Origin of the sequence: Xenorhabdus sp. PB62.4, from assembly GCF_014467285.1 — a bacterium.
Taxonomy (GTDB): Bacteria; Pseudomonadota; Gammaproteobacteria; order Enterobacterales; family Enterobacteriaceae; genus Xenorhabdus.
In genome coordinates this window covers 1-57,671 of sequence record NZ_NKHR01000008.1, presented here as the reverse complement: position 1 = coordinate 57,671, position 57,671 = coordinate 1, and the positions used below count along the sequence as shown (strand labels likewise).

54 protein-coding genes and 1 pseudogene (1 of these 55 running past the window's edge) are annotated in these 57,671 nt (G+C 42.0%); 30 read left to right on the top strand and 25 right to left on the bottom strand.

Annotated features, from left to right (window positions below; translation table 11 throughout):
- Both Xenpb_RS09245 and Xenpb_RS09240 read right to left on the bottom strand, forming a co-directional pair.
- Positions 1-2,025 carry the 5' portion of a DUF2169 domain-containing protein gene (locus Xenpb_RS09245; RefSeq protein WP_187654049.1) on the bottom strand. 570 nt of this gene lie to the left of the window's left edge, so 2,025 of the gene's 2,595 nt are visible here — the first part of the coding sequence; it begins with the start codon at positions 2,023-2,025; its stop codon lies beyond the left edge, outside the window.
- Positions 2,026-2,074: 49 nt separating this feature from the next.
- Positions 2,075-4,231 (bottom strand): type VI secretion system Vgr family protein, encoded by a 2,157-nt coding sequence (locus tag Xenpb_RS09240; RefSeq protein ID WP_187654048.1) that lies wholly within the window; start codon positions 4,229-4,231, stop codon positions 2,075-2,077.
- A gap of 770 nt (positions 4,232-5,001) precedes the next feature.
- Here Xenpb_RS09240 and murJ point away from each other — a divergent pair.
- Positions 5,002-6,540: a murein biosynthesis integral membrane protein MurJ gene (gene murJ, locus Xenpb_RS09235; RefSeq protein WP_187654047.1), complete on the top strand. Its 1,539-nt coding sequence runs from the start codon at positions 5,002-5,004 to the stop codon at positions 6,538-6,540.
- Between the two features lie 109 nt (positions 6,541-6,649).
- Here the strand turns inward: murJ and argS are convergent, their stop codons facing one another.
- Together argS and Xenpb_RS09225 are read right to left on the bottom strand one after the other, a co-directional pair.
- Complete coding sequence (argS, locus tag Xenpb_RS09230) at positions 6,650-8,380, bottom strand: arginine--tRNA ligase (protein ID WP_187654046.1); 1,731 nt, start codon at positions 8,378-8,380, stop codon at positions 6,650-6,652.
- A gap of 128 nt (positions 8,381-8,508) precedes the next feature.
- On the bottom strand, positions 8,509-8,652 hold the full coding sequence (locus Xenpb_RS09225; RefSeq protein ID WP_187654045.1) for a hypothetical protein: 144 nt from the start codon (positions 8,650-8,652) through the stop codon (positions 8,509-8,511).
- Here Xenpb_RS09225 and Xenpb_RS09220 point away from each other — a divergent pair.
- Both Xenpb_RS09220 and cutC read left to right on the top strand, forming a co-directional pair.
- Entirely contained in the window at positions 8,646-9,200 is a 555-nt protein-coding gene (locus Xenpb_RS09220) for a VOC family protein (RefSeq protein ID WP_187654044.1), read from the top strand. The two genes, Xenpb_RS09225 and Xenpb_RS09220, sit on opposite strands and share 7 nt — an antisense overlap.
- A gap of 169 nt (positions 9,201-9,369) precedes the next feature.
- Positions 9,370-10,122 carry a copper homeostasis protein CutC gene (gene cutC, locus Xenpb_RS09215; RefSeq protein WP_187654043.1) on the top strand — a complete coding sequence of 251 codons (753 nt, stop codon included), beginning with the start codon at positions 9,370-9,372 and terminating at the stop codon, positions 10,120-10,122.
- Between the two features lie 67 nt (positions 10,123-10,189).
- On the opposite strand, the gene cmoB is transcribed toward cutC, so the two are convergent.
- From cmoB to Xenpb_RS09200, 3 genes are all read right to left on the bottom strand, one after another.
- Positions 10,190-11,161 carry a tRNA 5-methoxyuridine(34)/uridine 5-oxyacetic acid(34) synthase CmoB gene (gene cmoB / locus Xenpb_RS09210; protein ID WP_187654042.1) on the bottom strand — a complete coding sequence of 324 codons (972 nt, stop codon included), beginning with the start codon at positions 11,159-11,161 and terminating at the stop codon, positions 10,190-10,192.
- The gene (gene cmoA, locus Xenpb_RS09205) at positions 11,158-11,931 is read right to left on the bottom strand and encodes a carboxy-S-adenosyl-L-methionine synthase CmoA (protein ID WP_187654041.1); all 774 of its coding nucleotides are present in this window, start codon (positions 11,929-11,931) and stop codon (positions 11,158-11,160) included. Before cmoA ends, cmoB begins: the two co-directional genes overlap by 4 nt.
- Positions 11,932-12,134: 203 nt before the next feature.
- Positions 12,135-12,533, bottom strand: coding sequence for an MAPEG family protein (locus tag Xenpb_RS09200; protein ID WP_187654040.1), 399 nt, complete (start codon positions 12,531-12,533; stop codon positions 12,135-12,137).
- Positions 12,534-12,818: 285 nt separating this feature from the next.
- Between Xenpb_RS09200 and aspS the strand changes: the two genes are divergently transcribed.
- From aspS to ruvB, 6 genes are all read left to right on the top strand, one after another.
- Positions 12,819-14,588: an aspartate--tRNA ligase gene (gene aspS / locus Xenpb_RS09195; RefSeq protein ID WP_187654039.1), complete on the top strand. Its 1,770-nt coding sequence runs from the start codon at positions 12,819-12,821 to the stop codon at positions 14,586-14,588.
- On the top strand, positions 14,588-15,022 hold the full coding sequence (gene nudB / locus Xenpb_RS09190) for a dihydroneopterin triphosphate diphosphatase (RefSeq protein ID WP_187654038.1): 435 nt from the start codon (positions 14,588-14,590) through the stop codon (positions 15,020-15,022). Before aspS ends, nudB begins: the two co-directional genes overlap by 1 nt.
- A gap of 26 nt (positions 15,023-15,048) precedes the next feature.
- Positions 15,049-15,792 (top strand): YebC/PmpR family DNA-binding transcriptional regulator, encoded by a 744-nt coding sequence (locus tag Xenpb_RS09185; RefSeq protein WP_187654037.1) that lies wholly within the window; start codon positions 15,049-15,051, stop codon positions 15,790-15,792.
- A 132-nt stretch (positions 15,793-15,924) separates the two neighbouring features.
- Entirely contained in the window at positions 15,925-16,446 is a 522-nt protein-coding gene (ruvC, locus tag Xenpb_RS09180; protein ID WP_099113645.1) for a crossover junction endodeoxyribonuclease RuvC, read from the top strand.
- Positions 16,447-16,525: 79 nt separating this feature from the next.
- Positions 16,526-17,146 (top strand): Holliday junction branch migration protein RuvA, encoded by a 621-nt coding sequence (gene ruvA / locus Xenpb_RS09175; RefSeq protein WP_187654036.1) that lies wholly within the window; start codon positions 16,526-16,528, stop codon positions 17,144-17,146.
- A gap of 16 nt (positions 17,147-17,162) precedes the next feature.
- Positions 17,163-18,170 (top strand): Holliday junction branch migration DNA helicase RuvB, encoded by a 1,008-nt coding sequence (gene ruvB / locus Xenpb_RS09170; protein ID WP_187654035.1) that lies wholly within the window; start codon positions 17,163-17,165, stop codon positions 18,168-18,170.
- Between the two features lie 164 nt (positions 18,171-18,334).
- On the opposite strand, the gene znuB is transcribed toward ruvB, so the two are convergent.
- Positions 18,335-19,120: a zinc ABC transporter permease subunit ZnuB gene (gene znuB / locus Xenpb_RS09165; RefSeq protein ID WP_187654034.1), complete on the bottom strand. Its 786-nt coding sequence runs from the start codon at positions 19,118-19,120 to the stop codon at positions 18,335-18,337.
- Positions 19,117-19,881, bottom strand: a complete 765-nt coding sequence (gene znuC / locus Xenpb_RS09160) for a zinc ABC transporter ATP-binding protein ZnuC (protein ID WP_187654132.1) — start codon at positions 19,879-19,881, stop codon at positions 19,117-19,119. Before znuC ends, znuB begins: the two co-directional genes overlap by 4 nt.
- Before the next feature lie 83 nt (positions 19,882-19,964).
- Here znuC and znuA point away from each other — a divergent pair, with 83 nt between their 5' ends.
- The 3 genes from znuA (at position 19,965) to lpxM (ending at position 23,348) form a co-directional block, all read left to right on the top strand.
- Positions 19,965-20,921 carry a zinc ABC transporter substrate-binding protein ZnuA gene (gene znuA / locus Xenpb_RS09155; protein ID WP_187654033.1) on the top strand — a complete coding sequence of 319 codons (957 nt, stop codon included), beginning with the start codon at positions 19,965-19,967 and terminating at the stop codon, positions 20,919-20,921.
- 20 nt (positions 20,922-20,941) lie between these two features.
- The gene (gene mepM / locus Xenpb_RS09150; protein WP_187654032.1) at positions 20,942-22,258 is read left to right on the top strand and encodes a murein DD-endopeptidase MepM; all 1,317 of its coding nucleotides are present in this window, start codon (positions 20,942-20,944) and stop codon (positions 22,256-22,258) included.
- A 121-nt stretch (positions 22,259-22,379) separates the two neighbouring features.
- Positions 22,380-23,348 carry a lauroyl-Kdo(2)-lipid IV(A) myristoyltransferase gene (gene lpxM / locus Xenpb_RS09145; protein WP_187654031.1) on the top strand — a complete coding sequence of 323 codons (969 nt, stop codon included), beginning with the start codon at positions 22,380-22,382 and terminating at the stop codon, positions 23,346-23,348.
- A 253-nt stretch (positions 23,349-23,601) separates the two neighbouring features.
- On the opposite strand, the gene pyk is transcribed toward lpxM, so the two are convergent.
- Positions 23,602-25,044, bottom strand: a complete 1,443-nt coding sequence (gene pyk / locus Xenpb_RS09140) for a pyruvate kinase (RefSeq protein ID WP_187654030.1) — start codon at positions 25,042-25,044, stop codon at positions 23,602-23,604.
- A 174-nt stretch (positions 25,045-25,218) separates the two neighbouring features.
- Complete coding sequence (locus tag Xenpb_RS09135; RefSeq protein ID WP_187654029.1) at positions 25,219-26,067, bottom strand: MurR/RpiR family transcriptional regulator; 849 nt, start codon at positions 26,065-26,067, stop codon at positions 25,219-25,221.
- Between the two features lie 476 nt (positions 26,068-26,543).
- On the opposite strand from Xenpb_RS09135, the gene zwf reads away from it, so the two are divergent.
- From zwf to mdtI, 3 genes are all read left to right on the top strand, one after another.
- Entirely contained in the window at positions 26,544-28,019 is a 1,476-nt protein-coding gene (zwf, locus tag Xenpb_RS09130; RefSeq protein WP_187654028.1) for a glucose-6-phosphate dehydrogenase, read from the top strand.
- Between the two features lie 493 nt (positions 28,020-28,512).
- Positions 28,513-28,899 (top strand): multidrug/spermidine efflux SMR transporter subunit MdtJ, encoded by a 387-nt coding sequence (gene mdtJ, locus Xenpb_RS09125; RefSeq protein WP_187654027.1) that lies wholly within the window; start codon positions 28,513-28,515, stop codon positions 28,897-28,899.
- A gap of 1 nt (position 28,900) precedes the next feature.
- On the top strand, positions 28,901-29,233 hold the full coding sequence (gene mdtI, locus Xenpb_RS09120) for a multidrug/spermidine efflux SMR transporter subunit MdtI (RefSeq protein ID WP_304952542.1): 333 nt from the start codon (positions 28,901-28,903) through the stop codon (positions 29,231-29,233).
- Between the two features lie 71 nt (positions 29,234-29,304).
- On the opposite strand, the gene Xenpb_RS09115 is transcribed toward mdtI, so the two are convergent.
- The gene (locus Xenpb_RS09115) at positions 29,305-29,649 is read right to left on the bottom strand and encodes a RidA family protein (protein ID WP_047964128.1); all 345 of its coding nucleotides are present in this window, start codon (positions 29,647-29,649) and stop codon (positions 29,305-29,307) included.
- Between the two features lie 100 nt (positions 29,650-29,749).
- Here Xenpb_RS09115 and Xenpb_RS09110 point away from each other — a divergent pair, with 100 nt between their 5' ends.
- The 6 genes from Xenpb_RS09110 (at position 29,750) to rnd (ending at position 37,002) form a co-directional block, all read left to right on the top strand.
- Positions 29,750-31,666: an ATP-dependent DNA helicase gene (locus tag Xenpb_RS09110; RefSeq protein WP_187654026.1), complete on the top strand. Its 1,917-nt coding sequence runs from the start codon at positions 29,750-29,752 to the stop codon at positions 31,664-31,666.
- A 64-nt stretch (positions 31,667-31,730) separates the two neighbouring features.
- Entirely contained in the window at positions 31,731-32,426 is a 696-nt protein-coding gene (gene tsaB / locus Xenpb_RS09105) for a tRNA (adenosine(37)-N6)-threonylcarbamoyltransferase complex dimerization subunit type 1 TsaB (protein ID WP_187654025.1), read from the top strand.
- 65 nt (positions 32,427-32,491) lie between these two features.
- The gene (locus tag Xenpb_RS09100; protein WP_187654024.1) at positions 32,492-33,088 is read left to right on the top strand and encodes a Slp family lipoprotein; all 597 of its coding nucleotides are present in this window, start codon (positions 32,492-32,494) and stop codon (positions 33,086-33,088) included.
- Positions 33,089-33,524: 436 nt separating this feature from the next.
- Entirely contained in the window at positions 33,525-35,216 is a 1,692-nt protein-coding gene (fadD, locus tag Xenpb_RS09095) for a long-chain-fatty-acid--CoA ligase FadD (protein WP_187654023.1), read from the top strand.
- Positions 35,217-35,328: 112 nt separating this feature from the next.
- Positions 35,329-35,541: a hypothetical protein gene (locus Xenpb_RS09090; RefSeq protein WP_187654022.1), complete on the top strand. Its 213-nt coding sequence runs from the start codon at positions 35,329-35,331 to the stop codon at positions 35,539-35,541.
- Between the two features lie 303 nt (positions 35,542-35,844).
- Entirely contained in the window at positions 35,845-37,002 is a 1,158-nt protein-coding gene (rnd, locus tag Xenpb_RS09085; RefSeq protein ID WP_187654021.1) for a ribonuclease D, read from the top strand.
- A gap of 529 nt (positions 37,003-37,531) precedes the next feature.
- On the opposite strand, the gene minE is transcribed toward rnd, so the two are convergent.
- Genes minE through minC form a run of 3 tightly spaced genes read right to left on the bottom strand, consistent with a single transcriptional unit; the run spans position 37,532 to position 39,324 of the window.
- The gene (gene minE, locus Xenpb_RS09080; RefSeq protein WP_045970705.1) at positions 37,532-37,801 is read right to left on the bottom strand and encodes a cell division topological specificity factor MinE; all 270 of its coding nucleotides are present in this window, start codon (positions 37,799-37,801) and stop codon (positions 37,532-37,534) included.
- Positions 37,802-37,804: 3 nt separating this feature from the next.
- Positions 37,805-38,617, bottom strand: coding sequence for a septum site-determining protein MinD (gene minD, locus Xenpb_RS09075; protein ID WP_099113671.1), 813 nt, complete (start codon positions 38,615-38,617; stop codon positions 37,805-37,807).
- A gap of 23 nt (positions 38,618-38,640) precedes the next feature.
- Positions 38,641-39,324, bottom strand: a complete 684-nt coding sequence (gene minC, locus Xenpb_RS09070) for a septum site-determining protein MinC (RefSeq protein ID WP_187654020.1) — start codon at positions 39,322-39,324, stop codon at positions 38,641-38,643.
- Between the two features lie 160 nt (positions 39,325-39,484).
- Between minC and Xenpb_RS09065 the strand changes: the two genes are divergently transcribed.
- From Xenpb_RS09065 to ghoS, 5 genes are all read left to right on the top strand, one after another.
- Positions 39,485-39,766, top strand: coding sequence for a YcgL domain-containing protein (locus tag Xenpb_RS09065; RefSeq protein WP_187654130.1), 282 nt, complete (start codon positions 39,485-39,487; stop codon positions 39,764-39,766).
- Between the two features lie 37 nt (positions 39,767-39,803).
- Positions 39,804-40,904: a lytic transglycosylase domain-containing protein gene (locus tag Xenpb_RS09060; protein WP_187654019.1), complete on the top strand. Its 1,101-nt coding sequence runs from the start codon at positions 39,804-39,806 to the stop codon at positions 40,902-40,904.
- Between the two features lie 62 nt (positions 40,905-40,966).
- Entirely contained in the window at positions 40,967-41,623 is a 657-nt protein-coding gene (locus Xenpb_RS09055) for a fumarylacetoacetate hydrolase family protein (protein WP_187654018.1), read from the top strand.
- Between the two features lie 18 nt (positions 41,624-41,641).
- On the top strand, positions 41,642-42,079 hold the full coding sequence (locus Xenpb_RS09050; RefSeq protein WP_340617925.1) for a YcgN family cysteine cluster protein: 438 nt from the start codon (positions 41,642-41,644) through the stop codon (positions 42,077-42,079).
- 69 nt (positions 42,080-42,148) lie between these two features.
- Entirely contained in the window at positions 42,149-42,574 is a 426-nt protein-coding gene (ghoS, locus tag Xenpb_RS09045; RefSeq protein WP_255523093.1) for a type V toxin-antitoxin system endoribonuclease antitoxin GhoS, read from the top strand.
- A 571-nt stretch (positions 42,575-43,145) separates the two neighbouring features.
- Here the strand turns inward: ghoS and Xenpb_RS09040 are convergent.
- Together Xenpb_RS09040 and Xenpb_RS09035 are read right to left on the bottom strand one after the other, a co-directional pair.
- Positions 43,146-43,580, bottom strand: a complete 435-nt coding sequence (locus Xenpb_RS09040) for an META domain-containing protein (RefSeq protein ID WP_187654016.1) — start codon at positions 43,578-43,580, stop codon at positions 43,146-43,148.
- Between the two features lie 24 nt (positions 43,581-43,604).
- Positions 43,605-44,600 (bottom strand): 2-hydroxyacid dehydrogenase, encoded by a 996-nt coding sequence (locus Xenpb_RS09035; RefSeq protein ID WP_187654015.1) that lies wholly within the window; start codon positions 44,598-44,600, stop codon positions 43,605-43,607.
- A 415-nt stretch (positions 44,601-45,015) separates the two neighbouring features.
- Between Xenpb_RS09035 and Xenpb_RS09030 the strand changes: the two genes are divergently transcribed.
- Together Xenpb_RS09030 and tonB are read left to right on the top strand one after the other, a co-directional pair.
- Entirely contained in the window at positions 45,016-45,195 is a 180-nt protein-coding gene (locus Xenpb_RS09030; protein ID WP_187654014.1) for a YciY family protein, read from the top strand.
- A gap of 93 nt (positions 45,196-45,288) precedes the next feature.
- The gene (tonB, locus tag Xenpb_RS09025) at positions 45,289-46,017 is read left to right on the top strand and encodes a TonB system transport protein TonB (protein WP_187654013.1); all 729 of its coding nucleotides are present in this window, start codon (positions 45,289-45,291) and stop codon (positions 46,015-46,017) included.
- 74 nt (positions 46,018-46,091) lie between these two features.
- Here the strand turns inward: tonB and yciA are convergent, their stop codons facing one another.
- On the bottom strand, positions 46,092-46,526 hold the full coding sequence (yciA, locus tag Xenpb_RS09020) for an acyl-CoA thioester hydrolase YciA (protein WP_099113681.1): 435 nt from the start codon (positions 46,524-46,526) through the stop codon (positions 46,092-46,094).
- 77 nt (positions 46,527-46,603) lie between these two features.
- The gene (locus Xenpb_RS09015) at positions 46,604-47,140 is read right to left on the bottom strand and encodes a septation protein A (RefSeq protein ID WP_187654012.1); all 537 of its coding nucleotides are present in this window, start codon (positions 47,138-47,140) and stop codon (positions 46,604-46,606) included.
- Positions 47,141-47,365: 225 nt separating this feature from the next.
- Between Xenpb_RS09015 and Xenpb_RS09010 the strand changes: the two genes are divergently transcribed.
- Positions 47,366-49,072 (top strand): SulP family inorganic anion transporter, encoded by a 1,707-nt coding sequence (locus Xenpb_RS09010; protein WP_187654011.1) that lies wholly within the window; start codon positions 47,366-47,368, stop codon positions 49,070-49,072.
- A gap of 77 nt (positions 49,073-49,149) precedes the next feature.
- Here Xenpb_RS09010 and Xenpb_RS09005 read toward each other — a convergent pair whose 3' ends face one another.
- Complete coding sequence (locus Xenpb_RS09005; RefSeq protein ID WP_187654010.1) at positions 49,150-49,905, bottom strand: YciC family protein; 756 nt, start codon at positions 49,903-49,905, stop codon at positions 49,150-49,152.
- A gap of 498 nt (positions 49,906-50,403) precedes the next feature.
- On the opposite strand from Xenpb_RS09005, the gene ompW reads away from it, so the two are divergent.
- Positions 50,404-51,048: an outer membrane protein OmpW gene (ompW, locus tag Xenpb_RS09000; RefSeq protein ID WP_187654009.1), complete on the top strand. Its 645-nt coding sequence runs from the start codon at positions 50,404-50,406 to the stop codon at positions 51,046-51,048.
- Between the two features lie 131 nt (positions 51,049-51,179).
- Here the strand turns inward: ompW and Xenpb_RS08995 are convergent, their stop codons facing one another.
- The 5 genes and pseudogenes from Xenpb_RS08995 to Xenpb_RS08975 form a co-directional block, all read right to left on the bottom strand.
- A complete protein-coding gene (locus Xenpb_RS08995; protein ID WP_187654008.1) occupies positions 51,180-52,178 on the bottom strand; it encodes a fimbrial protein in 999 nt (332 codons plus the stop codon).
- Between the two features lie 52 nt (positions 52,179-52,230).
- The gene (locus tag Xenpb_RS08990; protein WP_187654007.1) at positions 52,231-54,798 is read right to left on the bottom strand and encodes a fimbria/pilus outer membrane usher protein; all 2,568 of its coding nucleotides are present in this window, start codon (positions 54,796-54,798) and stop codon (positions 52,231-52,233) included.
- A gap of 97 nt (positions 54,799-54,895) precedes the next feature.
- Entirely contained in the window at positions 54,896-55,561 is a 666-nt protein-coding gene (locus Xenpb_RS08985) for a molecular chaperone (protein ID WP_187654129.1), read from the bottom strand.
- Between the two features lie 144 nt (positions 55,562-55,705).
- Positions 55,706-56,236: a fimbrial protein gene (locus tag Xenpb_RS08980; protein WP_187654006.1), complete on the bottom strand. Its 531-nt coding sequence runs from the start codon at positions 56,234-56,236 to the stop codon at positions 55,706-55,708.
- A 931-nt stretch (positions 56,237-57,167) separates the two neighbouring features.
- A pseudogene (locus tag Xenpb_RS08975) lies at positions 57,168-57,389 on the bottom strand (transposase); the annotation flags it as partial.
- Between the last annotated feature and the right edge of the window lie 282 nt (positions 57,390-57,671).

Below are 57,671 nucleotides of genomic sequence, written 5' to 3'. Positions count from 1 at the left end.
CTCCATAAATATGCAGTCTTTCCATTGTGAATATTGGAAGTCGCAATGGGTAATAAAGATTTTTTGCAGAAGCAGACCTGTAAATACAACATGGTTAAAGCGACAATGATCAAATCGGGTTTCTTGCAGTTGTGTCTCATTAAAGCTTGCAGAAGAAAAATCACTCTGTTCACATTTAGCCAGAGCCAGGCTGGCCTTATCCAATTTGGTTCCACGTAATGAAGCGTTGCAAATTTCTGTTCTGGCCAGCACAGCTTCGCTGAAATTAGCTTCATCTAGCTGACAATGATTTAAACAAGCACTTTCCAGCAGGGCCTGAGTGAAATTGGCTCCCCGCAGATCCAGATCTGACAAATCAGCGCCAGTAAAATCCATGCCACTGAAATCTCCTCCTTCCAGCATGATTTTTTGCACTCGTTTCCGAATGATCTGTGACAGATTACCCGTTAAACGCAGAGCCGGAGCTTGTGTCTGTACTGAAGATAAGTACATTGCATGTATTGATTTTTCCATTTGAGCCAGATCATTATCACTGAGCTGTATTTCTTGTTGCTGCTGGCGTAACGTATCCCGCATTCGATGCAGATTTTCCGGCCCTCTGTGCTGAGGTTTTGTCGTTGATTCATCGACATCAATTCCTTGCTGTTTAGCCTGAGCAATTGCCTCCGCCTGTTTCAACTTAATTTCAGCCTGTTTTCTGGCGGCATCTTGTTCAGTTTTTTCTACAAATTCGGGTAGTTCATCCAGTCTGAGAAGTGAGATGGGGGCACTTTCAACGTTGAACAGGGTATTAATATCCAGACCATATTCGGCCATCCGCTCTTTTTGCTGCTCACGCAGACGTTTTTCACGATTCTGAAAATTCTGTTGCAATGGAGAAGGTGAATCATTTTGGGGTTGTTCTGTATCCAGCCACGAGCCGATAATTTCTTCAGGAATAAGATCTTTTTCCCGGAAAGTATATAGCGCCCCTTTTTCCTTATCCATGCGTTGCTCAAGAACGTGTAAATAATGACTCTCTGGACGGGGATGATCATTTAATTCCAGTGCAGATATCATTTGTAAAACATCTTGGGCATCATCTTCATTGATTTCTATACTGCCATGCCAAATCAGGATCATTTGCTCCAGATGAGGAAAGAACCATATTGTCGTTTTGCGCATGACGACTTCTTCAACAATTTCTTCATCAAGGCGTAATCGTTTTATAAAACAGCGCGCGTTCCATGATGGCAAAATTCCTTCCTGCACCGGTTTTTCTGGGTGCATGTTCCAAATGCGCCATTGCGCCTGTTCCGGCAGGGCACTATTTTCTGTCCACCATTGATCTTCGGGAGCGGCATTAAATAATCGCCAATCAATATCATGGGAAAATCCGGGAAATTCGTTTTCTAACCATTCCTTATCGTATTGTTTTCCGATGCGGGTAAAACGACGCGGCCATGTAAAATCTAACGGGCAAAAACTTGCCGGAGCGGGGAGTTCTTTCTGTGATGTTAATTGCTGTTGTGACATCAAACGGTTATGTAACGCTTCAATATTGGGTAAACGGTGAACCTTTATCCCGTCTTCCCGTTCTTCTGGATTCAAACCGATACCGTGTGGATTCTCTTCATAACTTTTTCCACCAAAAGCCCGGCTCCAATCCAGGCGCATCTGTGCAAAAGCATGGGGTTTTGAAGGCTTATCATCGATCCAATAGCGATCACCGAAAACCGCTAATGTTTTTTCCAACTGCCCGATTTGAATACGTGCAGTACAAGCCGTTTTATCTGTCTGATGGTGTGTGTAGGCATATCCTGTCGCCAAAAATTCAGCACGAGATTTAGGCATAGCTAAATCAACAATCCCATTGCAAGTTTTCAGCTCATTTTCTGCCAGTTGCCAAAGCTCTGGTTCTGGGCGCAGGCGTGGGACAGAACCCATATCAGCCAATGCCATAAAAGAGATACCCAGATGATTTTTTTGCAGCCAACGATAAGGCCGATAAAGTACACTTAATCGTAGGGGTTTAATGATTTTCATTGAAATACTGACAGATAGTTAGTTGTTCGGAAAAAACACCAGAAACGCTTCAGGATATTATGTGCAATTGGCAATTGATGATATTGCAAGAGGATTTATGAATTGCAAGTTTTGATTCATCCATTTTCATTTCAGATTTTGAAAGCGTTATGTTTGTTTTATTCAAAGAGGTTTTTTTTGCAGTGATAGAGGTATCAGTGAACGAAATATTTATACCAGTTACACTATTGTTAACTCTAGTGTGAGAAGCGGATATTAAGGTCTTACTTATATTAAATGCTGTGAAGGCGATAGAAAGGGTTTTAGTTGAGAAAATAGAATAGGGCGTGTCAATTTTTACATTGGTATCACTTTTTATCGTAATGAGGTTGGGGCTTGTGATCGTTGTTGTTCCTGTAATATCCTGTACCCAATTTCCATTAATTTTTGCGTTTAAATTCCCGTTAAGTTTGTATGTATCCCCTCCATCGATCGCTGTTTTTCGCCCATTCTTGATGGTCTCTTGCTGGCCTTTTTTGATAGTCAGTGTATCTTTACCTTCAATAGTCGTTTCATGGTTTGCTTTATAAGTAAAATTGGCATCACCTTTTACGGTATCTTTTTGTTGTTTTTTTATTTCAGTAGTGCGATTTCCATCAATAGTGACTTTTTTATCTTTTTCCACCGAAATATTCATATTACGTTCTGCGTGTAGATCAAATAATTCTTTATATGGTTCGTCATCTAAATAGAGGTAATTGGCCTGGTTATGTTTACCTCCTTTCGTATTTGACATAATGCCTACACGGGTTTGATGTTTGGGTAGCTCCCACGGTGGCATATTTTCATTGTTGTAAGTACTGCCGATGACTAAAGGCTTATCAGGATCACCATTGACGAAGCTGATAACAACTTCTTCACCCACGCGCGGAACGCATACGTTACCATAGCGCCAGCCAGCCCAATAGCTTGCAACACGTATCCAGCAAGAGCGGGTATCATCATTTTTGTCATCTCTGTCCCAACGGAATTTCACTTTTATCCGGCCGTATTTGTCAGTCCATATTTTTTTACCCCTGGGGCCTGTGACAACAGCGGTTTCAAGGCCCGTTACTTTTGGCCATGGTGTCACCACCGAAGGTTTCCAAGGGGTGTTAGCCGGGATGGCATCAAATTGAATGATATTTTTATCTTTATCAGGGGCATATTGAGCCTGATTAGATAGGTAAGGCGCTTCATAAAGAAAGTAGTGTGCGCCTGTGATTAGGTAGTCACTGTGGTCATCACCTTTGATATCATTGGGTAGCAATAATGTGAAAGTATGTCCCGGCGCTATTCCCAATACATTTCCTTTTCCATTAATCAGCTCGCTTTTTGCTTCGGCGGCCTGCTGGAGCACTCGTGCATAAAATTCCCCTTGATCGTGTTCGACATAACGTCCCGGCCAAATGAATATCTCTGTATCATCAGGGGAACTGGCCGAGGTCTGAGTGGCGGTATATAATTTAGCTCGTGGTTTACGGAAGTTGTAGTCATCAATACTATAGGTATTGGGTATAGTGATGCTACTGACATTCCAGTTATAGATATATTCTGAATCTGGTGAGTATTTTTTTGTTAAGTTTCCCGCATTAACATATTTAATTGTTTTATATCCCGGCATGGGCTGATGTGACTGGGGGGAATCAATCAAAATCATAGTATGGCTTCCCATATTATGTTCGAAATAGTAATAAATTCCCTCATGCTCCATCAGTCGATGAATAAAATCGAAATCAGTTTCATTATGTTTAACGCAATATTCCCATGTGCGGTATTTTTCTACCAGTTGATTTTCAAAAATAATTCCTGCTTTATTCAACACTTCTGTAAGAATATCGGGTACGTTTTTATTTTGCCAAATACTATAACCAAGCCTTTGTTTTAATTCCCATAATCTGGGGCGTACTGTGGCAGTATATAAATAGAGACCTTCATCATCTTTATAGAATGGAGCATAGGATATCTTTTCTATATAACCATTTAAATATCTTGTCGGTACTGACTTGTTTTTTATTTCTACGGTTAGCATGGTATTATGTAGAGATATCGGATCCGATAATCTCTTTTTACTCAATAGCTGAACTTCAAACTCGTAAGCTTCTGATAATCTTTCTATTCCAACCAGGGATTTGAAATATAAAGATTTTCCAGGTAATGAAGTATACGCAATAAAATGTCTGTCCATAAAATTTCCTTGCTCGCGTTTATAGCTACCGCATATTCCTTGTGAACCAAGGAATATACAGTGATTGGATTGATGTATGGAGGTAGTTTCTCTGACTATGAGTTAAGCATAATGTTTACTATTTGCAATTATTGATGCCTTCTCGTTTATAAACCATATAATTTTATTTTTATTATTTCATGACATGGTTATGTATGTATTTATTAAATAAGATTTTTTAAAATAAAAAGATCTCCTCAAGGAAAGTGGCATCGTAAACGCGTTTACCAAACCATGAGATTTGTAATATTAATATATAACCACTTAATATTTAATTATTTTATTGAATGTGGATCATTGAATGGAAAAAGTCATAATCTTCTATAAAATGAATGTTTCTGGGTTGATTAATACGGTGCTCAGAAAAAATATTTTTAAAAATAGATAGTTGACTAAAATTTAAAGTTTATTTTTTTTAATGTATTTGTCATGTTTTCTAAAGGTAACTATAAATTTATTCTTATGATGGTAAGTGTCAGCACTAAGAAGCTTGGTGTTCGATAGAATGAGATTCACTGGGTGGGGAATGAGCGAAAACTCTGAATAGTCCCTGATTATCAAAACCAAAATAACATCTTGTAAAATCATTTAGTTATATGTAGATTGTTTAAACTCTTTTCAGCTTTGAGATGAATGAAAATCATTTAATATTCAGCTATATTGATCTTATCATCCTAATAGCTTTATACATTTTATGCTCATTTCATAAAAATCAATTTTAGAATAATATCATGAACTTACTAAAATCACTGGCAGCGGTTAGCTCAATGACGATGTTTTCTCGCGTTCTGGGCTTTATTCGTGATGCCATCATTGCCCGTATATTTGGAGCCGGTGTGGCAACGGATGCTTTTTTCGTTGCTTTCAAGCTTCCTAACTTGTTGCGGCGTATTTTTGCCGAGGGGGCTTTCTCACAGGCATTTGTTCCTATTCTTGCTGAATATAAAAATCAGCAGGGTGATGAGGCAACCCGTACATTTATTGCGTATGTGTCGGGAATGTTGACACTGATTTTAGCGATAGTCACGGTGATAGGTGTGATTGCCGCTCCTTGGGTTATTTATGTGACGGCCCCCGGTTTTGCTGATACGCCGGATAAGTTTGTTTTAACCCGCGATCTGCTGAGAATTACCTTTCCCTACATCTTCCTGATATCGTTGGTTTCTTTGGCAGGGGCGATCCTCAATACATGGAATCGCTTCTCTGTGCCGGCGTTTGCGCCTACGTTACTGAATATCAGTATGATCGTCTTTTCACTGTTTGTGGCACCTTATTGTAATCCGCCTGTGATGGCATTGGGGTGGGCGGTTATTGCTGGTGGTATTTTGCAATTGGCTTATCAGCTTCCTCACCTGAAAAAAATCGGCATGCTGGTATTACCCAGAGTTTCTTTCCGTGATAGTGGCGTATGGCGTGTTATCCGCCAGATGGGGCCGGCTATTTTAGGTGTTTCAGTCAGCCAGATTTCATTAATCATCAACACTATTTTTGCTTCATTTCTGGTTTCAGGCTCCGTTTCGTGGATGTATTACGCAGATCGTTTAATGGAATTGCCTTCCGGGGTATTGGGGGTAGCACTGGGAACGATTTTATTGCCTTCATTGGCGAAAAGTTTTTCCAGTGGCAATCATGAAGAATATCGGAAATTAATGGATTGGGGGCTGCGTCTCTGCTTCTTGCTGGCCTTACCTTGTGCGGTGGCATTGGGCATTCTGGCAGAGCCATTGACGGTAGCACTTTTTCAATACGGCAATTTTTCTGCCTTTGATGCAGAAATGACGCAACGGGCATTGATCGCCTATTGCTTTGGTTTAATGGGATTGATTGTGGTTAAAGTTCTGGCGCCGGGTTTCTATTCTCGTCAGGATATAAAAACGCCGGTCAAGATTGCAATTGCAACTCTGATCTTAACTCAGTTGATGAACCTGGCTTTTATTGGCCCGTTGAAACACGCAGGGTTAGCACTCTCTATTGGTTTGGCTGCGTGTTTCAATGCAAGTATGCTCTATTGGCAATTACGCAAGCGTGAGATCTTCAAGCCATTGGCAGGATGGGGGGTATTTCTGCTGAAACTGGCGGTAGCAATTGCGGTAATGGTTGGGGTATTACTGACGATATTGTGGTTTATGCCGGCTTGGGAACAGGGCAATATGGCATTACGCTTGCTACGGCTAATGGGTGTTGTGATTGCCGGGGCGGGTAGTTATTTTGCAGCACTGGCCCTAATGGGATTCAGGTTGAAAGATTTTGCCCAACGCGGATTGCATTAAGAAAACTAAGTTAATTAACTTATTCTTAGAATTTGTTACAGGAAATAAAATTATTAATTTTAAAACTGGCGTAAAATAATTTATTCTACGCCAGTTTTAAATAAAGTGTTTACATCCGTTCTACTGTTTGAATACCCAAAGTATCAAGGCCTTGCTTCAATGTCTTCGCCGTCAGCAGAGCCAATTTCAAGCGGCTTTGGCGCACTTCTTCGCTATCGGCACTCAGGATCGGGCAATGTTCGTAGAAACCAGAGAACAGGCCTGCCAAATCGTACAGATAAGCACACATAACGTGAGGTGTACCTTCGCGGGCTACAGTCATGATGGTTTCTTCAAATTGCAGTAAGCGGGTCGCCAGAGCCTGTTCGCGCTCTTCGTTTAGAAGAACCGGTTTTGTCAGGCTGCTTTCATCAATTTCAGCACGTTTGAAGATAGAATTGACGCGGGTATAAGCATACTGCATGTAAGGTGCGGTATTACCTTCAAAGGCAAGCATGTTATCCCAGTCGAATACATAGTCGGTGGTACGGTTTTTGGAGAGATCGGCGTATTTTACCGCGCCAATACCCACAGCTTCGATAACTTTTTTCAGCTCGTCTTCCGGCATATCCGGGTTTTTCTCACGGATCAGCGCTTCCGAGCGTTCAATAGCTTCATCCAGCAAATCAGACAGTTTTACTGTACCGCCTGCACGGGTTTTGAATGGCTTGCCATCTTTACCCAACATCATGCCAAACATGTGATGTTCGAGCGACATGGATCCCGGGATATAACCTGCTTTGTGTACAATCGTCCAAGCCTGCACCAGATGTTGGTGTTGGCGTGAATCAATGTAGTAAAGAACACGGTCGGCATGCAGAACTTCATGACGGTATTTAGCACAGGCAATATCTGTGGTGGTGTAAAGGTAACCGCCATCTTTTTTCTGGATGATAACACCCATCGGTTCACCTTCTTTATTTTTGAATTCATCAAGGTAAACCACGATCGCGCCATCACTCTCAACGGCAAGCCCACGCTGTTTTAGATCGGCAACAATGCCCGGCAGCATATCGTTATACAGGCTTTCACCCATAACATCTTTTTCTGTCAGGGTGACGTTAAGGCGGTTATAAGTTTCCTGATTCTGTGACATGGTGATATCAACCAGCTTACGCCACATTGCACGGCAATATTCATCACCGCCTTGCAGTTTCACGACATAGCTGCGGGCACGAACAGCAAACTCTTCATCTTCATCGTAAGTTTTCTTCGCTTCACGATAGAAAGCTTCCAAATCTGCCAGCGCCATTTCATCGGCATTCTCATTCTGGACTTTTTCCAGATAGGCAATCAGCATCCCGAATTGGGTTCCCCAGTCACCGAGATGGTTGGCCCGGATAACTTTGTGGCCCAAAAACTCCAGAGTACGCGCAGCGGCATCGCCAATGATGGTGGAGCGGATATGACCAATGTGCATCTGCTTGGCAACATTTGGGGCAGAATAGTCGATAACGATAGTTTGTGGCTCTACTGGCGTAATACCCAATTTTTCGGCTTTCAGCGCAGTTTCGATATTGGCAGCAACCCACGCTTTATCCAGAAAAATATTGATAAAACCCGGCCCTGCAATTTCAGTTTTGCTGGCAATTCCTTGCAGATCCAGCAAACCGACGACTTTTTCTGCCAATTGTCGGGGTGGCATGCCCACTTTTTTAGCTGCCGCCATGACGCCGTTTGCTTGGTAGTCACCAAATTGGGCTTTTGCAGATTGACGAACGTGAGCTTCGCTGTCGGCTGGAGCACCTGCTGCAATCAGCGCCTGGCTGATTTTTTCTGAAAGAATGGCCTGAATATTCACCGTGTTACCTTAAGTTACGCACAAAAAGTTACGCACGAAAGTTCCTGCATTGGAATTATGCAAATACTTTCAAATGCGTGGGTTATGAGAAAATAACGGGTTTTATATCATATTCAGCATCCTGCATGCTACCATCTGCCAACGTTGGTGGTATGACTTTTTGTTTTCAGCTTGCCTTTCAGGCGATTCTTCGCCATTTCTATGGTAATTGCCGTGTTTTTCACATGGCAGGAAATATTTTTGACGACTTTTTGATGGGTACGAGATGACACACTTTTCAGCAATTTCTGAATTACAGGATTTAGTTTCTGATTTAGGGGCGTTTGAACAAAAATTAATACAATTTGGTGAGCGTCTTGGTTTATCTCTTGCGCAATATTCAGCGGATCATATTTCTCTGCGTTGTCATGAAAGTGCGATAGCGGATCGCTGGCGTCAAGGCTTTCTACAATGTGGTCAGTTGATGTCTGAAAATATCATCAATGGTCGCCCAATTTGTTTGTTTGAATTGGAACAGCCAATTACCGTGCTTGAATGGCAGATTGATTGCGTGGAACTACCTTATCCGGGTAAAAAACATTATGCCCACCAAGGCTGGGAGCACGTTGAACTTGTTCTGCCTGTAAAGCCGGAGCAACTTATATATGAAGCCTGTCAGTTATTACCCCATCCGCTTCCTGACGGTTTTCGCACAAAAGAGAGCCACCCTAAAGGGGACAAGGAAAGGTTACCAAACCCAACATTAGCGGTAACTGATAGTGAAATCACGATTAAATTCCACCCTTTTTCTATCAAAGACATTATCAAAAGTGAGTGCTAGTCGGCAAAAATGACTTTTTTCTCATGTAGGTCTGGCAAAAAATTCTAACCTTGTGACTTTCAACAAACCACTAACGAAAATTAATTGTCATAGTTAATAAATTCAGTAATGAAATATTTTGAAAGCATGTAATTGGTTTGTTGGCGAATTTATATCCGAGGGGCTTTAAATGATAAAGCTGGAAATTTGCTGTTATAGCATAAGTTGTGCTTTGGTTGCACAACAAGCAGGTGCTGATCGCATTGAATTATGCGCAAGCCCGTCGGAAGGTGGGGTGACTCCTAGTTTTGGGGCGTTGCGGCAGGCAGTGCAGCAGATATCCATTCCTGTGCATCCAATCGTCCGGCCAAGGGGGGGAGACTTTTGCTATAGCAACACGGACTTTGAGGTCATGAAAAATGATGTAGCCCTTATCCGTGATATGGGATTCCCCGGCATTGTTTTTGGGGTTTTGAACGAAGAAGGTCATATTGATTGGCTTCGTATGCGGCAATTGATGTCGTTGTCAGGGAATATGGCGGTAACTTTTCATCGTGCTTTTGATATGTGTCTGAATCCATACGCTGCATTACAGCAACTAACTGAGCTAGGTGTACAACGCATTTTGACCTCAGGCCAGCAGCAAAATGCTGAAATGGGGCTGCCTCTGCTAAAAGAATTAGTCCAAGCCAGTCAGGGGCCGATTATTATGCCGGGAGCGGGTGTCAGAATGAGTAATATCAGTAAGTTTCTGGAAATTGGTGCAACGGAAATTCATAGTTCAGCCAGTAAAATGTCGCCTTCTTCCATGAAGTACCGAAAAGTGGGGGTGACGATGCGTTCGGATGAACGCGATGTGGATGAGTACTTATACCATAGTGTTGATGGTCAGTTAGTTGAATCAATGAAAGGTATCATTAGTCTGATTCAACGTAAAAAATAACATATTCATTATTAAGGGAGTGAACTGCCATGACGGGCAGTTCACACATCAGGACTATGGCTTACGATTATGGCTTACGGGCGATAAGAACAGCCCGCAATGGCGCAGGGTAGCCTTCAATCGTTTTACTGTGATCGCCTGAATCAAGAAAATCAGCCAGGGATTCGGTCTTCATCCATTCCGTCTGGCGTTGTTCATCCAGTGTTGTAACCGCATGATCGACAATCCTGACATCCTCAAAACCGCATTTTTCCAGCCAGACTTTCAGCATCTTGGCGGATGGAATAAAGTAGACATTCCGCATTTGTGCGTAACGTTCACCCGGAATGAGGCATTGGTGTTCATCACCTTCAATGACCAGACTTTCTAAAATAAGCTCACCACCGGAAACCAGTTGGTTTTTCAATTGCCACAAATGATCGAGGGGAGAACGACGGTGATAAAGCACACCCATTGAAAATACGGTGTCAAAGGTTTTTAATTCGGGTAATTGCTCAATACCCAATGGCAGAAGGTGGGCACGTTGATCGTTACCCAGTAATTTCCTGACGGCTTCAAACTGGCAAAGGAAAAGTTGGGTTGGATCGATACCCACAACGAATTGTGCTCCTTCACCCACCATGCGCCACATGTGATAACCGCTGCCACAACCGACATCCAGCACGGTTTTCCCTTCTAAAGGCGAAATGTGGGGAAGAACGCGATCCCATTTCCAGTCAGAACGCCATTCGGTATCAATCTCAACGCCATACAGTGAAAAAGGCCCTTTGCGCCAAGGCATCAATATCTTAAGAATATTGCGGATGCGCGCTTTTTCGCCATCAGGCAATTCGGGTTCGTGTGTAGCAATGACACCATTTTTCAGGTCAAGATGAGAAGGTTGAATTTCAGGTAAATTCTCCAGATTCTTTACCCATGAACTGAACTGACCATGCAGTGATGCTTTTTGCCAATGGTTCAATTGCGCGGGTAAGCATTCCAACCAATGACTCAAGTGATTTTTGGCGATCAATTGATAAAAATTGCCGAAATCGATCATTGGTCAGCTCCCTTTATTGCCAATAGTGAACCAAAGTTAAAGCACTGGAACCAGACTTCAACATGCTGGAACCCTGCTTGTTTGAGACGTGATTTATGGGTTTCAACAGAATCTGTCCGCATGACGTTTTCCAGCATACTGCGTTTCTGGCTGATCTCCAGTTCACTATATCCATTGGCTCGCTTGAAATCGTAGTGCATATTGAATAGTAATTCACCAATTCGGTCATCTTCAAAATTGAATTTTTCAGAAAGAACCAGAACACCGCCGGGTTTTAATCCCGCATAAATTTTATCCAGCATTTTCTGACGATCATCGGGATGCAGGAATTGCAATGTGAAATTCAACACAACCATTGACGCATTTTGAATATCAATATCAAGAATATCTTGTTCGATCACCTCAACGGGGATGCTGGCCTTGAAAGCGTCAATATGGCGACGGCAGCGTTCCACCATTGCCGGTGAATTATCGACGGCAATAATACGGCAACCTTCTGTATCACAGCCATCGGCACTGATGGCGCGGCGGATTGATAACGTGGCTGCGCCAAGGGAACAACCGAGATCATAAATTTGACTGTCCGGCGTGATAAAACGTTCTGCCAGCATACCTATCATGGAAATGATATTGGAGTAACCGGGAATGGAGCGTTTCACCATATCAGGAAAGACTTCGGCAACCCGTTCATCGAAACTCCAGTCGCCTAAATTGGCGATAGGGGCAGAGAATAGGCTGTCCCGTTGATTATGAGGATCTTGATTTGACATAACAGCATTGGTTTTGGAAACAATAATAAGAAGTGGGCATTCTAACAGAATGCGGGAAAAGGCAAAAAGGGATAATCAAGATTATATAGGGTGTTGATGAAAACCATACTTTACCCGATTTTTGTAGCATAGATTGCGACGGCAGAATGTAGCTACCGTCGCGCTGTAACCCGAAATATATTGGATATATACTGGCGAGCTATTTACGAATAAAGAGAAAATATTTGCTCCCAAGGCAGATAGTAAATATTGGTAATAATCATTATCAGCATTGAGATATAGGTTGCCGCCATGCCCATACGTCGCCAGCGTATCTCACGATGACGCAGGCCGAAGTAATGTAGTAGCCTGCCGGAAAGTAACACTAATCCACAAACATGCAGCATCCAGACGGCTGCACCATTCATCTCCATTACGATCAATAACAGCATTGAAATGGGAATGTATTCAACCGCGTTACCATGAACCCGAATGGCTGTTTGTAATTCGTAAAAACCGCCATCGCCATAGGCTATCTGGTATTGCATTCTTAATTTGACTACATCCAGAGACAGCTTAATCAGTAATAGTGCGCCCAGTATTATATAAAGCGAGCTAACCATTTTTAACTCCATTGCCTAACCAAAAAACGGCCGAATGATGATAAACGTCAAAAAGCAACCTGTCGCTATAAATCATAGTATTTAATAATAAATCCTATGAATGCTATCGGATAGCAAAAAATTGTCTTGCTAAGAACGATGTTATGGCCTTATCTCTGGTTAGAATTTCCAGTATAATGGCTACCTTTTTTGACAATTCTTCTCAAAAGAACAATTTTTTTTCGAAAGAACAATGCCAAAATTTCCGCAGCAGAAAGCATAACGAGCTGAGTAAAAGGATATTGTATGCGTACTAATTATTGTGGGCAGTTGAGCCGAGCCCATGAAGGCCAAAAAGTGACTCTTAGTGGATGGGTAAACCGTCGTCGTGATTTGGGTGGTCTGATATTTATTGATATGCGAGATCGCGAAGGTATCGTTCAGGTATTCTTTGATCCAGATCAGAAAGAGGCATTTGCTCAGGCTTCTGAACTGCGTAATGAATTTTGTATTCAAATTACAGGAACCGTGCGTGCCCGTCCTGATAGCCAGATCAATAAAGACATGGCAACCGGTGAAGTGGAAGTGTTTGCAGACAGCCTGATGATTTTCAATCGTTCGGAGCCATTGCCACTGGATAGCAACCAGAATAATAGCGAAGAACAGCGTTTGAAATATCGCTATCTTGATTTGCGTCGCCCTGAAATGTCACAGCGTTTGAAAACGCGCGCAAAAATCACCAGTTTTGTTCGCCGCTTTATGGATGATGCCGGTTTCCTTGATGTGGAAACGCCAATGCTGACCAAAGCAACACCGGAAGGTGCCCGTGACTATCTGGTGCCGAGCCGTGTGCATAAAGGCGAATTTTATGCGTTGCCACAGTCCCCACAGCTTTTCAAACAATTGCTGATGATGTCCGGTTTCGACCGTTATTACCAGATAGTAAAATGCTTCCGCGATGAAGACCTGCGTGCAGATCGCCAGCCTGAATTTACCCAGATCGACGTTGAAACTTCCTTTATGACCGCTGAGCAAGTTCGCGAAATCATGGAAAAAATGATCCGCGAACTGTGGTTGGATGTGCGGGGTGTTGATTTGGGCACTTTCCCAATCATGACTTTCGAAGAAGCTATGCGTCGCTTTGGTTCAGATAAACCAGACCTGCGTAACCCACTGGAGCTGGTGGATGTTGCTGATCTGGTCAAAGACGTGGAGTTTTCCGTTTTTGCAGAACCAGCAAATAATCCGAAAGGCCGTGTTGCCACTATCTGTGTCCCTGGCGGAGCAGAATTAAGCCGCAAGCAAATTGATGAATACGGTAAATTTGTTGGCATCTATGGTGCGAAAGGGCTGGCATGGATGAAAGTCAACAATCGTGCTGCGGGTTTGGAAGGGGTGCAAAGCCCGATTGCCAAATTCCTGTCTGCCGAGGTTGTTGAAGGCCTGCTTTCCCGTACCAATGCGCAGGATGGTGATATTCTGTTCTTTGGCGCTGACAAGAAAAATGTGGTCACCGATGCGATGGGTGCGCTGCGCCTGAAACTGGGCCGTGACTTGAACATCACAGATTTGGCAAGCTGGAAACCGCTTTGGGTTGTTGATTTCCCAATGTTTGAAGAGAATGGGGAAGGTGGTTTAACGGCAATGCACCATCCATTTACTTCTCCACGCGATATGTCAGCGGCTGAATTGGAAAGCAATCCTGAATCCGCCATCGCAAATGCTTATGACATGGTTATCAACGGCTATGAAGTGGGCGGTGGTTCTGTTCGTATTCACCGTAATGAAATGCAACAGGTTGTATTCCGCATTCTGGGTATCAATGAAGCGGAACAACAGGAAAAATTCGGCTTCTTGCTGAACGCCCTGAAATACGGTACACCGCCACATGCCGGTTTGGCTTTTGGTTTGGATCGCCTCGTTATGTTGTTGACCGATACTGATAATATTCGCGATGTTATTGCATTCCCGAAAACAACAGCAGCGGCATGCCTGATGACTGATGCGCCGAGTCACGCTAACCCGGCATCACTGGAAGAACTGGCAATTTCAGTTGTTAAAAAAGAGAGCGAATAATGGCTTATAAGCGCCCTGAATCTGTATTGGTTATGATTTATGCCGCTAACAGCAAAAGGGTGCTGATGTTACAGCGACGGGATGATCCTGAATTTTGGCAATCCGTAACGGGTAGCCTTGAAGAGGGTGAAAAGCCGTGGGAAGCAGCGTTGCGTGAAGTACAGGAAGAGATAGGTATTGATATTGTCAATGAAGATCTTGAACTGACGGATTGCCAACGCTGTATTTATTATGAGATTTTCTCACATTTGCGATATCGCTATGCTCCGGGTGTGACGCGCAATAAAGAACATTGGTTCTCGCTGGCGTTACCTGAGGAGCGGGAAATCCTGTTGACTGAACATTTGGCTTATCACTGGCTGGCAGTTGAAGAAGCGGCCAGCCTGACGAAGTCATGGAGCAATCGGCAGGCGATTGAAGAATTTGTTATTTAGTTTACTGTTTTATCGGAGATATTTTCATGGCAGGTCATAGTAAATGGGCCAATACGAAACACCGCAAAGCTGCGCAGGATGCAAAACGCGGTAAGATTTTTACCAAAATTATCCGTGAATTGGTAACGGCTGCACGTTTAGGTGGCGGTGATCCCGTATCTAACCCACGTTTGCGTGCGGCAGTCGATAAAGCGTTGTCCAACAACATGACTCGCGATACCCTGAACCGTGCAATTGCCCGTGGTGTTGGCAATGATGATTCAGATAACATGGAAACCATCATTTATGAAGGTTACGGTCCGGGTGGTACAGCGGTGATGGTTGAATGCTTAAGTGATAACCGTAACCGTACTGTTTCTGACGTTCGTCATGCGTTCACCAAAACCGGCGGGAACTTGGGGACTGATGGTTCTGTTTCTTATCTGTTCACCAAGAAAGGGGTGATTTCCTATGCGCCGGGCTTGGATGAAGATGCAGTGATGGAAGCAGCGTTGGAAGCAGGTGCGGATGACGTTGAAACTTATGATGATGGCGCAATTGACGTCTATACTACTCCAGAAAGCTTCGGTGATGTTAAAGATGCACTGGATGCAGCAGGCTTCAAGGCTGATTCTGCTGAAGTCTCTATGATCCCATCTACCAAAGCAGAACTGGATGCAGAAACTGCACCTAAATTACTTCGTCTGATCGATATGCTTGAAGATTCTGACGATGTTCAAGAGGTTTATCATAATGGTGAAATCTCTGATGAAGTTGCAGCACTGCTGTAATTTTTATTAGGGTTCACGGCGTAGAGAAAGTGTTCCTTATCTTTAAGGATATCAGGGCACTTTCTCTAACGTTTTTATCCCATATCATAGGCGGATATTTGGGCGAGTATTCAGGCGAATAGATAATTCGATATGGCGATTATTCTAGGTATTGATCCCGGCTCCAGAGTCACGGGGTATGGCGTGATTCGCCAGCATGGACGACAGCTTATTTATCTCGGTAGCGGTTGTATTCGAACAAAAGTCGATGACTTACCCACTCGTTTGCAGAGGGTTTATGCCGGCGTTACCGAAATCATCACACAATTCCAGCCCGATGCTTTTGCGATAGAGCAGGTTTTCATGGCAAAAAATGCAGATTCAGCCTTGAAACTGGGGCAGGCGCGCGGTGTGGCAATTGTGGCCGCTGCGAACCAATCCATTCCCGTATTTGAATATGCGGCCCGTCAGGTTAAACAAACTGTGGTTGGTACGGGAGCCGCCGAAAAAAGCCAGATTCAGCACATGGTACGTTCGATGCTGAAATTATCTGCTGATCCGCAGGCCGACGCCGCCGATGCTCTGGCAATTGCTATTACGCACTGTCATTTCAGCCAAAATTTACTGCGGGTCGGTGATGCGCGGTTAAATTTAACACGAGGGCGTCTGAAATAGTTTGTGCTGGATATACGTCCAGCCTTTTTTGTGCTATAAGCTAGCGGAACAATTTATTTTCATTTTCAGGGGGTAAACAGTGATAGGGCGTTTGAGAGGAACCGTGTTGGAAAAACAGCCACCGTTGGTTTTATTGGAAACCAGCAATGGTGTCGGTTATGAAGTTCATATGCCAATGACCTGTTTTTATGAACTTCCTGAAATTGGCCAAGAAGCCATTTTATTTACACAATTTATTGTGCGTGAAGATGCCCAATTATTATATGGGTTTAATGATAAACAAGAGCGTGCGCTGTTCCGTGAGTTGGTGAAAGTGAATGGTGTCGGGCCTAAACTGGCTCTGGCGATCCTTTCTGGCATGTCCGCCCAGCAATTTGTGACTGCTATTGAACAGGAATCTATTGCTTCATTGGTCAAACTGCCGGGAGTCGGCAAAAAAACGGCTGAAAGGTTGGTAGTCGAAATGAAAGATCGCTTTAAAGGGCTGAATGGCGATCTGTTTAATCAAAGTAGTGACATTAATTTGCCTGCTGCTGCCAAACAGACAAATTCCGATGCTGATATTGAAGCAGAAGCCGTAGCCGCACTGGTTTCTTTGGGATATAAACCACAGGAAGCCAGCCGAATGGTAAGCAAAGTCGCTAAACCGGGTGCAGATTGTGAAACTCTTATTCGAGAAGCGCTTCGGGCGGCTCTGTAATTTCAGGAGTTAAGTGATGATTGAAGCTGATCGCCTGGTTTCGGCAGAAATTCTGCAAGATGATGAAGCCATTGACCGCGCTATTCGCCCCAAGTTTTTGTCTGAATATGTTGGGCAACCTCATGTTTGTGAGCAGATGGAAATTTTTATTCAGGCTGCGCGGCAACGTGGTGATGCACTGGATCACCTGCTGATTTTTGGCCCCCCCGGATTGGGTAAAACCACGTTGGCAAATATTGTTGCGAATGAAATGGGGGTTAATCTTCGCACCACTTCAGGGCCAGTGCTGGAGAAGGCCGGCGATCTTGCCGCCATGCTGACTAACCTCGAACCCCATGATGTGCTGTTCATTGATGAAATTCACCGTTTATCACCGGTTGTAGAAGAAATTCTTTATCCTGCAATGGAAGATTACCAACTGGATATCATGATTGGAGAAGGTCCTGCTGCCCGCTCAATCAAGATTGATCTTCCCCCTTTTACACTGGTCGGTGCTACCACGCGCGCGGGTTCTCTGACTTCGCCATTGCGTGATCGATTCGGGATTGTGCAACGCCTTGAATTTTATAACGTCGATGATTTGCAGAGCATTGTTTCCCGCAGCGCTCACTATATGGGATTAGGGATCTCGGATGATGGGGCAAGGCAAATCGCGATGCGTTCCCGTGGCACTCCCCGCATTACAAACCGCTTGCTGCGTCGCGTGCGTGATTTTGCTCAAGTAAAAGGCGATGGTTCAGTGAATGGAGACATTGCCGCTAAAGCCCTTGATATGCTGAGTGTGGATTCAGCCGGGTTTGATTATCTTGATCGCAAGTTACTGGTTGCCATTATTGATAAATTTATGGGTGGCCCCGTTGGATTGGATAATCTGGCCGCGGCGATTGGTGAAGAACGGGAAACGATAGAAGACGTACTGGAGCCTTTTCTGATCCAACAAGGATTTATTCAACGAACGCCACGCGGAAGAATTGCGACCAATCATGCCTATCGGCATTTTGGATTGAGCAAGGAAAGCGAATAATAATCATTCTAATATACCCGTTCAGGTTAATCACTAAGAGCCGGAACTTAGCATCAATATGTAAGCCGACAAAAGTGCTTATACATTGAAGGAATTATTGAAATATTGCCTGAACTGAAAGCAGAGTTTAAGGATGGATTAAAACAATGCTTTCAGTTGGTATATTAACTTCTCGCCTTAGACGTTAAACTCAGCGCAAATAACATCGCGGCACAAAGCACAACCGAAGGCCCTGCGGGGGTGTTATAAAATGCCGACAAAGTTAATCCTCCTGTGACAGAAAGCATACCGACAATTATCGCAAAAACAGCCATTTGCTCTGGTGTGCGGGAGAAGCGACGGGCAGTCGCGGCAGGAATAATCAGCAGAGAAGTGATAATTAATGCACCAACAAATTTCATCGCTAACCCGATGGTTAATGCTGTTACTAACATCAACAGAACACGCAGACGTTGAATTTTAATGCCGTCAACAAAGGCCAGATCCTGGCTGACTGTCATTGAAAGCAGGGCGCGCCATTGCCATGCCAGCAATCCGGCAACAATCCCGACACCAGCCGCAATCAACCAGAGATCTTCATAAGTCACAGACAGAAGATCGCCAAATAAGTACGCCATCATATCGACTCGTACACTGGTCATAAAGCTGACGACGACTAAACCTAGTGAGAGCGAACTGTGAGCCAGAATACCCAGTAATGTATCAACTGCCAATTGAGGCCGTTTTTCCAACCAAACTAAAATAATGGCTAATATGAGTGTAACCGCAATAACGGCATAAAATGGATTGACATTCAGTAAGAAACCAAATGCAACACCGAGCAATGATGCGTGGGCCAGTGTGTCACCAAAATAGGACATTCTGCGCCAAACAACAAAAGAGCCGAGAGGGCCTGCGGCAATTGCCAATAACATTCCGGCCAGCCAGCCAGGAAGTAATAATTCAATCATCGACGTGATTCTCCACCGTTTTTAAAAATCGCTTTTCCTTTTAAATCATGATGATGATTATGGTGATGGCGGTAAACCGCCAGTTGTTCCGCACCGTGGCGACCAAACATTGCGATAAATTCTGGATGCATTGATACAACTTCCGGTGTGCCAGAGCAGCAAATATGTTGATTAAGGCATAAAACTTCGTCTGTTTTCGCCATTACCAAGTGCAGATCATGGGATACCATAAGTACAGCGCAGTTCAGTTCTGTTCTGATTTGATTGATTAAATCGTAAAGTGCCAATTGACCGTTGACATCAACGCCCTGTGTCGGTTCATCAAGAACCAAAAGTTGGGGGTGATTGAGTAAGGCTCTGGCAAGTAATACTCGCTGAGTTTCTCCACCTGACAACTTTTGCATGGGTTGCTCCAATAAATGGGCAGCGTTGACCCGATTTAATACTGGCATGATATCTGCTGATTTCACGTTGGGCCTTAGCATCATGAAGCGCTTAACAGTCAGAGGTAATGTCGGGTCAAGGCTAAGCTTCTGTGGAACATAACCAATTTTTAACGCCGGACTCTGTTCTATAGTGCCTGAAGAGGGTTGAACTAAACCAAGGACAACGCGAACCAGAGTCGATTTTCCCGCGCCGTTTGGGCCAATGAGCGTCAGAATTTTTCCTTGTTTGAGATTGAAGGAAATATTATTCAGCACTTTGCGGTGACCAAATTCAACCGTAATATTTTTTAGGGTGATCATATTCAGAGTGATCATAGTTGGCATGTTAAAAGTCTTGCAGAATTATTGTGATGTAATAATATAACATTACTCAATTTACTGCATGGGATATTCATATTATGTTACACAAATCACAGAAATACGCGCATAAATATTTTCGTAAAATTGCGTTAGCTACTGCATTAGTGGCTGGAGTGAATTGCTCTGCGCAGGCAGATGTTGTCACTTCCATTCGTCCATTGGGTTTTATCGCTGCGTCTATTGCTGATGGTGTAACAAATACTCAGGTGCTTTTGCCTGACGGCGCTTCTCCACATGATTATGCTTTACGGCCTTTGGATGTTAGAAAAATCAACCAAGCTGATTTGGTTGTCTGGATTGGCCCGGATATGGAAACATTTTTGGCGAAGCCGATAGCCAGAATTGATCAGAACAAACAACTCGCACTGGCTGATTTATCTACAATCAAGCCATTGTTGTTGAAAAATAGTGAAGATGATAATCACTCAGTTGAATCGAATCAGCCTAAACATGAAACTGATCACGAACACCATCATCACGGTGAATATAATATGCATATTTGGCTTTCTCCAAAGATTGCGGAGAAAGCAGCTCAGGCAATATATGATCGGCTTGTTGAACAGTACCCTCAACAAAAGCAGCAATTACAAGTAAACCTACGTAAATTCAATGGACAGCTCATACAAACTGATAAGAATATTGCTAATATTTTAAATCCTGTAAGAAAACAAGGGTATTTTGTTTTTCATGATGCGTATGGCTATTTTGAAAAACATTACCAATTAGCTCCAATAGGCGTTTTCACGGTTAATCCTGAAATACAGCCGGGAGCACAAAAATTACACTATATACGAACACAATTGGTTGAGCAGAAAGCGAAGTGTATTTTTGCTGAACCTCAATTCAGGCCGGCCGTCATTCATGCCGTAGCAAAAGGTACTGGTGTACGTATCGGGGTGCTTGACCCTTTGGGAAGTGGCATCGTATTGGATAGCGACAGCTATATGAAATTTATAACTCAGTTGTCGGAACAATACGCGAGCTGCCTGAATTAGTACAATAAGGAATTTTATTAGTGCAGCAAATAGCTAAAACTATTGTTTTGGTATACAACAACCTGCCCAAACCACATAAGATCATGCTTGGTTCTTTGACGCTGGTCACTTTGGCTGTCGCAGTGTGGAGGCCGGTTATTTACCATGAACGGGAAGAAGAACGTGCAGGTAACATTATTATCAGTACTCCCAGTACTCTCCCTGATGCGACAGATGATGTAGCAGGAGATGTTAATGAGCAGTTCCCCGATGAAGGAATTGGCGATGAAGAAGGGAGTTCGGATACAGCAGCAAATGTTCCCCATCAATATGTTGTTTCCCAAGGTGATACCTTAAGTTCTATTTTAACTCAGTTTGGTATTGATTCCTCGGATGTGGCTTTATTGGCGAACCAATATGGGGCATTACGTAATTTAGGTATTGGTCAGTCGTTGTCATGGTCGATTGATGAAAATGGCAATTTAAAAACACTGACGTGGGATGTATCACGCCGTGAAACCCGCACTTATACCCGCGAAGGGGATACCTTTAAAGAAACGCAGGAATTTCAAAAAGGGGAATGGAAAAACAGTGTTATCACAGGAACAATCGATGGCAGCTTTAATGGCAGTGCGCTGACTGCCGGGCTGACGAGTAGTGAAGCCAGAGAAGTCACAAAAGCGCTGCAATGGCAAATAGATTTCCGTAAATTGCGTAAAGGTGATCGTTTTTCTGTGTTGATGTCCCGTGAAATGCTCGATGGAAAAAGTGAACAGGGCCAATTATTAGGAGTTCGTTTACAAAGTGGCGGGAATGATTATTACGCCTTCCGTGCCAATGACGGGCGTTTTTATGATAGTAATGCGTCTGGTTTAGAACGTGGCTTCCTGCGTTTTCCGACGACTAAACAATTCAGGGTTTCATCTCCTTTTAACCCTCATCGTTTAAATCCGGTAACCGGGCGGATCACTGCACACAAAGGGGTTGATTTTGCCATGCCAGTAGGAACCCCCGTTTTGGCAGTCGGTGATGGAGAAGTGATCGTCTCTAAGTTTGATGGGGCTGCTGGTAATTTCATCGCCATCAGGCATGGTCGCCAATATACAACCCGATACATGCACCTGAGAAAATTATTGGTAAAACCAGGCCAGAAGATAAAACGAGGCGAACGTATTGCATTATCAGGAAATACAGGCCGTTCGACTGGCCCGCATTTACATTTTGAATTCTGGGATAACCAACAGCCGGTTAATCCACTCACTGCAAAACTACCACGTTCCGGTGGCTTAAGTGGTAAAGAACGTGCCGAATATATAGCAATGGTTAAAGACGTTAAGCCTCAATTGTTACTAGATTGAATGTATAGGTTTTTCGATAATTAACAGACATAAAAGCGGATGATTGATATCATCCGCTTTTATATTTTTTGTTGGAAACTTGCGTTTTGAAAGCGAGTATTGGAATCATCAGAGTTAGCCCATGAATAAAGAGAAAAATACAGATAGTAAGTTGGGATATATCCCGAAGTTTCATCGATCTTATTTGCATCCCCGTTACTGGGGGATTTGGGCTGGCGTAGGAGTATTGGCAGGATTGGCTTATGTTCCTGTGAAATGGCGTGATCCCTTGTTGGCCAGAATTGGTGTTTGGGCGGGCAGAAAAGCGAAAAGTGCCCGCCGCAGGGCGAAAATCAATTTAATTTACTGTTTTCCTGAATTAACAGAACAGCAACGCGAAGACCTGATTGATCGCATGTTTGCTACCGCACCCCAATCCTTTGTTATGCTGGCGGAGCTTTGCCTGAGAGGGGAAAAATCGACACTTGAGCGCACTCAATGGCATGGTGAAGAGATTATACAAACCTTAAAAGAGCAGGGTAAGAATGTCATTGTTATGGTTCCACATGGTTGGGCCATTGATATTCCCGCCATGCTATTGGCAGCACGTGGTCAAAAAGTATCAGGCATGTTTCACCATCAATCCAATCCTGTAGCTGATTATTTGTGGAATAAGGCTCGCCAACACTTTGGTGGCCAGTTACATTCCCGCGACGCAGGAATTAAACCCTTTATTGCATCAATACGTGAAGGATTTTGGGGATATTATTTGCCCGATCAGGATCATGGTGAAGAACACAGTGAATTTGTCGATTTCTTTGCTACTTACAAAGCAACACTGCCTGCGGTCGGGCGATTAATGAAAGTTTGCCGTGCGGCTGTTGTCCCGCTATTTCCGGTTTATAACTGTCAGACTCATCAATTGGATATTTATATCCGTCCACCAATGGACGATATTGCGGGAAAGGATGATGCTTATATTGCCCGCCGTATGAATGAGGAATTAGAGGAGCTGGTTAAGCCAAATCCTGAACAATATACCTGGATCTTAAAATTGCTTAAGACGCGGAAAGAAGGGGATATAGAACCTTATAAAAGGAAGGATCTTTAATTGCTGAATAATTAACCTTCGCTTTACTTGAGAATAATATTTTCAGAAGTCCGCAGGTTTTAGTTTGGCTTTACGCATAACCCAGATAGCGTTGATATAACTATCTCTTACATCAATGGAAACCGCCGCAACAATGTGAATAGCCGCTATGTCGTGAATTTCGCAAAATGGAAAAGTTGTGAGGGCATTAAGAGATAGTCAAAATTATAATAAGGGGCATTACACTGCCCCTTATTATTTGATTAATAATCTACTACTCTACTTCAAGTATACGGCAGGTATTGGTGCTGCCAATGGTTCTCATCTGATCGCCCTGAGTCACCAGCACTAAGTCTCCGGAGGAGAGATAGTTTTTATCACGCAGGCGGGCAATCGCTTCGCTTACCGCAGCGATCCCATCAGTGTGCGAACTGCAATAAACGGGAGTTACACCACGATAAAGGGCAGTGCGGTTTAAGGTCGATTCATGGCGTGACATGGAGAAAATAGGTAAGCCAGAGCTAATGCGAGACATCATGCGAGCTGTGCGCCCTGATTCCGTCATGGCAATGATTGCTTTGACACCTTTAAGATGGTTGGCGGCATACATTGTAGACATTGAAATAGCTTCTTCAATGCTGTCGAATGTAATATCTAAGCGATGTTTGGAAACGTTGATGCTTGGCATCTTTTCAGCGCCCAAACAGACTTGCGCCATCGCTGCAACGGTTTCCGCCGGATATTGACCTGCTGCCGTTTCAGCAGAGAGCATAACCGCATCGGTGCCATCCAATACCGCATTGGCAACATCCATGACCTCAGCACGAGTCGGCATTGGGTTGGTGATCATGGATTCCATCATTTGCGTTGCAGTAATTACAACACGATTCAGTTGACGAGCACGGCGAATCAGCTTCTTCTGCACACCGACCAGCTCAGGATCTCCGATTTCAACACCGAGATCACCGCGGGCAACCATGACAACATCAGCCGCCAGAATGATTTCATCAATAATTTCATCACTGCTGACCGCTTCCGCACGCTCAACTTTAGCGACGATTTGGGTATCACAACCCGCATCACGTGCAAGGCGGCGGGCATAATTCAGATCTTCACCTGAGCGAGGGAAAGAAACAGCAAGGTAATCAACACCAATTTTGGCGGCAGTAATGATATCTTCTTTATCTTTTGCTGTCAGTGCTTCGGCTGATAAGCCCCCGCCCAATTTATTGATGCCTTTATTGTTGGAAAGCGGGCCTCCTACTGTCACTTCTGTGAATACTTTCATGCCCTCAACATTCAGGACTCTCAATTGAACCCGCCCATCATCCAATAGCAGGATATCACCGGCCAGGACATCAGACGGTAGACCTTTATAATCTATACCGACTTTTTCTTTATTTCCTTCTCCCTTACCCAGATTGGCATCCAGCAGGAATTTATCTCCAATATTGAGGAAGATTTTCCCTTCTTTAAAAGTGGATACGCGAATTTTGGGCCCTTGAAGATCACCGAGAATGGCGACATGACAGCCCAAACGGGCAGCAATTTCGCGCACTTTATTAGCACGTTGGATGTGATCTTCCGCAGTGCCATGAGAAAAATTAAGGCGGACGACATTGGCTCCCGCGTTGATAACTTTTTCTAGATTGTTGTCACGATCTGTAGCCGGGCCAAGTGTAGTGACGATCTTTGTTCTTCTGAGCCGTCTGGACATGTATTACTCCGTTGACCTGTGAAGTATGAATTTTCGGTTACTAAGTAGAATAACCATTTTTATTTACTGACGATTACCCTCGTACTGCGAATATGCAGACGAGGAAAAGTCTACATATGCTATCAGTCTGGGGAGTTGATAAATAGTGAACAAAAACACAGTCTATTTTCTGGTTTATTCATGCTTATCAAACCGCGAATTACGCAATGCTTCCTTGACCCTCTTCAAATTATCCCTGAATTTTGAGCCCCGGCGCAGTGTAAAACCGGTTGCCAGCACATCAATGATGGTAAGTTGAGCAATTCTTGAGACCATTGGCATATAAATATCCGTATCTTCGGGAACATCCAACAGAATGGAGAGTGTTGCTTCATGTGCTAAGGGAGAACCTGTCGAGGTAATGGCGATGACCGTTGCATCATTTTCACGAGCCAGTTTGGCAATTTCGACGAGGCTTTTTGTTCGTCCTGTATGGGAAATCAGGACGACAACGTCTCCTTCGGTACTGTTAATGCAACTCATTCTTTGCATCACAATATCGTCAAAATAGGTAACCGGGATATTGAAGCGAAAAAATTTATTCATGGCATCATGGGCTACCGCGGCTGATGCCCCTAAACCAAAAAAAGAGAGTTTTCTGGCCTGTGTCAGTAGATCAACCGCACGGTTAATGGCCGCAATATCCAGATTATTTTTGACTGTTTCCAGATTTGCCATCACCGATTCAAAAATTTTATTGGTATAAGAGGTGACGCTGTCACTTTCTTCTACATTGCGATTCACATAAGGCGTACCATTAGCGAGGCTTTGTGCCAGATGCAATTTAAAATCGGGGAAACCTTTGGTATCCATGCGACGACAGAAACGATTAACCGTAGGTTCACTCACATTCGCCATTTTAGCCAGAGTGGCGATACTTGAATGGATGGCAGTCTGTGGTGAAGCAAGGATGACCTGCGCAACCTTTTTCTCTGACTTACTCAAAACATCAAGACTATTTTGGAGCCGTTCCAGTGTGTTCATAAAACGCGGTTCAACCTCGGTTTTAACGATTTCATTAACAGGAGAAATCTATGTCATTTTTATGAAAATATACTACTTGTTATTGAAAGCTGGCAGTGGCAACAACCGGATAACTTGAGATTTTTCATGAAAATATGACAAGTGTCTAACTTTCAACTTGGTAAGATTACTTCTTAAACGTTGTAAATTTTCAGTTGCTTGTCGCTATTCTGTTACTATCAGGTATAAACGCTGATCCATTTTCAATATCAATATAAAACCAGCATGGATGTAAAAACAGTATACAGAAAACGGGGTGTGAAGGTTATTTGAGCAGTTTTTTTCCAACAAATTCTATATTGCATCCAACTAAGCAGCAACCTGAAAGTGGGAGAGCATACATGAATAATCGGTGTTTACTGCTTATAACCAAAAGAGTACATTACCCGCAGGTTATGTAAAAAAATTACAATATCCCGTAATTGAGGAGATGCAACATGGCGGTGACGTCTACAGCTCAGGCTTGTGATTTGGTAATTTTTGGGGCGAAAGGAGACTTAGCACGCCGGAAATTAATGCCTTCCCTTTATCAGTTAGAAAAGGCGGGTTATATCCATCCAGATACCCGAATTATCGGTGTTGGTCGTGCTGATTGGGATAAAAAAGCCTATACCAAAGTCGTTGAAGAAGCGTTGACTACATTTATGTCCGAGAAATTGGAGCCTGAATTGTGGAAGAAGCTGAGTTCACGTCTGGAATTCTGTAATTTGGACGTTAATGAAACGAAACATTTCACCGAATTGGCAAAAATACTTAGTAAGAATAACTTACCGGCTATTCACTATTTTGCCATGCCGCCAAGTACGTTTGGCTCAGTGTGTCATGGATTAGGGGCTGCGGGATTGAATAAAGAACCCAATCGCGTTGTGATGGAAAAGCCGTTGGGAACGGATCTTGCTTCTTCCAGAGCCATCAATGATGAAGTTGCAAAATACTTCAATGAAAGTCAAATCTACCGCATTGACCACTATTTGGGTAAAGAAACCGTATTGAACCTGCTGGCGTTGCGTTTTGCCAACTCACTCTTTGTCAATAACTGGGATCACCGCACGATTGATCATGTGCAAATCACCGTTGCGGAAGAAGTCGGAATCGAAGGGCGTTGGGGGTATTTTGATCAGGCCGGACAGATGCGTGACATGATCCAGAATCATCTCCTGCAAATTCTGACGATGATTGCCATGTCTCCGCCAGCAGACCTGTCAGCCGATCGCATTCGTGATGAGAAAGTGAAAGTTTTGCGTTCATTGCGTCGGATCGACCAAACCAACGTACGAGAAAAAACGGTTCGCGGGCAATATACCGCAGGTTTTGTGCATGGTAAAAAAGTGCCCGGTTACCTGGAAGAAGAGAGTGCAAATAAAGCCAGTAAAACGGAAACTTTTGTATCAGTTCGTGTTGATATCGATGATTGGCGTTGGTCTGGAGTGCCTTTTTACCTGAGAACGGGGAAGCGTTTGCCAGCTAAATGCTCAGAAGTTGTTGTCTATTTCAAAGAACCTTCTCTTAATCTGTTTGCTGAATCCTACCAGCAATTGCCGCAGAATAAATTGACTATTCGCTTGCAGCCAGATGAAGGTATTGATATCGAAGTGCTGAATAAAGCACCGGGTTTAGAACATAAGCATCGTTTACAAACGACCAAACTGGATTTGAGTTTCTCTGAAACATTCAATCAGACACACCTTGCCGATGCTTATGAAAGATTACTGTTGGAAGCTATGCGCGGTATTCAGGCATTGTTTGTCCGTCGTGATGAAGTAGAAGAAGCATGGAAATGGGTAGATTCCATTATGGAAGCATGGGCGGCAGACAATGAGCCACCGAAGCCTTATCAGGCAGGTACTTGGGGGCCTGTAGCCTCTATCGCCATGATTACCCGCGATGGGCGTTCATGGAACGAGTTTGAATAACGAGTTCTCTATTATTATCTGGCCGTGTTCTGCGGCCAGATCGCTTTCGCTTGTAAAGTTAATTGAGTCACTTAAAAATGGGCTTGTCAGTTGTGTTTATTGTTTGAATATGCTAAAAATAGAGACTAATCAATTATATCACTAATATGAGGGTTCGTAGTATATCACACAGTGAACATCGTGTGATGAAAGAATAAAATATCATGAATAGCGCCAAAAGCGTCAACATTCAACACAGTAACAAAATTCAACGTTGTACCCACGTTTTTTTCCTCTCAGCTATCTTATCCAGTGAGCACTACTGGTGCGGCGCTCTTTAGGGCCTTTCTCCTGTTAACCGGTTTTTCACCGGCAATTCTTATTTGCCAAAATATTTGGCTAAAACGTCAGTTTGATTTTTGATATCGCGTAATTGCATTCGCGGCTGCTCTTGTTGGCATTTATAGCTTAAATATCTTGGCATGCTTTTATCAGTATGTTCAGGAGAAGAATAATGATTTATTGGATGTTTCTTGTACTGGCGATTGTGGCAGAAGTAATTGGGACTCTGTCAATGAAACAAGCCAGCGTTTCGGGTGATTTTACAGGCATGATCGTGATGTACACCATGATCACAACTTCCTACATTTTGTTGGCCATTGCCGTGAAAAAAGTAGCATTAGGCGTGGCTTATGCCTTATGGGAAGGTATTGGTATCCTGTTTATTACTACTTTTAGTGTACTGTGGTTCAATGAATCTTTGTCATTGATGAAGATTGGGGGATTGGCATTGCTGATGGCCGGAATTGCCTTGATCAAAATGGGATCAAAAAAAGGCCCTGGTAATTCGTCAAATGGTTCCTTAAACAATACTTCAAGCAAGCAGATGAAGGAGGCATAACATGTTGACCCAATTTGAATGGTGGCATGCTGCGTTCCTGGTCTTGGCTGTTTTTTTGGAAATCATCGCGAATATTTTGCTGAAATTATCTAACGGTTTTCAACGCTTTTGGATAGGTATTTTATCTTTAGTTGCGGTTTTGGGGGCTTTTAGTTCATTGGCTCAGGCAGTTAAAGGCATTGAACTTTCTATCGCTTATGCTTTATGGGGAGCATTCGGTATTATCGCGACAGTGGCAGCGGGTTGGATTATGTTCAATCAGCGGCTGAATTTTAAGGGATGGGGTGGCATTGTGCTGCTGCTAGCCGGCATGATTATGATCAAAATGGCTTAAGCCTCATCGACAAAATGGCATTGAGTGACTGGCATGGCTCTCAATGCCATATGAGTTTTGATGGGTTCTGGTTATAAAGCAGCGATAATTTTGATTTCTACTTTATATTTTGGATTCATCAACTCAGCCTGAACGGTACAACGGACAGGTGCACTTCCGGCAACGACCCACGCATCCCAAGCCGCATTCATACCCGCAAAATCAGCTTTGTCCGCCAGAAAAATTGTCGCATCCAAAATCTTACTCTTATCTGATCCAAGGCGATGTAACAGGGTATCAATGGCTGCCAATGTATCGGCGGTTTGTTCTGTAATATCGCCATCCAGCTTTTCTGGTACGCTGGTATAATAGATAGTGTCATTATGAACGACCGCTTCTGACCAACGAGTATCTGGATCAATGCGTTTAATAGTCATTAAATCTCCTGTTAATTTATACAGTTTTTTGCCGAATTGGGTGGTTATTGCAACTCAGTATTGGCATAATTCTGCCACATTTTATTGAAAGAGACAGTTTGTGTCAGACGATTTTGCGAAAAATGGCATGCTTGCCAAAGCTATTCCGGGTTTTAAACCGCGTGATGCCCAGCGAGAAATGTCTTCGGCTATTGCGATTGCGATCGAAAAGCAACAACAATTGGTCGTGGAAGCAGGGACGGGAACCGGTAAAACATTTGCTTATTTGGTACCTGCTTTGCGTTCCGGTAAAAAAGTGATTATTTCCACAGGATCTAAAGCGTTGCAGGATCAGCTCTACAATCGGGATCTTCCTACCATTGTCAATGCGTTGGGTTTTACGGGTAATTTGGCGTTATTAAAAGGGCGCTCGAATTACTTATGCCTTGAACGCCTCGGTCAACAATCAATCGGCAATTCGCAGTCGGAAGCTGAAATATTGGCGGAAGTGATCAAACTGAGACATTGGTCAAGTCATACGGATAATGGTGATATCAGCACTTGCCATCAAGTGGCGGAAGATAGCACTGTCTGGCCGTTGGTTACAAGTACGAATGATAACTGTCTTGGCAGCGATTGCCCAAGCTATCAGGAATGTTTCGTCCTTAAAGCCCGTCGTAAAGCAATGGAAGCCGATGTGGTGATTGTTAATCATCATCTGTTTATGGCGGATATGGTGGTTAAGGATACCGGATTTGGTGAATTAATTCCGCAGGCTGATGTGGTGATCTTTGATGAGGCACATCAACTTCCTGATATCGCGAGTCAATATTTTGGTCAGCAGCTAAGTAGCCGTCAATTGATGGATCTGGCGAGAGATATCATCATGGCTTACCGCACTGAAGTGCGGGATCAGGCTCAGTTGCAAAAAAGTGCAGATCGCCTCAGTCAAAGTGCGCAAGATTTTCGCCTGTCATTGGGAGAAAACAGCTATCGGGGCAATCTTCGTGAAGTTTTACAACAGCAACATGTTCAGCGGGCACTTGTGCGATTGGATGATGCGCTGGAGCTTTGTTATGACGTAATGAAACTCTCTTTGGGGCGTTCAACGATGCTGGATGCAGCTTTTGAACGGGCAACAATTTATCGCAATCGTCTGAAACGCCTTATTGATGTCAGCATTCCCAATTACAGCTATTGGTTCGAAAGTTATGGGCGGCATTTTTTACTGGCATTGACGCCATTATCTGTCTCAGACAAATTCAGTGAAATGCTTCGTGAACAATCAGGTTGTTGGATTTTTACGTCGGCGACTCTGTCGGTCAATGAACAGCTTGAGCATTTCACCGAGCGTTTGGGCTTGAAATCCGCTCAGACACTACTTCTCCCCAGTCCGTTTGATTATCAGCGTCAGATGCTGTTGTGTGTTCCGCGTCATTTACCTTCGCCTAATCAGAATGGAGGGGCAAAGTGGTTGGCACGTATGTTGAAACCACTTATTGAAAGCAACAAAGGTCGCTGCTTTTTCCTCTGTACTTCTCATCAAATGATGCGCAGTTTGGCGGAAGAGTTTCGTTCCAGTATGACATTACCCGTATTGGTGCAGGGAGAAACAAGCAAGGGGCAATTATTGTCCCAATTTATCTCAGCAGGTAATGCGTTGCTGGTAGCAACCGGCAGTTTTTGGGAAGGGGTAGATGTGCGTGGAGATGCGTTGTCCTGTGTCATTATTGATAAATTACCATTTACAGCACCTGATGATCCGTTACTTAAGGCTCGTATTGAAGATTGTCAGCTTAAGGGCGGGGATGCCTTTAACGAAGTACAGCTTCCCGATGCAGTCATTAGCCTGAAACAAGGTGTCGGGCGTTTGATTCGTGATATTGATGATTATGGCGTTGTCGTCATTTGTGATAATCGGCTGGTTATGCGCCCATATGGAGAGGTGTTTCTGAACAGTTTACCACCTGCACCTCGTACCCGTGATTTATCAAAAGCAGTAGAGTTTCTGAAATTACGCCCATCACAGCCAGAGTAAAATTGTCGGGGCTATGGTAGGATAGCCCTCTTTTTTTGAATTCTATTCTTGCCGGAGTTAAGGCATGTCCACGCGGATTTTAGCTATTGATACTGCAACTGAAGCCTGTTCTGTTGCACTTTGGAATGAAGGTGTCGTCGAGGCACAATTTGAGATTTCCCCACGAGAGCATACTCAACGTATTTTACCGATGGTTCGAGACGTATTATCAAAGGGCAACTTGAGTCTGCAACAATTGAATGCACTGGCATTTGGCCGTGGGCCGGGCAGTTTTACCGGTGTGCGGATTGGGGTTGGTATTGCTCAAGGTCTGGCATTGGGCGCTGAATTGCCGATGCTGGGTGTTTCTTCTCTGAAAACGATGGCACAAGGTGCGTTTCGCCTCAAAGGGGTAACTAACGTTTTGGTTGCCATTGATGCACGTATGGGGGAAATTTATTGGGGGCAATACAGCCGCAATTCACAAGGTGAATGGCAAGGCAATGAAACAGAAGCGGTTTTAAAACCTGAACAAGCGCAAACGATCATGAGTTCCTTGTCCGGTGAATGGGCCATTGCGGGAACGGGATGGGAAGCTTATCCTCAATTATTAGACAGCCACTTAACACTGGTAGCCAGTGAAATTACTTTGCCTCATGCGGAAGATATGTTGCCATTGGCAATTCAAATGTGGGAAGCGGGAGAAGCGACATCAGTTGAACATGCTGAGCCTGTTTACTTGCGTAATGAAGTAACATGGAAGAAATTACCGGGTCGTTAAGGTCTTATTGATGACTATCTAAGTTATAGTCAGTTTGCTCAAGCTTTATAGGGTCGGAGGAGTTTATGCTCAATGGCACACGTTGTCGAAGCATCCTGCAAGCAATATTGTTCCTGGGAATGGTACTGGGAATGGCGATGCTTGCGGGTTGTGTATCAGTTCCTGATGCTATCAAGGGAATGACTAAAACGCCGGTAGAAAATTTACTTTCCGTTAAAAATGCCCCTGAATTATATATTGGGCATGAAGGGCGTTTTGGTGGAAAAGTTCTCAGTGTCTTGAATGAAAAAGATCAAACTCGGTTGGAAATTTCTGCTATGCCATTAGCAGATAATGCAGCTCCACGTTTGGCGGAAGCTTCTCTGGGACGGGTTTATGCTTACGTGAACGCTTTTTTAGAACCGAGTGATTTCAAAGACCGTTATGTAACTGTAGTGGGTTTGATTACGGGTCTGGAGAAAGGAAAAGTCGGTAATAGCCCGTATAATTATCTTGTGATGAATGTCACGGGAATGAAACGCTGGCATGAATCTCAGAGAATGATTTTCCCTTCTTCGGTTATCGCTGATCCGTGGGGCTACTACGGTAGCCCTTTTGGCCCGGCTTGGGGAGTGTATTCACCATCCCAACCTGTATCTGTTGAAAAGATCCTAACCGAGTAAATTTGTTCACCAATCGAGTAGAGCACGATAACATAAATAGCCTCGCATTTTGTGAGGTTATTTTATATGCTGGATCCTATATTAAATTCTATTCTTAATAATTATCTTTTATTGGGTTATCCTGATTATAACCATTTGGAATAATACTGTGGCTTTAAGTCAAAAACCAGTGAGTCAGTGTATAATCAATGGATTATAAACCCAAGTGTTAGTTTTTTAGTTAACTAATTGATAAATAAATAAAAATGATGCAGGCGGCAATAGCCGCTTTATTTTTTGCCGTAATTAATTGTAATAAATTAGTGATGTGTATCGCCAACCTGAACAATGTTTCTTTTCAAACTGGTACGCTGAGTTAATAATTTGTTAAATATACAGGTCTGGTTTGTTTTATGGTCAGTGGTTACACCGCAATTAGATTTCAGGAGTATTCAACTTGGAAAAAGTCTGGCTAAAACATTATCCGGCAAATGTTCCGGCAGAGATCGATCCCGACCGTTATTCGTCGTTGATTGAAATGTTTGAAAATGCTGTGGCACGTTATGCCGATCAAGTCGCATTTATCAATATGGGCGAAGTAATGACTTTCCGTAAATTGGAAGAGCGTAGCCGCGCTTTTGCTGCCTATTTACAGAATGGACTGGGGTTGAAAAAAGGGGATCGCGTGGCATTGATGATGCCGAATTTACTGCAATATCCCGTAGCACTGTTCGGCATTCTGCGTGCAGGGATGATAGTTGTAAATGTTAACCCGCTTTATACCCCGCGTGAATTGGAACACCAGCTTAATGACAGTGGAACATCTGCTATTGTTATCGTTTCTAACTTTGCTCATACCTTAGAAAAGATTGTCTTCAACACTAAAGTCAAACACGTTATTTTGACTCGCATGGGAGATCAACTCTCCCGGCCGAAAGGAACTCTTGTCGATTTTGTCGTTAAGTACGTTAAGCGTCTCGTGCCAAAATATCATTTACCGGATGCTATTTCATTCCGTAGTGCTATGCACAAAGGCTATCGTATGCAATATGTCAAACCGGATGTGAAAGGTGAGGATTTGGCATTTCTGCAATATACAGGCGGAACTACCGGAGTGGCAAAAGGTGCCATGCTGACTCATCGTAATATGTTAGCAAATCTGGAACAAGCCAAAGCATGTTATTCTCCATTATTGAAAATCGGGCAAGAGTTAGTAGTCACTGCATTGCCTCTGTACCATATCTTTGCTTTGACGATAAACTGCTTGTTTTTTATTGAACTCGGCGGGCAGAACCTGTTGATTACTAACCCTCGTGATGTTAATGGAACGGTCAAGGAGTTATCTCGTTATCGTTTCACAGCACTATCGGGTGTTAACACGCTATTCAATGCTTGGTTGAATAACTCTGAATTCCAGAAGATAAATTTTTCTTCATTACGCTTATCTGTTGGTGGTGGTATGGCGGTACAGAAAGTGGTTGCCGACAAGTGGGAAAATCTGACCGGTTGTCACCTGCTGGAAGGTTATGGATTAACAGAGTGTGCTCCTCTGGTTTCAGCCAATCCGCATGATTTGGCTCATTACAGTGGCAGTATTGGCTATCCCGTTGCTTCGACAGAAATCAAGCTGGTAGGGAGTGATGGTAATGAAGTTTCTCCGGGAGAAGCCGGCGAAATGTGGGTACGCGGGCCACAAGTCATGAAGGGTTACTGGGAACGCCCTGATGCCACGGATGAAGTGTTGAAAGATGGCTGGCTGGCAACAGGCGATATTGCCAACATAGATGAAAAAGGCTTTTTCCACATTGTTGATCGTAAAAAAGACATGATTCTGGTTTCCGGTTTTAATGTCTATCCAAACGAAGTAGAAGAAGTTGTTTCTTCCCATCCTAAAGTATTAGAGTCGGCAGCAGTGGGCGTTCCGAGCAAAAACTCAGGAGAAGCAGTCAAAGTCTTTGTTGTTCGTAAAGATCCCGGTTTAACTGAGGATGAATTGAAGACACACTGCCGTCGTTACCTGACGGGATATAAGGTACCGAAATTCGTTGAATTCCGCGATGAGTTGCCGAAATCCAACGTAGGTAAAATCCTTCGTAAAGAATTGCGTAATGAAGAATTAGCACAAGCGGATGATTCTGCGATAAATTGACATCGGAAAACAAACCTTATAACGGATTGTTAATTAATCAAATGGCAAAAAGAAAATACTCAAGGTAGTTTGTACAGGACCTCATAGATCTCATAGATAAAGGAGAAATGTTATGGGTATGTACATTGTTAGTTATGATGGTGTTGATGAGAATAATTTAGTTTTAGTTAGTACACAGATTTCACTGGATATCGATGTAAGTACACTAGCTTCGGCGAGTGATTTCTTAACTGTACTGGAGAATAACGCCTTAAATCATGCTGAAGGGTTATATGACGGTGGCGGTGTAGCAAGAATTGCTAACGTCAGAATACATCAGTTGTAATATACAACATATTAAATAACCCGCTTTTTGAAATGAACCCCGAAAGTTGGACATCCAACAATTCGGGGTTTTTTTACTTTTAACGCCGTTTAACTGCGGTTAGGTACTCCTTCGCCTCACATATCTCACCTTAATGTTTACTTGATATCATGTGATGTGAATTTCTCAAAATTGTGGCAAGTGGAAAGCATGTCTAATACTATAGAAACAGCTATCCGAATAAAGGATGTTTGAGATTTTTATTGTGTGTACATAACTGTGTACATTGTTATATTTTTTTAGTATTTATGGTTGTGTAACATAATGTATTTAAAGGATATTTTATTGTTTAATTGTAATTATCAGTTGATTACCACTGATGCTCAATTGCAGTCAATCTGTGAACGGGCAAAAAAACACGCAAGAATTGCATTAGATACTGAATTTATACGTACACGGACGTATTATCCCCAATTAGGTTTGATACAATTGTTTGATGGTGAACAGCTTTCTCTGATTGATCCCCTGGAAATTTCGCAATGGCAACCCTTCAGGGAATTATTGACTGATCCAGACGTTCTAAAATTTATCCATGCCGGTAGTGAAGATTTAGAAGTTTTCGGCAATAGTTTCCAATGCTTACCAGAGCCTATGATTGATACGCAGGTACTGGCTGCATTTATTGGTCATCCGATATCATGCGGTTTTGCAACGTTGGTTGCTGAATATCTGAATGTGGAATTGGATAAGAGTGAATCTCGTACTGATTGGCTGGCTCGTCCGTTAAGTGGCAAGCAATGTGAGTATGCCGCAGCAGATGTGTACTATTTATTGCCTCTGGCCGATATCTTGATGGCGAAAACAGAGCTGGTGGGATATTTAGATGCAGCAAAAAATGAAAGTGCTTTGATTGCCCAACGTCGTAAAGAAGTATTAATGCCGGAATGTGCTTATAAGGACATTGGCAATGCCTGGCAATTGCGCCCAAGACAATTAGCCTGTTTGAAAAAACTGGCGGCTTGGCGGTTAAATCAGGCTCGAGAACGTGATTTAGCGGTTAACTTTGTGATCCGTGAAGAAAATTTATGGCAAGTCGCCCGTTATATGCCGACTTCTTTGGGGGAATTGGATGCCTTGGGATTGAGCGGGCAGGAAATCCGTTGTCATGGCCGTCGGTTACTGGCTATGGTTGCAGAATGCAAAGATATTCCAGCAGAAGAATGTCCGGCTCAAATTATCAATTTAATTGACTATCCGGGTTATCGTAAGGCTTTTAAGGAAATTAAGTCATTGATTACTCAGGTGAGCGAATCTCATGCTTTTAGTGCGGAATTATTGGCTTCCCGTCGGCAAATTAATCAACTGCTTTGTTGGCATTGGAAATTGAAATCACCAGAGTATCAACCTGAATTACTTAAGGGTTGGCGTGGGAAATGGTTGGCTGAGTCCATCGTCGAAATATTGGAAAATTATTCAGTATGATAAAAACCAGCGTGATAGAGACTACAGTTCCATTTAAGGCATACCGTTTTTAAAAACACCGTTTTAATTCCCTGCCTGTTTATCAGGCAGGAAAGATAGGGGAGTGAACTTACTGTTGTGTTCGCTGTTCAAGAGCAACCAAATGATATCAATTGAGTGATTGGTGACTTAGTCGCAATACAGATTGCTGATCATCATAACTGTCTTTTGGCAAATGGTCTGGCAGTGTATTTGGGTATTCGTTTAATGTTATTAATAATGATTTAGATATCCGTATAATATAGTTATTTTATGGATAAAAAACTATAACAAAAATTTATTGCGCTATGTGATTTTTATATTAATTTTATTATATAAGCCAATTTAAGATGCAGCGCAGCTAATAGAGCGGAAACTTGAAAGACGACGTTCGGGTTCAGTTGTCCAATGGATATGTCAGCGCGTAATTCACAAATCATAACCACCCGCATAGCGGGTGGTTATGATTGAGAAATCACAGCCTTAAATTAAATAGCATCATTTGGTGCGGTTATTTTGGCGATTCCTCAACCTCAGGTAATGTTACATTAAGTTCCAGTACGGAAATATCATCATTCTTTTGCTCAAACTGTACAGAAAGCATGTCTGGATCAATTTGTACATATTTACAAATCACAGCCAGAATATCCCGTTTCATTTCAGGCAAATAGGCAGGCTCAGAGTCACCACGGCGCCGCTCTGCCACGATGATTTGTAGCCGCTCCTTGGCAATATTGGCTGTCGGTTTTTTTCTCGACAGGAAGAAATCTAACAAAGCCATGCGTTACCCCCCAAACAGGCGTTTTAAAAAGCCCTTTTTCTCTTCTTCGATGAAACGGAAAGGCCGTTCTTCACCAAGTAAACGTAAAACAGTATCTTCGTATGCCTTACCCGCATCAGATTCTTTATCCAGAATAACGGGTTCTCCCTGGTTAGACGAACGGAGAACAGATTGATCTTCCGGGATCACACCAAGTAAAGGAATACACAGAATTTCCAACACATCTTCCATGCTAAGCATATCACCGCGGTTCACTCGCCCAGGGTTATAACGTGTCAGCAGAAGATGTTCCTTGATAGGCTCATCCCCTTGTTCTGCACGGCGTGATTTAGATGCCAGGATACCTAAAATACGATCGGAATCACGAACAGATGAAACTTCCGGGTTTGTTGTAATAATGGCTTCATCGGCAAAGTAGAGTGCCATTAATGCACCGCTTTCAATACCTGCTGGTGAATCACAGATAATGAACTCAAACCCTTGTTGATCCAATTCGTTCAGAATTTTCTCGACGCCATCACGGGTGAGGGCTTCTTTATCGCGGGTTTGAGAGGCGGGCAAAATATAGAGATTCTCTGTACGCTTATCTTTAATAAGCGCTTGGTTTAAGCTGGCATCACCTTGAATGACGTTCACGAAGTCAAAAACCACTCGGCGTTCACAGCCCATAATCAAATCGAGGTTTCGTAGACCGATGTCAAAATCGACAACGGCAGTTTTTTTTCCTCTTTGGGCGAGACCGGTAGCAATGGCCGCGCTTGAAGTGGTTTTGCCAACGCCACCTTTACCAGATGTAACAACAATAATGCGTGCCATGAAGCGATTCCTTGTTATAAAGGCTAGACTAAGGTTTCAATAGTTAATTCATTGTTCACCAGACGTAATTTTGCCGCTTTACCAACAAAATTTTCTGGGATTTTTTCGCTGAGCCAATATTGACCGGCAATAGAGGTGAGTTCAGCGTTTAAATGGGTGCAGAAAATCTGGCTTTCTTGATCACCAGATGCGCCTGCCAATACGCGCCCACGCAGTACACCATATATATGAATATTTCCATCAGCGATTAATTCTGCGCCAGCGCTCACATTATTCGTTACGATGAGATCGCTATTCGGCGCATAAATTCTTTGTCCTGAACGAACAGGTGTATTAATTATACGAGTTTTTTTGAAAATAGGTTCAATCGGTTTATTTTCTTGAGTAAGAACTTTCTGACTTTTACCTTCTTTCAATAAAGGAAGTTCTGATTTCAGGACAATTTTCCGTTGTTCTTCATCTTGACAGCCGCTGATGCCAACAACACGCAACCCAACTGATTCTATGGCCCGGTGGAGTGCGAGGATATCTGCATCAACAGAGAGAGCAGATATATTGATAACAACGGGAGCATTTTTCAGGAATTCAGGCGCTTGATCCATTTTTTCCTGCATAGCTCTTTGGATGACTTCCGGCTGATCATCATACAAATGAACGACCGAAAGCGTAAAATTACTGCCTTTTAGCTCTATTGGCGATTGTGACATCGATATTTTGACTCAGCAAGGTTAGGTTTCCCAGGATAGTGTACTAAAAGTTTTTCCTAGTACGTCCTCTGAGAGACGTTATTCTGAAATATAATAAGCATGTTATAGTTAGTGAATTATTCAAGCAAGTCGCAGAGTTAATTTAAAAGAGTTTATGACAATGATTTGTGTAATCTACAGAAGCCCAAAACGTAACCAAACATATCTTTATATTGAAAGGAAAGGTGATTTTTCGCGCGTTCCTGAAGAGTTGTTAAAAACATTTGGTGAACCTCAATATTCAATGATGATTTCATTATCTGAAAGAAAAAAATTGGCCAATGCTGATATTGAAAAAGTAAAAACAGCGTTGAATGAGCAAGGGTTTTACTTGCAGGTACCACCGCCGGTAGAAAGCTTGATCAATGAACATCTGGCATCAAATAAAACAATAAAAAAATAGCCGGCAATTGCCTGATCCTGAACCGAGGAGCAGATTTATGAAATTAATCAGCGGGATAACCTTATTGTCAGCGATTCTATTCGCAGGGTGTAGTTCATCCAATGGAAAACAATTCAGTGGAAAAAAATTGTACGATCAATCTGTATTGACAGCGAGGTCGCAAGCAGAAGTCAAAACATTGGTGCATGATTTTCCATTAGACTCCCGTGAGCCATCACAATTTCCCGCCTATGTGGCTTTGCTGAAACAGCAGGCTCGGGAACAGGGCATCAGCGAAAAAACGTTGGATCGGGCATTTGCTAATATCCATTTTATCTCGCGCGTCATTAAGGCCGATCGCAACCAGCCAGAAAAGAAAATTACTTTGGAGGATTATCTGAACCGGGTGTTGCCGGCCTGGAAGATAGAGCAGGGTGCTAAGCAATATGAAGATAACCTTCCTCAGCTAGAAAAAATGAGTCGTAAATACGGTGTACCTAAAGCCTATATTGTTGCTTTGTGGGGATTAGAAAGCGGTTTTGGCAAGATTCAGGGTAAAGAAGATGTCATTTCGGCATTATCCACTCTGGCCTTTGAAGGGCGTCGGGAAGTCTTTTTTATCAAGCAGTTATTGGCAGCGCTGGAAATAATCGAGAATCAATATATCGATGAAGATCAAACTCTAAAAGGATCTTGGGCAGGCGCAATGGGGCAAAGCCAATTTATGCCAACTTCTTATTTAACCTATGGCGCTGATGGCAATGGAGATGGAAAAATAGATATTTGGCATAATAAGGAAGATGTTTTTGCTTCGGCTGCTAATTATTTGCACAAAGAGGGATGGCAACAAGGGTTACCGTGGGGATATGCCATCTCATTGCCTGCTGGTTTTGATGTTGCATTAGAAGGCATAAAATCCGAACAGGGGAAAACCATTGCTCAATGGCAGGCATTGGGAATTTCATCTCCGCATTTTGCGGAACTGCCGGTAAATACCAAAGGTTGGATAGTGATACCTGATGATCCGGAGAAACGGGCATTTTGGGTAACGCAAAATTTCCGTACTATTATGCACTGGAACCGTTCTTACTATTTTGCGCTTAGTGTTGGTATGATGGCAGACGGTATTATGCAACGAACTCATTTCCTCACTCACTGAAAATCGGGCTTTGAAAGACGACGGGTATAAGTGGGTTGAAAACTAGATGAAGGAAGAAAGTTATGTACCAGCATCGGGATTGGCAAGGTGTACTGCTGGATTGTCCTGCTAATAAAGTGGTTTGTGTCGGTAGTAATTATGTCAATCATATGAAAGAGATGGGCTCTCAACCCACTGAAGAGCCAGTAATATTCATCAAACCTGAAACGGCGCTTTGTGATCTTTGTCAGCCTGTTTTCATCCCACAGGAATTGGGTTCTGTACACCATGAAATTGAACTGGCTGTCTTGATTGGTTCAACGCTCAAAAATGCCAATGAGGAGCGGGTCAGTCAGGCAATTGCTGGTTTTGCGGTTGCATTGGATTTAACATTGCGTGATTTGCAGCGTGAATTTAAACAATCGGGGCAACCGTGGGAAAAGAGTAAGTCATTTGACAGATCATGCCCGATATCGGGTTTTATCCCTGTCAATGACTTTGGTGATCCACAAAATGCTCAACTTTCTTTAACAATAAATGGCGAATTGCGCCAAAACGGCAATACGAGTGACATGCGAACGCCAATCATCCCATTGATTAGCTATATGTCGCGCTTTTTTACCCTACGCCCGGGCGATATTATCCTGACGGGAACGCCGGAAGGTGTGGGGCCACTACAATCTGGTGATGTGTTGAATGTCTCTCTTAATGAGCACATTCTGACAACCAGAGTGATTTAACCATAAGGAATGACAGAAATTATGTCTCAACCTTTCTGGCAGGTGAAAACCCTGGAGCAAATGACAGACCAAGAGTGGGAAGCATTATGTGATGGCTGCGGCCAGTGCTGCCTGCATAAATTGATGGACGAAGATACTGATGAAATTTATTTCACCAATGTCGCTTGTAATCAATTGAATATTAAAACCTGCCAGTGCAAGAATTACGAAGATCGTTTCAGGTATGAACCTGATTGTATCAAATTGACTCGTGAAAATATGATCACCTTTGAATGGTTGCCGAAAACTTGCGCTTACCGTTTAATTGGTGAAGGGAAAAAACTTCTACCGTGGCATCCATTGATTAGTGGTTCAAAATCAGCCATGCATGCGGAACGTGTTTCTGTCAGGCATATTGCTGTACGTGAAGTAGATGTCGTGGAATGGGAAGATCATATTCTTAATAAGCCTGAATAGTTATTTTATTTATTGATATAAAAGGGATTTTATATCAATAATGGCAATTTGGGGACACATAGGCATATAATGCAAGTTCTGAAATTGCCATTAATATCGGATTTTTCTCTCGCTTTTCTGGCTTTAAACAGTAAAGGAAAACTGATAACTTGGATGTTCAATAGTCAATACAAGGAAAGAGAAATGGCAAGTTATTTGATTCGCGTGGAACTTTATGGCACAGGTTCTGACGGTTATGAAAAATTACATAAAAGGATGACGGCGAATCAATTCAGCCAATCTATCCGTTTTCCTAACGGGAAATGGCATCGTCTTCCTAGTGGAACTTATATTGGTAGTTCTTCAATGGAATCTATCGAATTAGCAGAAAAAATTAGATCTATGGCTACGCCGTTTTCAAACAAAGATCCTTCAATATTTGTCTGTACTTACAGTAACTGGAGTGCATCGCTCTATCCCGAAAAACAACACACTGAATCCGGTTCAGGTGAGTGATTTTTTATATCGTGGGCTAAATTATTAGCCCTTATGATTTGAATATCATGATCTGATTCGTCTCATCATTCAATTATTGTTCTGTTTTTACAACAACCCTGCCAATTCCATACCTATTGTAATAAATATTAGTATGGTACTTATGCTGCTTAACTAATATATATGAAGTACTGTTGGTACGGTTTCTGTATCAGACAGTCAAAGCCACTACCGTGCAGCTAGAGAAATTTGTTTGATAACAAGGGAGAGTAAAAATGAATAACAGATTGATGAGCTATATAACGTTTGTAGGGGTTTGGATTGCCATAACATTAACGATTGGTGTTATATTGTCTTAAGAACATGAAATTAAAATCAACTCTGTAGCCTCGCTTCGGCGAGGTTTTTATGATGCCGGATATTAGGTAGTCACTCTACAATTTTTAATATGATAAAGAATAATAAAATTTCGGAATTAGTATTAACAGATTACCCAGTAGCCTACTGGGTAATCAAACTATAATGTAAGGTAAAATATTCAAAGCGAGGAAAAATGTGGTATCAGGCTGAGTGAGTGCTATTTCACATAAGGTTATTGGTCAAGATCCCGCAGAATATAAACCAACGTATTTTTGCCATTAACCAATGTAAGTTGCTTGCCTATTAAGCTAACTTTTGCTCCTTTAGTTAGCATTTCAATGAGTACATTATCCCATTGATTGAGTCTTTCATTGATACAGTATATCCGGCTATTGTTCAAAATTTTTACTGTCAATATGTTGTTCTTTAATTTACTTACTCCCCCAAAACTGTTGCACATTGCGCCTGAAATACCCAATCTTTCATCAAACGCAATAGAAAGTTTGCTGTCTTCTTTATTTGAAACTTCCTCACTATTGACACTGACTAAAGCAAAATGATGATTCTTTAGATCCCTGACGCTGACATTCCCCGTGGCGTTGACCCCCGAAGATTGACATGCTGTGAGTAACAAGGTGGCGACCACTAACGGAATCGCTTTTTTCATTTTATCTCCTGATGTTTGTTGAGATTACCCAACAATATTCGGACAAGGTTCTCCAGAAGTTAATTGCTGGATATTTTGTAACGTTGTTTCACTGATGCTGGTTAACGCTTCCTCTGTTAAAAATGCTTGATGGCCAGTGAACAGTACATTATGGCAGGAAGATAAACGGCGGAAAATATCATCTTGAATAACGTCGTTTGATTTATCTTCAAAGAATAAATCGCGTTCGTTTTCGTAAACATCCATACCCAATGCGCCAATTTTTTGCTGTTTTAAGGCATTAATGGCCGCAATAGAATCAATTAAGGCGCCCCGGCTAGTATTAATAATCATCACGCCATCTTTCATTTTGTTGAATGCCGTTTCATCCAATAAGTGATGATTCCCTGGTGTCATCGGGCAATGTAGAGAAATGACATCAGACTCAGCGTATAAAGTATCTAAGTCCACATATTCTACGCCCATATCCAAGGCTTCTGGATTTGGGTATGGATCATGTGCTAATAAACGCATACCAAAACCTTTCAGAATTCTCAGCGTCGCAAGCCCAATTTTTCCCGTGCCGATAATACCTGCGGTACGTTTGTACATGTTGAAGCCAGTCAAGCCTTCCAGAGAAAAGTTGGCATCGCGAGTACGTTGATAGGCACGATGAATACGCCGATTCAGGCATAACATTAACCCAACGGTGTGTTCAGCAACTGATTCAGGTGAATAAGCGGGGACCCGAACGATTTGAATGCCTAATCCTTTAGCGGCGTCTAAATCGACATTGTTGAACCCGGCACAACGTAATGCCAAGATTTTGATGTTCATCTCTGCCAATTCTTGTAGGACTTCACGCCCACCGTCATCATTGACAAAAATACAGACAGCATCTGCACCAATCGCATTTTTGGCAGTTTGTGGACTCAGGGCAAAATCAAAAAACTCGATATGATAGTCAAGGCCAAGTTTTTGGTTGAGCATTTCAAAATGTTTACGGTCATACTGCTTTGTGCTGTAAACAACTAATTTCATAACAACATCTCCACCATATAGTAACTGTAGAATCATTCGAGCCATTCATTGAATTCACTTTGCTGCAAAACTGCTTACAATAATGACATCTGGTGAAGGTTCTAAGCGTTACCTATCGCTATACTCGAATAAATCGCCTAATAAGCTATTTACAGTAAAATAGCTTGTATAATAAATCAGCTCAGAGCCTGATATGAGACTATCATAACAGGAAGTTGATTTCAGGGTTAAAAGAAGATTTGGCGGAAATTTGCCACGAACTTAGTTTTTTATAGATATTATTAACACTATACTTGTCTTAGCTTCGTAGAAATGCAATGTGCCGGCTCGGTTGGGCAATTAGTTGACATCCTTGATAGTGAGGATTAAGAATAACATTATTCGTTACAATGAAAGAATTGACTTAGGATGTCTTATGAAACATAGCAGAAATGAAGTAGGGCGCTGGCGGATGATCCGCCAAAGTATCCGTCGTCGCCGACGCTGGCTAGAAGATCAATCGCGCCGTAATCTTCGTATTTATAAATTACGTAAAACAGATTCTTGCAATCGCCGTAGGTCGATTTTGTTTATCCAGAATCTGGAATGGCTTTAGCAGAGTGTGCAGCATGGTATAGATGTTTTTGATTCATGATTGAATATGATAGTCATTTGCATTTAAACTAGTGGTTATCTGAAACTGACTATCATGCTGCTAAGCAAGAATTTTCTTATGCGTTGGATACATTGGCCGATACTATTTTCCGTTTGTTTACATATTTCTATTGCTGCGGCACTTTTTCAGGCTATCAAACCTGAAAAGCAATCAGAACCCGTTCCTATGGCTGTTGCCATGATCCAATTGGCCGCTGAAGAGACATCTGTTTCTGAGTCAGCCATACCTGAATCTGTTCCTGAACCACCGACACCAGAGCCAGAACCTGAGCCTATTGCGAAAATCGCTCTGCCTAAACCGGAAAAGAAACCGGAAGTGAAAAAGCGAGAAGAGAAAAAGATTGTCAAAAAAGAGCCTAAGCCAATAGAGAAAAAGACAGAAAAAATCTCAGACCAGCCGTTGAAACCTGTTTCTGATCAGAATACCCAGATAGCGAAGAATCTGAATGATCAAAAATCGCCGGATTCTGCTGTAAGTAATAATACTAATGTTAGAAGTGGGCCAAGAGCTTTGAGCAGACCAAACCCTGAATATCCTCCCAGAGCGCAGCAGTTGGGCACAGAAGGGACGGTGAAGGTCAAGTTTGATGTTGATGAAGATGGGCGCATCAGGAACATTGAAATTATTTCTGCAAACCCTAAAAATGTCTTTGAACGTTATGTGAAAAATGCCATGAGAAAGTGGCGTTATGAAAAAATACCTGCTATTGGGTATGAAGCGACTATCGAGTTTAGAATAACGGGTATTTCGCAAACACGATAGGTCGACATATTTTCTATTCAAGGTGAAGGAGCGGAAAACGCTCCTTTAATTCACGAATTATTTTTTATAAACCGTTACTCTGAATCACTACCTTCCAATTTGAAGTGTCTTTTATCTTCAGGAAGAGGGCGAGAACGATTATTTTCATCAACGGCGACATACGTGAAAACCGCTTCTGTTGCACGGTAACGTTGCCCAACAGGCTCAGAAGCGACTTTTTTCACCCAAACTTCAATATGAATGGTAATAGATGAATTTCCCGTTTTGAGACAACGGGCATAACAGCATACGACGTCACCTACCGCAACCGGTTTCAGAAAACTGATGCCATTCACGCTAACAGTTACTACGCGTCCCAGTGCAATCTCTTTTGCCAGAATTGCGCCGCCAATATCCATTTGAGACATCAGCCAGCCACCGAAAATATCCCCATTGGCATTGGTATCAGCGGGCATGGCCAGTGTACGGAGAACCAATTCTCCGTTTGGTAAGGATTGTTGTTGTGTCATTAGAAAACTTGCTTTATTTGGTGAATATAACCATACCTGCCGCTGCACCGGCAGGTATCCATATGAGGGTCATTATATTATTTTTGTTCGCGAGGCAGATGACGGTAGATATATACCACACTCAATACAGTAAAAACTAGTGTCAAAGCGGTTAACCCGAACACTTTAAAGTTTACCCAAATATCTTGAGATAGCCAGAAAGCGACATAAATATTTGCTAATGCACAAATTATGAAGAAGATTGCCCAAGCCATGTTCAGTCTGTTCCAGATGAAATCGGGTAATTCTAACTCTTTACCTAACATTTTCTGAATCAAAGGTTTTTTCATGAACCATTGGCTGATAAGTAGAACCAGGGCAAAAATGGCATAAATGACAGTCACTTTCCATTTAATAAATAGATCACTGTGGAAAGCAAGTGTCAATGTGCCGAAAACAGCAACCATGACAAATGTAATTAAGGAAGATTTCTCGACTTTGCGATAAAGCAAATAAGTAATGACAACCGCTAACCCCGTGGCTGCAATCAACGCACCAGAAGCATAGAAAATGTCATACATTTTGTAGACAACAAAAAAAACGACTAATGGCAAAAAGTCTAAAAGTTGTTTCATAAATTGAACCTATCGTGATGCCAAGGATGGCATGTTCTTGAATTTGTGCCAGAGTGTATCAGATCTCAATGAAATGGTTTATTTATCGAGCCAAAAAACTTGTTTCATCTGTTGGTGTAATTTTATCACAATGAACGAAAAACTAAGTGTCAGTGATGAACTTGTGAGTTTTCATTTAACATCGCATTATAATACTTAACATTTTCACGAAAGGACATAAAGGTCATGTTGTGGGAAAGAATACATCGCTGGATGCCGGGCTTGGAAAGCCTCTGTCATTATCGTAAAGAATATTTTGGCTATGATGTGCGAGCGGGTCTCTCAGTCGCTGCGGTTGCACTGCCGGTGGCTATTGCTTATGCTGAATTAATGGGGATTAGTGCCATTATCGGCTTATATGCCTGTATTTTACCGATGTTTGCTTATGCGTTGTTTGGAACTTCCCGGCAGTTGATTGTTGGGCCAGATGCGGCAACTTGTGCTGTTATTGCTGCTGCTGTGACACCGCTTGCGTTAGGAAATGAACATATTCGTTGGCAACTCGCCATTGTGATGACATTAATGACAGGGTTCTGGTGTCTTCTGGCGAGCCATTTCCGGTTGGGGACATTCGCAGACTTTTTATCCCGTCCTATTTTGAAAGGCTTTATCAATGGTGTTGCAATTACCATTATGGCCGATCAGCTTGCTAAAGTGTTTGGGCTTTCTGGCTTACCAGCGGAATTGATCGAGCGGCTGATTGCTCTTCCTCATAAGCTGTTGGAATCTCATTGGCCGACAGTGGGAATGTCCGCTATGACTTTGCTGGTGCTGATTTGTATTAACTTTGTTCGGCCAAGTTGGCCTGCACCATTGATAGCAATGTTAGTGTCGACTTATATCAGTTGGCAATTTCAGCTCGATCAATATGGCATTCAGATTGTTGGTAATATGGAGAGTGGTTTGCCTGTTGTACCCCTGCCTGAATTTGAATTTGGCATATTGCGTGATTTGGTTGTTCCCTCCATTAACCTTGCCGTGATCAGCTTTGTCAGTTTTATGATGACAGCCCATAGTTTTGCCAGTAAAAATGGCTATCAGGTTGATGCGGATTTAGAACTCAGAGCATTAGGTATCGCTAATATCGCTTCTTCCTTATCACAAGGATTTGCTGTCAGTGCTGCCAGTAGCCGTACAGCAGTTAATGATGCGATTGGTGGCAAAACACAGATGGTGTCTGTGATTGCCGCCGGTGCCATTCTGTTGGTGCTATTATTTATGACCCAATTTCTGGGGCATATTCCATTATCATCGCTGGGGATTGTTTTGATATTTTCCTCATGGTCACTCTTGAGCTTAAAAAATATCTGGTCGTATCGGAAACGTAATCGTCAGGCGTTCATTCTCTCAATTTTCACATTGGTTGCGGTTTTACTGGTTGGAGTAATTGATGGCATAGGTTTTGCGGTATTACTGGGGCTGCTGCAATTCCTGCGCATTATTTTCCGGCCATCAGATCAATTGTTGGGAGTCAATGAACAAGGTATGGTACGTTCTATCCATCAAGATAATGATATCAAGCCCGTAGATGGCATCATGATGTATCGTTTCAATTCTCCCTTAACTTACTTTAACGTTGGCTACTTTAAAAAACGGGTATTGCAGCATGTGGATAGAGAGTTAAAGCGTCCTGAATGGCTGGTGGTCGATGCTGCGGTGAGTTTTACCCACGATGATGTCAGTGTGTTTGCTGCATTGGATGAATTGATTACGGAATTAAAAGAGAAGGGTGTGACATTGGTATTGGCAGGGCGCAGAACGGAACTTAATTTCTGGATTGAACAGAATAAACTCAGTCGCAGCGATGAAGACTTGATCGTGGTGCCCGATCTCTACTTTGCCATTCGTCTGATTCAAAGTAAGCGGCAAGTTGAGGAAAAACAAGAAACGTAACCACAGATTACCGAATGAAAGTTCACCTCGCACCATAAACTGTCGCTATAAAATGCGAGGTGAACTATGAATGTTTATTACATGCCGTTTGTGGTTGTATTTTGTGGTTTAACCAGCATATACAAACGGAACAGATAAATTAGTAACAGGGCTGATAATAAATTATTCAGCATTGATACGGCTATGCCGGGTATTTTAACTGACACAAGCTCCAGCACCAGCTTTACGGCAAACCATAGCAACATAGCAGGGATCAGCAACCGCATGTTGTTGAATGCCAATTTCCAACTTTCTTGCATAGCAGAAAAAACACTTTTCCCTTTTTCAAATAGAAAAATAGGTGCAAGTGCGAACGTGATAGAAAATAGTATTCCCGGCAGGAACATTAAGGCGTAACCAATTTGAACCAACAGGGTACAAATAAACATCAGCAAAAACATCTTAGGCAGTAGTTTTATCGATAATGTGCTGGCATGAATAGCATTAGTTTGTTGGCCGTGAGAGACGGCATGGATAAGCACCAACACGCTGGCAGTGATTAAAGTATTGCCGAATATGTTGCAAAATAGGATCCCGAATGCTGTGTGCAAAAACATGGTTTGTTCGTCTGTCGTTAATTGCGCCACAAAATCCCGGATGCCTGCATTGCCGCCTTCTTTTAAGGCATTTTGTAGCTCGATCAATAACTTGAGCTGTTCACCATTTGGCATCAGGAAATGCTCAAGCAGTGTTGTTACCAACGCGGCTAAAACAGAAAGTATGACAATATTCAACAGTTGGTTCTTAAAAAAGTTGAGGCTGTCATGATACAGGGTATTTGCCGTGATGGGCATGAAAGTGGCTCCTATCAAATAAAACAACAATAAATTAAAACAACAATCATGCTCAATTGTACCTTGCCAGAGGGATTATTGGATACCTAAGATTTGCCTCCCTGTCGTTGTTCTGCAACTTGGGGTTGATTGGGCATCAGAGACCTATTTTGTGTCAGGTGGTATCATTACTAAGGTTTATAAAAATGACAGATATATTATAAAAATGTTAATTAACTGAGGTATTAAATGAGGTATTTTCAACAGAACATTTCTATTCGTAATTTATTATTGATAACCAAAAATTGATATCGAAATATGAACCAAAAACAGTAATAAAATTAATAGTAAGTTAACTTTGATTTGGATCAATTTAAAATACTTCACAGGTGAAATAATAAAATCGTAAGTACCTTATTTTGCCAAAAATCTTTAAAAGATGTGATCTGTCTTAGATCATAATAGTAAACAAACGGGTATATTTCTGACTGTTTTAAAACCACATAATTGGGATGGATAATGAAAAAGATTTCTGCGCTCATCTTGGCTGCGACTACACTAGCTCCGTCATTTACCTTTGCTCATGAAGCAGGTGACTTCCTGTTCCGTGCAGGTACAGCAACAGTAAGGCCAAATACTGGATCTGAAAATGTATTAGGATTGGGATCTTTTGGTGTCAATAATAATACTGAGATGGGTTTAACTTTTGGCTATATGATCACCGACAACATTGGTGTTGAATTATTGGCAGCGACACCATTCCAGCACAAAGTAAGTTTACCTAAAGCTGGAGAAATCGCTGAAGTCAAACATTTACCACCAACCCTAATGGCACAATATTATTTTGGTTCCAGAGAAGATAAATTGCGTCCTTATGTTGGGGTTGGCGTTAACTACACCACATTCTTTAGCGAAAAATTTAATAGTGGTAATTCCACAGTACAGGCTGCTAATTTAAATAGTTTGGATCTGAAAGATTCTTGGGGAGTCGCGGGCCAAGTAGGTTTGGATTATAAACTGGATAAAAACTGGATGCTGAATACCTCACTTTGGTGGATGAATATCGAAACTGACGTGAAATTCAAATCCGGTGATACTCAGTACAAATATAAAACTCGCCTTGATCCATGGGTCTTCATGTTCGGCGTGGGATACAGTTTCTAACTGTCTGAGTGTTTAGAAGAAGTAAGTTACGTGTGTTTGATATAAGAGAGAACCAATGGGGCGTAATTGCCCCATTTTTTGTACCCGTTACTTGGGCATAGTAAGAAGCCTGCGGTTATGCAGGGCTGTTTTTATTGATAAGTTAACGTAATTGTCGCTGTTGCATCCGCTTTGCCCGGTGTAATTTTCGCTTCTGTCTGGATATAACGTGCATGCAGTGGAATTGTTATTTTGCCTCCTGACTGGCTGGAACCAGACACAACCGGCTGGCGCATTGATACGAGGTGGTTTTGGTATAATATCTGCAAACCAACTCCTTTTGCCGTGACGTTGTCACCATGATCCAACGCCCAGATATTTCTGTTATTCCAGCTTGCAGGGTTTCCATCCAGTGTCAATGTGACATCCACATCAGCATCGCAATCTATTGTGATATCAAAATCCCGCATTCCTACTGTACTGTTAATGCCTCGGAAGTCACTTTTTTTAATCTCTCCCATATTGACTAAGATCATCTTTTGGCTGAGAGAACAACCTTTGGTCATGATATACGTATTCGACAAATTGAAAGTATGAACAAGGAGGTTTTGGCCTAATTTGGCACGAGTCAATTTTACTGACTTAACAATACCTGACCCCGTTGTTGGCGCAATCTTGATCAATTGTACCGTTATATAACCCCATGATTTACCACAATATTGTTTTTTCCATTGAAATTGCCATGGTGGAGGGCAAGTGACTGGATCGGTTGCGGTTCTGGGCAGCCAATCAATCCCATAACCGGGTGCCCATGTGTTAATACGGATACCAACCCCCGGAACACCGGATTCATAAATGGCATCATAGTTATAGCTTGCAGGTGCAAGATCGGGTTTTTCCCATGTTGTAGGTGTATGGGTATTGCAGAGGGCAATATTACCTTTTTCATCCACTTGATCCAGACGTATTTCTTTGATAGTTGTCCCGATGGGATGGCTTCGAGGAACTGTAATTGTACCAAAAGAAACCAGAGTTGTTCTGGGCACGAAACCCTCTGAATACTGGCAATAATAATTCGCTAAACTATCAAAACTACTCATCGTGCCGATGAAAAATATACTTGCCAATAATAATTTCAATCTGTTGTCCATAGAATGATTTCCACTATTTATTAATATATATCAAACAAATATGTCTATACTGTTATTCGCAAGAGGCTTCAATCATATGCAATCCGGAAGCCGGATCTTCATCAGGGAGTTGATAATTGACACGACACTCCTGTATTTCTTTGTGCCCCCACTTAACCCATATCCGACCCGATTTAGGAATGCCACTGAGATAAACTTGTCCATCATTGCTGACAATTGCGCTGTTGGATTCATCAATGTCATGCTGTTTTTCCAACGTTGCAGTTGCACCAAATGGGATCTCTTTACCTTTATGGGAAAGTATCATCAAAACGCGATAACCAATGCGAGTCTGGAAATTGGCCAGAGTCAGTGAACCCTGAGTTGGGATAATAGTTTGCGTATTGATATCAATATCAACATTGTTACCCATTGAATAAGTATCCAGTGCAATACGGTTTTTCCGATAGTTACTGACATAAGGCACAATGGCATAGCCTTTCCAGTCAGTCTTGATGCCGGTATGGTTTTGCACTTTGACGCCTGAAGCACCATTGGCACGCACTAATACCAAGGTATCACCCAAAGATTGGGAAAGGGTGATGCCATAAGGATGGACAACAATCCCTCCATTTAAACCATAATTCAGTTGACTGGAGTATTTGTCGTAATTGTAACCAGCGTTGATTTGACCATAGGATCCCTTATATTCTGCACTGATATTTCCGCCAGCGTCTTTATTGTGGCTGGTATAATTTTGCTGAATGTTATAAATCAGTTTGTCATCTTCAAGAGCTGTACCATTTAAACTGAGTTGATGAGATGTATCACTGTTTTTGCTGCTGGTCATGTTATAGCTTACCCAGCTATTCTTTAGCCAACGATCAAGGGGAATCTGAACGCTGAATGAGACAATTTGCTCATTATGAGCCGAGCCGGGGAAAGCACTGTGAGAATAATTCAAGCTATAATTGATTGAATTGTAATTTTTGTTATAACCAGCACTAACATTCCTTTCGTAACCTTTTTGATGCCAGTAATTCTGTTGGAAAGCCGATAAATAGATGGTTCCCCAATTACCAAGAGACTGATTAATATGTAACTGCAATTTATTGCGTTTATTGGTGCTATTGTGGATTATTCCATTAATTGCAGTATCTAACTCATTCGCATCTTTAAAATCGTAAAAATTTTGTGTCGAGTAACGATAACCCGCGAGAGTGAAGTTAGTTCCCGTCCGAGAGAGATCTTTGGCATATTGGAAACGATAAGATTGACCATAAGAACCGGAACCCGATATTAAATTGGTTTTGGCATAAGTTGCATCAAAAGAAAAGGAACCCCAATCAGAGAGACTATAGCCTGTACCCAAGGCAATGGATTGATAATCTTTTGCAATTGTGGTTCCGCCATAGGCAGTGATACGGTTGGAAATACCATAAATTACCGTACCCTGCATGAAGTAAGGTTCTTTTCCACGATGGGAATTAGATTGATATTTTCCCAAGGTCAAAGAATGTCGCAGGCTATTTTCCCGTAGCATAAGCGGTACAGTAGAAAAAGTTTGCACAGAACGACGTTCTTTCCCATTGGCTTCCTTGACAATGATCTCCATATCTCCCGTTGAAGTTGTTGGATAGAGATCATTGATGACAAAAGGTCCGGGAGAAACGTAAGATTCATAGATAATGTAACCATTTTGCTTGATGGTGACTTGAGCATTGCTTTGGGCAATTCCCCTGATTGTCGGTGCAAATCCTTTTAAGCTATCGGGCAACATATTGTCATCGGAAGACAATTGTATTCCACGAAACTGGAAGCTATCAAAGATAGGTGAGGGCGTGTAACTGTCACCTAATATTAATTGGCTTTTTAGTGCATGAATATCTCGCTGAAGGTATGTATTGAGATTTTGCCATTTTCTATTCTGACTGCTGTAAGTGGAATAATTCCGCAAACGCCATGCTTCCCAATTGGCGCCCATTCTGAGGTTGAGAAAATGGTTTTTTGTTGAGCCGGGTTGATTATCCTGCCAGACCATGGATCCATTATAGTTATAGTTGAGCAACAGGGACGTTAATCCCTGATCCCACAAATGGGGTGGCACATAGTCTTTCGTCTGACTATTCAACGCAGCTTGAGGAATACTGATATCCAGTCGCTGGCGTTTGAAATCAAAAGATGTCGAAGCGGATGGAATATATTGAACAAGATCAGTGAGTTCCGTTTCTTGTGGCAAATTAAGCAATTTGGGAACTGACCCAATATTCACTCCCATTTTTCTGAGTTGTTGTACTTTAAGTTTGGGAGATAGCTTATTATTTACAATAATAAAATCGATATTTCCGGTATCCACTTTTTCCCGATTAAGATAGATATCTACCCAATAATAGCCGGGAGGTTGTTGATCTTCTTGAGTAAAAATTGATAGATCAATATTCTCTGGAAAACCTGAATGAGTTTCCAGCGCATTAATGTTGAAATACTCTTCAGCATAAGCTTTATTGTTATACACCCAAATAAATGTAGTTAACAATGCACAGAGAGGCATCTTACTATATAGGCCACGCAAGCTAAGCTTGATAAATAACGCCCAATTATCAGAAATATTTTGTTGAAGATAATGACGATAGTTATCCATGATAATGTTCTAATTTTGCTATACCCTCCATCATTCAAATAATCCTTTGAATTCTATTGGGTATATAGTTTGTATAATAGTTTGTATAATTTTTTAATTACAGCCCGCGTTTTTCTTCTGGCATTATGCCACCAAAATCATTAATCGTTTTCCAAGTCACTTGATTGATGTTTTGGATAGGAACATCCCAGCTCACTTGATCAAAAGGCGGGATCATACCGGCAGATTTTATTTCATAATTTTTAGCACCGTTGCCGGTATATAACTCAGAAAAAGAGATATAGTAGGGAGTCGGATTTTCCGCAATAAGTTTGTGGCCATCGGTTTTGAACTTCAATGCCTTATAGGCCTCGTTGGCATTGTCTGCCAGGCTGGCAGGGCGGAAGAAAAGTTTAAACCGAGATTTTACCGTGATTTGCAATTGATTTTGTTCTGTTTTGGCTGTAGCAGGAATAGATTTAATATTGAGCCAGAATAAAGATTCTCTGTCATCTGGTAAATTATTTCCGATTTTAACAATCCGTAAAATATTCTCATTCCCAGCCGTTAATTTAAAAAGCGGGGGAGTGATAATAAAAGGTACTTTGGTTTCATTATGTTCGTCCTGAACCCACGATTGGATGAGATAAGAAATATCAGTTTCTGGATTATTAATGGAAATCGACGCTTCTTTTTGGTCACTAAGATAAACAACACGTGTACCGCCAATGACAACGCCGGCAAGAGAGATATTGGTGCTGAAGATGTAGATAAAAATAAGCATTAAAATGCGAAAGAATTTCAAAATGGCCGCTCCAAACAATATTATTTTTAAGTTTATTAATAAATGAATAGTCCGTCGGCTATTATCATTTTTTAACATTGAGATTAATTTTATATTGTTTTGGCTTCCTTGCCATAAATTCCGTTAGTTATAAACGATAGTGAAGTTAGCTACTGCATCACCTGAGCCTGGAGTCACAACCTGGTTTGTTGCTATATATTTAGCAACGAAATTCAACTGTTCAGATTTTTTGCCTGAAAAAGGCTGAGTGCGTGAGTTTTCTGCCAGTGGGATCAATGTGTTACTGTCATTTTCATAAAGAGCAATTGCAACACCTGTAGCTGAATTTTCTCCACGAGCATTACTTAACGCTAAAAGTCCTGGATTGTTTACAGGCGTTTGACCATCAAATTTGACCAGTGCTCCGCCCACCTCTTTTGGGCAATCCGTTAATTTAATACTAAAGCGAGTAGGAGCGGAGGTACTACCAACCTTATCGAATGAACTTGAGCTGATGGTTCCCATATTTACGGTTTGATTAAGTGAGTTTGAGTCAACTTTACACGCTGTTGCGGTAATTTTTCCCGTAAATCTGATTTGCCCATCAGCAGCGTGCGCGGCAGACATAAATACAGATGAAACAAATAAAGATGAAATAATTAACTTGGTTTTCATTTTCTAATACATCCCACCTCTGCCGAATTGATACGACAGAAAAATAGATTATTGAGTTAACGTTAATGCCGTACATTAATACAGCAAATGAATTGTTTAAATTTACACCTAAGAAACAACAAAAAATAACAGTTAATATTTCCTTATCAACAGATAAGGTGAAGAATATAGTAGCGAGTAATTAGAAAAGTTCAAAATAATAACTTGACTAATTTCAGAATTTGGAATTTTTGTGCCGTTAAGTTGAGATTAATAGAATTGTTATTCACAAAGTAGAGTGTTTTTCAAACGTGAATGAACTTTTATTCTATTTTATAAATTTAACTATTAATTGATGATATTTTGTAAAATCAAAAATGAGAAAAAACACATAAATGTTTTCGATTTTTTGTTTGTTATTTAATTAAATTAAATATTATATTTTTGTGAACAACCTCAGAAAGCTTGGTTTTTAATCTTAATCTTTTACATAAGATGGGATTATTCTCTTTACTTATGTGGAATTAAGATAATAACAACCAGAAAAGGTTAATTTACCCCACAGTAATATCTAGCGAGCTATTTTTGGGATCTGCAGGGATGTTTTATTAATATAACAAATAAATAACATGTGAAACAGAATAAATATTTATGTATAGAGCGGATTTTGAACTTTCTCAGGTGTTTTAGTTACAACATACTTATTAAAAACAAAAAACTAAAATTATCTGAAACTAATAAGAAAACATCAAAGCCCTGCTACATGCCACAAAAAAATCAACGCCCAAGCCCAAAAAACAACAAAATAGAACTAAAATTTGTTACTAATCATGCTATTCATATAATAAGTATCCCCCGGCATAGCCGGGGGTTTTTCATATGCGCCTATAAGGCTCTCTTGCCAGCCGCGCCCTAACAGGCGCATCGCAATCTGACATTTGCATTCTATTGATTACTTACGGCCCGTAAACGGGCTACCTGGATATGGGATCGATAATTGTTCTCCCAATTTATCCGCTTCCAGTTGGTGCCTTATATATTCCTGTATCCTGACTGTATTTTTTCCCACTGTATCAACGTAATACCCTCTACACCAAAACTCTCGATGGCGATATTTGAATTTGAGATCACCAAATTGCTCATAAAGCATCAGGCTACTTTTACCCTTCAGATATGCGCTAAGCTCTTTTCATCCCTCATTGTGGGACCCCCTTTCGATTTCTTGATTCACTTTTGCAGTTGCCAGACCGCAAGGTGTTTTAACAAATCAAAAGGGGTTTTTATAGCGGATTTATAGCTGAAAGCTCTACGGAACCCCCTGCCTAGCAGCTGTCTCTTCTACACAAATCCCTCGATTGAATCGAGGGATATTTTTGAACCTTTTTCTGCCTGGCTGATCTCAACAAGAAATACCACGTTGAGGTAACGTATGATGTTTTCTACAAACACTGAGCAA

Coding starts and splice junctions, on each gene's coding strand:
- Xenpb_RS09240 (WP_187654048.1), bottom strand. CDS start 4,231: ATGGACAGACATTTTATTGCGTATACTTCATTACCTGGAAAATCTTTA.
- murJ (WP_187654047.1), top strand. CDS start 5,002: ATGAACTTACTAAAATCACTGGCAGCGGTTAGCTCAATGACGATGTTT.
- Xenpb_RS09220 (WP_187654044.1), top strand. CDS start 8,646: ATGACACACTTTTCAGCAATTTCTGAATTACAGGATTTAGTTTCTGAT.
- cutC (WP_187654043.1), top strand. CDS start 9,370: ATGATAAAGCTGGAAATTTGCTGTTATAGCATAAGTTGTGCTTTGGTT.
- cmoB (WP_187654042.1), bottom strand. CDS start 11,161: ATGATCGATTTCGGCAATTTTTATCAATTGATCGCCAAAAATCACTTG.
- cmoA (WP_187654041.1), bottom strand. CDS start 11,931: ATGTCAAATCAAGATCCTCATAATCAACGGGACAGCCTATTCTCTGCC.
- Xenpb_RS09200 (WP_187654040.1), bottom strand. CDS start 12,533: ATGGTTAGCTCGCTTTATATAATACTGGGCGCACTATTACTGATTAAG.
- aspS (WP_187654039.1), top strand. CDS start 12,819: ATGCGTACTAATTATTGTGGGCAGTTGAGCCGAGCCCATGAAGGCCAA.
- nudB (WP_187654038.1), top strand. CDS start 14,588: ATGGCTTATAAGCGCCCTGAATCTGTATTGGTTATGATTTATGCCGCT.
- Xenpb_RS09185 (WP_187654037.1), top strand. CDS start 15,049: ATGGCAGGTCATAGTAAATGGGCCAATACGAAACACCGCAAAGCTGCG.
- ruvC (WP_099113645.1), top strand. CDS start 15,925: ATGGCGATTATTCTAGGTATTGATCCCGGCTCCAGAGTCACGGGGTAT.
- ruvB (WP_187654035.1), top strand. CDS start 17,163: ATGATTGAAGCTGATCGCCTGGTTTCGGCAGAAATTCTGCAAGATGAT.
- znuB (WP_187654034.1), bottom strand. CDS start 19,120: ATGATTGAATTATTACTTCCTGGCTGGCTGGCCGGAATGTTATTGGCA.
- znuC (WP_187654132.1), bottom strand. CDS start 19,881: ATGATCACTCTGAATATGATCACCCTAAAAAATATTACGGTTGAATTT.
- znuA (WP_187654033.1), top strand. CDS start 19,965: ATGTTACACAAATCACAGAAATACGCGCATAAATATTTTCGTAAAATT.
- lpxM (WP_187654031.1), top strand. CDS start 22,380: ATGAATAAAGAGAAAAATACAGATAGTAAGTTGGGATATATCCCGAAG.
- pyk (WP_187654030.1), bottom strand. CDS start 25,044: ATGTCCAGACGGCTCAGAAGAACAAAGATCGTCACTACACTTGGCCCG.
- Xenpb_RS09135 (WP_187654029.1), bottom strand. CDS start 26,067: ATGAACACACTGGAACGGCTCCAAAATAGTCTTGATGTTTTGAGTAAG.
- zwf (WP_187654028.1), top strand. CDS start 26,544: ATGGCGGTGACGTCTACAGCTCAGGCTTGTGATTTGGTAATTTTTGGG.
- mdtJ (WP_187654027.1), top strand. CDS start 28,513: ATGATTTATTGGATGTTTCTTGTACTGGCGATTGTGGCAGAAGTAATT.
- mdtI (WP_304952542.1), top strand. CDS start 28,901: ATGTTGACCCAATTTGAATGGTGGCATGCTGCGTTCCTGGTCTTGGCT.
- Xenpb_RS09115 (WP_047964128.1), bottom strand. CDS start 29,649: ATGACTATTAAACGCATTGATCCAGATACTCGTTGGTCAGAAGCGGTC.
- tsaB (WP_187654025.1), top strand. CDS start 31,731: ATGTCCACGCGGATTTTAGCTATTGATACTGCAACTGAAGCCTGTTCT.
- Xenpb_RS09100 (WP_187654024.1), top strand. CDS start 32,492: ATGCTCAATGGCACACGTTGTCGAAGCATCCTGCAAGCAATATTGTTC.
- Xenpb_RS09090 (WP_187654022.1), top strand. CDS start 35,329: ATGGGTATGTACATTGTTAGTTATGATGGTGTTGATGAGAATAATTTA.
- rnd (WP_187654021.1), top strand. CDS start 35,845: ATGTATTTAAAGGATATTTTATTGTTTAATTGTAATTATCAGTTGATT.
- minE (WP_045970705.1), bottom strand. CDS start 37,801: ATGGCTTTGTTAGATTTCTTCCTGTCGAGAAAAAAACCGACAGCCAAT.
- minD (WP_099113671.1), bottom strand. CDS start 38,617: ATGGCACGCATTATTGTTGTTACATCTGGTAAAGGTGGCGTTGGCAAA.
- minC (WP_187654020.1), bottom strand. CDS start 39,324: ATGTCACAATCGCCAATAGAGCTAAAAGGCAGTAATTTTACGCTTTCG.
- Xenpb_RS09065 (WP_187654130.1), top strand. CDS start 39,485: ATGATTTGTGTAATCTACAGAAGCCCAAAACGTAACCAAACATATCTT.
- Xenpb_RS09060 (WP_187654019.1), top strand. CDS start 39,804: ATGAAATTAATCAGCGGGATAACCTTATTGTCAGCGATTCTATTCGCA.
- Xenpb_RS09055 (WP_187654018.1), top strand. CDS start 40,967: ATGTACCAGCATCGGGATTGGCAAGGTGTACTGCTGGATTGTCCTGCT.
- ghoS (WP_255523093.1), top strand. CDS start 42,149: ATGCAAGTTCTGAAATTGCCATTAATATCGGATTTTTCTCTCGCTTTT.
- Xenpb_RS09040 (WP_187654016.1), bottom strand. CDS start 43,580: ATGAAAAAAGCGATTCCGTTAGTGGTCGCCACCTTGTTACTCACAGCA.
- Xenpb_RS09035 (WP_187654015.1), bottom strand. CDS start 44,600: ATGAAATTAGTTGTTTACAGCACAAAGCAGTATGACCGTAAACATTTT.
- Xenpb_RS09030 (WP_187654014.1), top strand. CDS start 45,016: ATGAAACATAGCAGAAATGAAGTAGGGCGCTGGCGGATGATCCGCCAA.
- tonB (WP_187654013.1), top strand. CDS start 45,289: ATGCTGCTAAGCAAGAATTTTCTTATGCGTTGGATACATTGGCCGATA.
- yciA (WP_099113681.1), bottom strand. CDS start 46,526: ATGACACAACAACAATCCTTACCAAACGGAGAATTGGTTCTCCGTACA.
- Xenpb_RS09015 (WP_187654012.1), bottom strand. CDS start 47,140: ATGAAACAACTTTTAGACTTTTTGCCATTAGTCGTTTTTTTTGTTGTC.
- Xenpb_RS09010 (WP_187654011.1), top strand. CDS start 47,366: ATGTTGTGGGAAAGAATACATCGCTGGATGCCGGGCTTGGAAAGCCTC.
- Xenpb_RS09005 (WP_187654010.1), bottom strand. CDS start 49,905: ATGCCCATCACGGCAAATACCCTGTATCATGACAGCCTCAACTTTTTT.
- ompW (WP_187654009.1), top strand. CDS start 50,404: ATGAAAAAGATTTCTGCGCTCATCTTGGCTGCGACTACACTAGCTCCG.
- Xenpb_RS08995 (WP_187654008.1), bottom strand. CDS start 52,178: ATGGACAACAGATTGAAATTATTATTGGCAAGTATATTTTTCATCGGC.
- Xenpb_RS08990 (WP_187654007.1), bottom strand. CDS start 54,798: ATGGATAACTATCGTCATTATCTTCAACAAAATATTTCTGATAATTGG.
- Xenpb_RS08985 (WP_187654129.1), bottom strand. CDS start 55,561: ATGCTTATTTTTATCTACATCTTCAGCACCAATATCTCTCTTGCCGGC.
- Xenpb_RS08980 (WP_187654006.1), bottom strand. CDS start 56,236: ATGAAAACCAAGTTAATTATTTCATCTTTATTTGTTTCATCTGTATTT.